We start from the raw sequence: 57,671 nt of genomic DNA, 5'->3' as shown, positions 1-57,671 counted from the left end.
ATCGCCTCCCCCTCTTGTCCACCGTTCGTCCACCGCTCAATGTGGTAACGACGCCAAATCTCAATCAACACAGTAGTCGACTCAATCAACGTCTCCCGAGTCGAATTGGATGCTGCCACCCTATATAATCCTGCACTGAATAGACGCGGATCTAGCTTTTTTGCCGCCAGTTAGACGTCATGCCGCCACTACCGATATAAATATCTGCCGCCGAATAGACCGATGAATCCTCAAATCAATGCCTTGCTGGGCCAGGCCTTTCAATATTTTGAACAAGGCAATCCGGATGCTGCCGAACCGATTCTGCTGAAAATCTTGCAAATGCATGCCAAGAACTTCGATGCCCTGCATATTCTGGGTGTCATCAAGGCCATGCGCAATGATCAGCAAGAGGCCATCAAGCTGTTTCGCAAAGCCATCAGCATTGAAGCCAACAACAACTTCCTCCATTTCAATCTGGCCAAGGCCTTGCTCGAGGTTGGCAAGGACGAGGATGCAATCGCCCATCATAGAAAAGCCGTCCAGCTAGCTCCCGGACATGTTGAAGCCTGGCTCAACTACGGTGTCTCGCTCACGAATCTCGGACGCTACGAAGAGGCCCTGAGCTGCTATGAAAAAGTATTCGCTTTGGAACCACGATTCCCCAAGGCGTGGGTCAATTACGGCACTGTCCTCTACAAAATGGCGCGTTACCAGGATGCCCTCGCCGCTTACGACAAGGCGCTCGCATTGGTACCTGACCATGCTGAATCATGGTCTAACAGCGGCGCAGCACTGGCCAAACTGGAAGGTTACCAGGCAGCCGTCGGCGCCTATGAAAAAGCGCTCTCGCTGAACCCTGCTCTGGCAGAGACCTGGTTCAACTATGGCGTCGCACTGCGCAGACTGGAGCGCTATACCGACGCTTTGGCCGCGTATAACAAAGCCCTGGAAATTGATCCATCGCAGGCGGATGCATGGAAGGAAAGTGGTAACGTATTTTATGCATTGCGATGGTATGAGGCGGCGTTGACCGCCTTGGATAAAGCGTTGGCAATATCCCCCTCGGACGCCGACATCTGGATGTCGAAAGGCGCGGTCCAGATGGCAATGCAGCACTCCCAGGAAGCGTTGACATCGTTTGAGCAAGCGATCACCCTGCAACCACAATCTGCCTCGGGATGGCTACAGAAAGGCTGGAGTCTCTCCCTGCAAAGACGTTATGACGAAGCATTGGTTGCCTATGAACAGGCGCTCACCGTGCAACCAGATCAGGACTGGTTATATGGGAATTGGGTCCATTGCAAATTACTGTTGTGCGACTGGCGCGATTACACCAGTAACGTCGCCAAACTGCATTCATTGATCGCTGAGAACTTCAATACTGCCGAACCCTTCGCTGTATTGGCAACCACGGACGATCCGCTGATCGAAATGCAATGCGCTCAACGGTATACACAAGCCCTCTATCCAGACAAGCGCGATAGCACCGCATGGCCAACGGCGACAAGAGGCAGCAGGATCAAAATCGCTTATTTTTCGGCTGATCTGCATCAACATGCAACTGCACATCTGATCATGGAGCTGTTTGAACTGCATGACCGCACACGCTTTGAGATCATTGCCTTTTCTTTTGGTGCGCCCTCTGAAGACAGCGCACGCCAACGCATTACCACTGCAGTAGATCAATTCATTGATGTCAGAGAAAAAAGCGACCAGGAGATCGTCGCCCTGTCGCGCTCTCTTGGCATTGACATTGCCGTTGATCTAAAGGGGTATACGACCCAAAGCCGAATGGGTATCTTTGCGCATGGCGCGGCACCGCTTCAGGTCAGTTACCTGGGTTATCCTGGAACGGTCGGCGCGCCTTATATGGATTACATCATTGCCGATGCAACAGTGATTCCTCCGGAATTGAGTCGTTTTTATTCAGAAAAAATTGTCCGCCTGCCACATTCATACCAGGTCAATGACCGCACACGCAAGATTGCGGACAACATCTTCAGCCGAGCTGAGCTAGGCCTACCGGAGCAAGGTTTTGTCTTTGCCTGCTTCAATAGCAGTTATAAAATCACTCCGGATTGTTTTGATATCTGGATGCGATTATTGGATCAAGTGCCCGGCAGTGTCCTGTGGCTGTTCGAAGATACGCCAGGTGTCACATCGACATTACGTGTTGCTGCTGGCGATCGCGGGATTAATGCTGAGCGTCTCGTTTTCGCTCCCCGGCTCGATGCCCCCTTGCATCTGGCGCGTCATCGTCAGGCCGATCTGTTCCTGGATACGTTCAACTACAACGCCCATACCACCGCCAGCGATGCTTTATGGGCCGGCTTGCCAGTGCTTACCAAACAGGGAAATACTTTCGCCAGCCGGGTCGCTGCCAGTCTATTGACAGCGATTGGTCTGCCAGAACTAATTACGACCAGCAACGAAGAATATGCAGCACTGGCAATCCAGCTGGCGTCCAATTCTGAACTGCTCGCCAGTTTCAAACTTCGGTTGTCGACAAATCGACTGAGCTATCCATTGTTTGACAGCAGTAAGTTCACCCGGCATATCGAGTCGGCTTATCACGCGATGCATGAACGCCGCCTGAAGGGCCTGGAGCCGGCACATATCGATATCTCCGACTAGAAAAACATACGAGAAGGCCAGCCTTAAATCGGCCGGCCTTTTTACACCCATCATGACTCACGATGGTTTGTCAGTCTTCTTCGGCACCGCCAATACCCAGCTCCTGAATCTTGCGGGTGATCGTATTGCGTCCGATACCAAGGCGCACTGCAGCGTCGTTCTTGCGACCATGGGTATGCTTGAGTGCGATTTTGATTACCGCTGCCTCAAACTGCCGCCCCAGAAGATCCATCACCTCCGGGCGCTCAGAGGACAACATCCGGGCTGCCTCCACTTCCAGCAAACTGACCCAGCTGTGCTCACCACCAGCTTCTTGGTGTACGGTTGCTGCCGAGGCGACATCCCCCACCAACAACGGCGTTGATACCAAGGGTGCCGTCGTCGCCTGCAACGCAGCGTTACGCTGCTCCACCAGTTCTTGCGGCAGATCCTTGACCTCGACTGTCTGCCCTGGTGCCATCACGGTGATCCAGTTGCAAAGGTTTTCCAGCTGGCGGACGTTGCCTGGCAACTCCAGCTGCGACAGGAACTGCATTGCCTGCGGTGACAGACGCTTGGCATCAACACCGAGTTGACGTGCACTTTGGGTCAGGAAATGGCGCGCCAGAATCGGAATGTCTTCGCTACGTTCGCGCAAGCTAGGCAAGCGTAGACGAATCACGTTCAAGCGATGATACAAATCTTCCCGGAACAAGCCTTCACGCACACGTTGCTCAAGATTCTGGTGCGTCGCGGCAATCACGCGCACATTCGCCTTGAGCGACTGATGACCACCGACGCGATAGAAGTGACCATCCGACAGCACCCGCAACAGGCGCGTCTGCAAATCCAGCGGCATGTCCCCAATTTCATCGAGGAATAAGGTACCGCCTTCAGCCTGTTCGAAGCGACCGCGACGCATCGCCTGTGCACCGGTAAAGGCGCCCCGCTCATGCCCAAACAATTCCGACTCAAGCAAATCTTTTGGAATTGCGGCCGTGTTGAGCGCGACGAATGGTTGCGAGGCACGCGGGCTGTGTTTATGCAACGCACGTGCGACCAACTCCTTGCCAGAACCGGACTCCCCCGTAATAAGCACCGTGACATTCGACTGCGACAAGCGGCCAATGGCACGAAACACATCCTGCATGGCTGGCGCCTGACCGAGAATTTCCGGCGTATTGGCGGCGGATTGCTCGACATCGGCTTCGCGCAGGCTTTCTTCGAGGGCACGGCGAATCAGTTCGACTGCCTTGTCCACATCAAACGGCTTGGCCAGATATTCAAAAGCCCCACCCTGAAATGCCGAAACTGCCGAATCCAGATCCGAGAAGGCAGTGATGATAATGACAGGAATGCCCGGGTGACGGGCCTTCACGGTTTGCAGCAATTCGAGGCCGGATGCGCCGGGCATACGAATGTCGGAAACCAATACTTGCGGCGTATCCGTCTGCAGAGCCTGCAGGGCGTCACGTGCGCTGGAAAAACTTTGCGTGGCGAGATTTTCGCGCGCAAGGGCCTTCTCCAATACCCAGCGTATCGATTCGTCGTCGTCAACAATCCAGATCGGTTTCATAGTCTTGTGGTTTCCTGCATGTTGTTACGCATTGCGGCGTTTTGGTTAATCGCTTGAGGCCTACGCCTTGATTGACCCACAAGCTTGATGACAAATAATCAGGGTAGCGGAATCAAAATTCTGAAGTCCGTACACCCAGGCCGACTTTCGCATTCAATCACCCCCATGTGTTGTTGTACGAAAGTCTGTGCCAACGTCAGTCCCAGACCACTTCCTCCTTCTCTGCCTGATACCAGAGGATAGAAGATGCGGTCCTGAATTTCGGGAGCGATGCCGGGCCCGTTGTCGATGATATGCAAGTCTAGTGCCAGGCGATAACGCACCTTGGCCAGCGTCACCTGACGGGTGACACGGGTCTGCAAAGTCAACTCGGCATCACCAGCGCGAATCCTCTCTGCCAATGCCTGTGCGGCGTTATGTACGATGTTGAGCAGGGCTTGTATCAATTGTTCTTTGTCACCACGAAATTCAGGAATCGACAAATCGTAGTCACGCCGAATCGTGAGGCCATTCGGAAACTCTGCCAATACCAGACTGCGTACCCGCTCGCAGACTTCATGGATATTGACGTCACCCACGATATGCGGGCGGCGATGCGGTGCCAGCAAGCGATCTACCAGCGTTTGCAGGCGATCAGCCTCTTTAATGATGACCTGGGTATATTCGCGCAGCTCCTTCAGGTGACGTTCAGGCAACTCCAGTTCCAGCAACTGCGCGGCGCCACGGATACCACCCAGCGGATTCTTGATTTCATGCGCGAGATTACGGATGAGTTCCTTGTTGGCCTGACTCTGATCAAGCAGACGCTCTTCGCGATCGAGTTTGAGTTGCTGCACGTTTTCACGCAGCTCCAGCAATACCGGCGTGTCCGGGCTGTGCAAAGGCGTGACAATGGTATGCACCTGTAACGGCTCACGTCCACTGCGCTCCAGGGCGAGATCAAGACGCTTGTCGGCGAACTGATGCGCGACGGCCTGATAAAACAGCGTAGCAAGCTCCTCACCATTGACGAACAGTTCACTGAGCTTTTGCTGTGACAGTACCTTGAAGGAACTCTCAAGCAGATTTTCTGCCGCGGCATTGGCATAGACGATGCCACCGTCGGCATCCAGAATGATGACCGCCGATGCCAGCAGATCAAGGCCCTCAAGGGAAGGTAGCGTAGTTTTCATGCTTTGTATTCCAACCGGTTCATCGGTACCGTACACACTTGCCGGCATCCTCCTGTACTAGCAAGAACCGGGCAAGCCTGCTGCAAAGACTGGTATAAAAAAAGGGAAGCAAGCTTCCCTTTTTTCTCCAGTCTCGACCGACGATTACAGCGAGTAGTACATGTCGAATTCGATCGGATGTGTGGTCATGCGATAGCGTTGCACTTCCTGGCCCTTCAGGTCCAGATAGGCATCAATCATGCTGTCGGTGAACACACCGCCACGGGTCAGGAATTCGCGATCCTTGTTCAGTGCATCCAGCGCTTCTTCCAGCGATGCACAGACGGTTGGGATCAGCTTGTCTTCTTCTGGTGGCAGATGGTACAGATCCTTGGAAGCAGCTTCGCCCGGATGGATCTTGTTTTGCACGCCGTCCAGACCTGCCATCAGCAGTGCCGAGAAGCACAGGTATGGGTTTGCCAGTGGATCTGGGAAACGGGTTTCGATACGACGGCCCTTAGGATTCGCAACGTGAGGAATACGGATCGATGCCGAACGGTTACGTGCCGAGTAAGCCAGCTTCACTGGTGCTTCAAAACCTGGAACCAGACGCTTGTAGGAGTTGGTACCTGGGTTGGTGATCGCGTTGAGTGCCTTGGCGTGCTTGATGATACCGCCGATGTAGAACAGTGCGAACTCGGACAGACCAGCATAGCCGTCGCCTGCGAACAGGTTCTTGCCGTCTTTCCAGACCGATTGGTGAACGTGCATACCGGAACCGTTATCGCCAACCAGTGGCTTCGGCATGAAGGTTGCAGTCTTGCCATAGGTGTGAGCAACGTTCCAGATGACGTATTTCAGTGTCTGGGTCCAGTCAGCGCGCTCAACCAGTGTCGAGAATTTGGTGCCCAGTTCGTTTTGACCTGCGCCAGCCACTTCGTGGTGGTGCACTTCAACCGGGATACCCAGGGATTCGAGGATCAGCGACATTTCCGAACGCATGTCCTGGAAGCTGTCGACTGGGGGAACCGGGAAATAGCCGCCCTTGACGGTAGGACGATGGCCAGTGTTGCCGCCTTCGAGCTTGGCACCGGTGCTCCAGGAAGCTTCTTCCGAGTCGATCTTGACGAAAGAACCGGACATGTCAGCGCCCCAACGCACGCCATCAAAAATGAAAAATTCTGGTTCTGGACCAAAGTAGGCTGTATCGCCCAGGCCGGAGGACTTCAGGTAGGCTTCAGCGCGCTTGGCGATGGAGCGTGGGTCACGGTCGTAACCCTTGCCATCGGACGGCTCGATCACGTCACATTGCATGAACAATGTGGTTTCTTCCATGAACGGGTCGATGTTGGCGGTATTTGGATCGGGGATGAGCAACATGTCCGACGCTTCGATACCCTTCCAACCAGCGATCGATGAACCGTCAAATGCATGACCGGATTCAAACTTGTCGATGTCAAAGTGGGAAACAGGAACAGTAACGTGTTGCTCCTTGCCCCGGGTGTCAGCAAAACGGAAATCAACGAACTTGACTTCATTGTCTTTTACCAACTTCAAAACCTCTGCGGCCGTCCTTGCCATGCGAATCTCCTAAAACGAGGAAGTAGTATAAATTTGTACAATATTTGGTATTGAGCCGACTACGTGCGACTTAGTGTGTACAACAATGACAACAGATAGTGCGCCAGAACTCAGTCAGCGATGATAGCAGATTCCATGCCACCGACGAGTGCATGCGGTTGACCGTGAGATATTTTAGGGAGTATTTGATCTTGACGGCTTTAGGAAGCCCCCATATTACATCGCAAGTTCATCCATATTGGTGCAAAAGGTATTTTTTGCACTAAATAAATGCTTTTTTTCAGGAATGCATTAAATTGGTGCGTTTCTTTATTTTTACTTTTACGTTTATATTTTGATTCTCTTTGATCAACGATCCGGAACCATCCATGACAAGCTCCAGCGACATTCTCCATCTGGCACAGCAGCGTGCCCAACAAGGACAACTACCCTATGCGGGGGCAGTCACACCGCAGGAAGCTTTTGCCCTGCTGCAAGCCGACAAGGGCGTCAGGCTGGTGGATGTGCGAACCAAAGCGGAACGCGACTGGGTTGGACAAGTCGACATTGCAGCACCACAACATGTGGCTGTTCAGTGGAATCTGTATCCCGAAGGGTCGCCAAACCCGCAATTCCTGGAACAACTGGCTGCGGTGGCTGAGCAGCAGACTACTCTGCTGTTTCTGTGTCGCTCCGGTGTACGCTCGCGCCACGCCGCGAAACTGGCAACCGAAAGCGGTTATGCAGCCTGCTACGATATTCTGGAAGGATTTGAGGGAAACAAGGATGCCCAAGGGCATCGTAAAAATGTAGAAGGATGGTGCAAGGCAGGCCTACCCTGGGTTGGTGCCTGAGTGAGGCGTTTCTAGCGATCACCTCGACAGGAGATGCATCGCAAAGGGCTCTTCGGCCCCACTCGGCCAGACTAGATTGCCGTCAACTGAGTCTGCAAGTGAGACAACAGGACATCAAGCCTGATCTGCGCAAGAATGGCTTGATGCGCGTTATCGGATGTGGCGATGATGGCATCGGCGTCAATCCTGTCCAGTACTGACACAATATCACTGGCACCGACCGCAAGCGCCGCACCTTTCATTCTGTGTGTCAGCCTGGCCAGCCTGATGTAGTTCCTGTCACTCACGCTGGCGGTGAGCCGGGTCAAGTCTTCCAGTGAGGTGGAACGATACAGTTCACGCAGATCAATGTGCGGACGCTCCTGCGTTGCGTTCAGGCTGGTATGATACCAACTGTTGTGCGTATCATCAGGGCTGCCGTCACGGCGCCATACCGTTAGCAGTGATTGCAATACTTGCGGCTGTAATGGCTTGATCAGTACTGCATCCATACCACTGTCGATACATCGCTGACGATGTACCACATCGGTGTCACCGGAAATGGCCACGACAGGAAGATATTGCATCTGACCTGCAGCAGCCTCGGCCTGACGAATCCGGCGCACAACATCATAGCCGCTCATGTCCGGCATCTGACAATCCAGCAAAACCAGATCAATCCCCCCCTGATCTACCGCAGCCAAAGCCGTCACACCGTCACTAGCAGTCAATACCTGACAATCCAGTTTGATCAATTGCCTCTCGAGCACAACGCGACTAGTCGCGGAGTCATCAACCACCAGTACGACAGACCTCTGCAATACTGGCACGGCAGACACTGCCGCAGATGCATCTGAAAACGACATAATTTCCCACTTAAAGAAGACCTCACACCACTGATTCGTCGCGCTGCCAGGTCAGTTTTGGATTTTGAATAACAATTGATGCTGCAGCTTGAAAAAGTCGATGTCATTACGTACGCCAAGCTTGCGAAAGGCTGACTGTTTCTGACCACTAATAGTCTTGATGCTGCGCGAGAATTTTTGGCTGATCTGGGTCACCGTCAGTCCCGCGAGATAACAGCGTATGACTTCACTTTCTCGTGGAGAAAGATTTGAATGGCGCTCTGTCGGTCCCCGCTCATCTCCGGCAGAAGACTCTACGGTGCTCAACCAGCGCGTGGAAATCAACGCTACCATCCTGTCACAAAGGTAGAATTTGCCAGCGAAGACACACCTTATTGCCGCAACCAACTCAGTCAGGTTCTGCTCCTTGCCGACGAAACCATGCGCCCCCGCTCGCATGGCCATCAATACCGTGTCCGTATTGTGTTGAGAGGACGACATCAGAATTTTGCAGCGCGGATAGCGCAAGCGAAGCGCCCGGACAAGATTGATGCCATCAAGCTGATCAGCCCCCAGCACGTAATCGATCAGCAACACATCCGGAGTCGTCGATTGCAGCGCTGACATCAGTGCATCAGTCGTCCCATACACCCCAGTGATCTGCAGATCCGACTCTTCCCGCAGTCGTGCGCTAATCCCATGCCGCACCACCTCGTGATCATCCAGTAGTGCGATACGAATTGTCGGTGTCGCCACCATCAATGCCTCCAGCCCTCCTTCCTTGCCGGAAGAAAGCCCCGTTCCTGATCGATATCTTCGTAACATCAATGCCCCTCCGCGGTGATGCCAGGGAAGATCGGTAAACTGGTGCAGCAATGTCGAACCGACATCTGCAACCATTAATTCACCGACCTTCTCCGAAGCGAAGCCGCACTGTAAAGGCACACTGACGAGGTGACTATAGGAATTGTCCGAATTCAAGAGTCAATCAATGGGGACTAGAGCAAAGATCATCAGCCATCTCTATATTTCATTTTTATTTTGGAAATAAATAGAAAATAATCTAAGTTTTTATCGTATTTATTACACTTTCTTACAGCCTGAAAATCAAAGAATCACCATACTGGAATCTCGCCCTTATCTCATCCTTCATGACTGCAGAGATACACATGTGCGCTGTGACTAAATCAACCATGATGGGGCTTCTGCTGGCAGGCATTTGTCTGCCATGGCAAGCAGCCGACGCACAGGCACTGACGCCTGCGGAACAGGCATTGCATGTACTAAACCGGCTTGCGTACGGCCCGCGTCCTGGTGACATTGAGGCGGTCGAAAAAGAGGGTGTCAAACAATATATCGACGAACAACTCCATCCTGAACGCATCGTCATTCCAGCCGATCTGCAAAGCCGGCTCGATGGACTCAACACGTATCAGTTAAGTATTTCTCAGCTGTATAGCCAATACGGTCCGCCCTCTTTCCCGCCCAATAGCGCCACCCCGGAAGAAAAGAATGCGGCGCGACGCCGTGCGGCAGATGACATCACGCCGCAAACCCATCTTGCCCGTCTGTGGCAGGCAACTGAAAGCCCCCGTCAACTGCAGGAAGTGATGACCGAATTCTGGTTCAATCACTTCAATATATTCGAAGGTAAGGACTGGGATCGTTACTGGATTGGCGACTACGAAAAGAATGTAATCCGCCCCAAGGCACTGGGTAATTTTCGCCAGTTGCTGGGCGCAGTGGCACACCATCCGGCAATGCTGTATTACCTCGACAACTGGCTCAGCAGCGGCTTCAATACTCCGGGCGCCAAAGGTCGTTACAAAGGCCTCAACGAAAATTACGCACGCGAGATCATGGAGCTGCATACGCTCGGCGTGAACGGCGGTTACAACCAGGCTGACGTGATCGCACTGGCACGCATTCTGAGCGGCTGGACCATTGATATCCGCGACATGAAAGAAGGCTCAGACAGTGCCAATTTCGTCTTCAATCCGAAGCGACATGACAATGGTGTCAAACAATTTTTAGGGCAAACCATCCAGCCTGCCGGCCAACAGGAAGGCGAACACGCGCTTGACGTTCTGGCGCGGCACCCGGCCACGGCACATTTCGTCGCCACCAAGCTGGTGGAGTACTTTGTTGCGGATGAACCTGATCCGGCACTAGTGAATCAACTGGCACAACGCTTTATGGCGTCCAATGGTGATATCAAGGCGGTCTTGCAGGTCCTGTTCGACAGCCCACAGTTTTGGTCGCGCAAAAACTACCAGAGCCAGTTCAAGACACCTTATCAATACGTGGTCTCCTCGTTGCGTGCCAGTGCCACGCCGATCGTCAACCCCAAGCCGGTCAGCGGCGTATTGAATCAGTTCGGTATGCCTTTGTATGGCTGGCTCACTCCTGAAGGCTACAAATACTCACAACAAGCGTGGCTCAACCCAGATGCGCTGCTGCGTCGGATCAACTTCGTCAATGGATTAAGCAATGGCAAATCGCCTATTGCGCGCGCGGAAAAAGCCCCGCCACCAGCGACTGCAGAAGCGGTCGATCCACTGCGCCTGATTCAGACACTAGGACCGATGCTAAGCCAGAGCGATGTCAATACCATCACGACTTCACCCGCCAATTTACAGGTCGGTCTGATTCTGGGCAGTCCGGCATTCATGAAACGATAAGGAGCACAAGATGAACCGCCGAGACTTCATACGGTATGCCGGACTGAGCAGTGCCGGTGCCATCGTGATTCCTGTCGGCCTTTCCGGTTGTGCAGTTGCGCCACCAGTGGGAACGATTTCGCGCGCCACCACAAGCGATGCCCCACTAGCCTATGGCACCCCCAAAAAGCGTCCGCACGCTGACGGTGAAGGACCGCCGCGCATGATTGTTGTCTTTTTACGCGGTGCGGTCGATGGTCTCAATGTCGTCGTCCCCTATGGCGATCATGAATATTACCAAGCCCGTCCGGGGATTGCCGTAGCACGTCCGGGTGCTGCCAATGGCGTCATTGATCTGACTGGCTATTTCGGTCTGCATCCGGCATTGCGGCCACTGATGCCCTACTGGGATAGCGGCCAGTTGGCATTTGTCCATGCCAGCGGGTCCCCCTACAGCTCGCGCTCGCACTTCGAGGCACAGGATTACATGGAAACCGGCACACCCGGCCAGCACAACACCCGCGACGGCTGGTTGAATCGCCTGCAGGGATACCTGCCACAAGAAAATTCACCGGTACAGGCACTGGCGCTAGGCGAATCGATTCCGCGTATTCTGACGGGCCCGCAGGTGGTCGCCAACATGTCTACCGGTCGCGATGCGGCTCGTCCAACGCTGATCGATCAACCCAAGGTGAGTCAGGCGTTCGGCACGCTCTATGCCAGTGACGATGCATTAGGCAAGGCCTATCGTGATGGCGTTGCCGCACGCAAGGAACTGATGAGTGAACTCAGCAGTAGCGAACAGCGCATGGCCAACAACGGTGCTCCGCTACCAAATGGATTGGCAATCGATACGGCACGACTGGGGCGTCTGATGCGCAGTGATACGCGGATCCGACTTGGTTTCCTGGCTGTCGGTGGCTGGGATACCCATGCCAATCAGGGCAATGGCACCGGGCAACTGGCTGGCCGCCTCAATCCCCTGGCGGTCGGACTGGCCACACTAGCTCAGGAACTGGGACCTGCTTTCAACGACACGGTGATCGTCGTGGTGTCCGAGTTTGGTCGTACCTTCCGCGAAAACGGTAATGGCGGGACCGATCACGGGCATGGCAATGCTATCTGGCTACTGGGCGGCAATGTGCGCGGCGGTACCATTTACGGCCAATGGCCTGGGCTCAACAAGGCCGCCCTCAATGAAGGCCGCGATCTAGCCATCACCACCGATTTCCGGGCCGTGATGTCGACGCTGGCAGAGAAGCATTTACGTATCCGCGATAGTGCACTGGAGAAGATTTTCCCTCAGTACACGACAGGCTTGCAGCATGTTTCATCGATTCTGGTCTGAGCATAAAAAAGGAGCACAAGGCTCCTTTTTGAATCAGCGACCGCCAATACAGGCAAACAGGCAACGGTACCAGAGAAGTTACAGCACCTCTTCTATCCAGGCGGCCTGAATCGCCTCAAGAATCTTTTCACCTGAACGATTGGCATCATCATCAAACCCGTCAAGCTCCATGACCCAGCGATGCAGATCTGTAAAACGGATGGTCTTGGGGTCAATGTCCGGGAATTTATCAGCGAGTTCTTCCGCAATGCGGTCGATATCGGTCCATTTCATGATTGCCTCACTTATCCATATTGCACATCACCCCACCAGGAAGTATCAATGATGTTCGCTGGCGTGGTTGATGGTGTATTTCGGAATTTCAACGACCATATCGTCGTCACCAAGCACCACCTGGCATGACAGGCGCGAAGTGGCCTCCAGGCCCCAGGCCTTGTCCAGCAAGTCTTCTTCCTTTTCAGTCGGTTCATTGAGGCTCTCGTAGCCTTCACGGATCACGACGTGACAGGTGGTACAGGCACAGGATTTCTCACAGGCGTGTTCGATATCGACATCGCTGTCGAGCAGTGCATCGCACAGGGTCTTGCCAGCAGGCGCATCAATGACGGCACCATCCGGGCACAACGTCGCATGGGGGAGTAAAACGATTTGGGGCACGATCTTGTCCTTTACGAAACTTCATCCAATTTCTTGCCTGCCAACGCAGCATGGACACTGCGGTCCATGCGCCGGGCAGCAAACTCTTCCGTACCACGTGCAAGCGCATCGACCGCGGCCTTGATCGCCAGATGATCCTCCGCCTGCGCCTTCTCACGCACTTGCGCCAACAAGACTGCAATCTCGCTGCGCTCCTGCTCGCTCAACAATGCGCTGTCAACATCCAGTGCTGACTGGGTTGCCAGCACAATGCGCTCGGCTTCGACCTGCTCTTCACGCAAGGCGCGACGCTTCATATCTTCATCGGCCGACTGGAAGGAGTCTTGCAGCATGCGCGCAATCTCCTCATCGGCCAGACCATAGGATGGTTTGACAGTGATGGAAGCTTCCACACCCGACGTCATCTCACGTGCCGATACCGACAACAAACCGTCAGCATCCACCTGATAGGTCACGCGAATACGCGCCGCACCCGCTGCCATCGGTGGAATGCCGCGCAGCTCGAAGCGCGCCAGAGACCGACAATCCGCCACCAGCTCACGCTCACCCTGCACCACCTGCACCGCCATCGCTGTCTGACCATCCTTGAAGGTGGTGAACTCTTGCGCGCGCGCACAGGGAATCGTGGAGTTACGCGGAATCACCTTCTCGGCCAGGCCGCCCATGGTTTCAATACCCAGCGACAGCGGAATCACATCCAGCAGCAGCCAGTCATCACCGGCAGCACGGTTACCCGCCAGCAAATTGGCCTGTACCGCTGCTCCCAGGGCGACGACCTTGTCCGGATCAATGTTGGCCAAAGGCGTGGTCTGAAAAAACTCACCGACCGCTTTACGCACATGTGGCATGCGGGTAGCGCCACCGACGAGAACGACACCATCGACGTCGTCCACCGACAAACCAGCATCACGCAGCGCCTTACGGCATGGTGTAATGGTCTTGACGACCAGATGTTGCGTCAAGGTAGCAAACTGTTCTGCGCTTAATGTGAGGTGCACATCTTCACCGGAGCCCAGTTTGGCATCAATCTGGGTCGTGGCCTTGGAAGACAGCAGCTCCTTGGCTTCACGTGCCTTGACCATCAACACCCGGGTATCTTCATCCGAAAGCGGTGCCAGTTGTGCCTGCTCGCAGATCCAGCAAAACAGGCGATGATCAAAATCGTCGCCACCGAGGGCAGAATCACCACCGGTCGACAAGACTTCAAAGACGCCCTTGGTCAGCTTCAGAATCGAAATATCAAAGGTCCCGCCACCCAGATCGTAGACTGCAAATGTGCCCTCGGAATTGTTATCCAGTCCGTAAGCAATGGCAGCGGCAGTCGGTTCATTGAGTAACCGCAGGACATTGAGTCCTGCCAGTTGTGCCGCATCCTTGGTCGCCTGACGCTGGGCATCATCAAAATACGCTGGTACGGTGATCACAGCACCCACCAGATCATCACCCAGCGCGTCTTCTGCGGTCTGACGCAGGGTAGCCAGAATCTGCGCAGAAATCTCAACCGGACTCTTCACGCCAGCAACCGTTTTCAGCTGCACCATACCCGGTGCATCCTGAAAATCATAAGGCATGTTCTCGACATGAGCGATGTCCTTGAGACCGCGACCCATGAAGCGCTTGACTGAGATGATGGTATTTTTTGGGTCGGTGGTCTGCGCAGCTTGGGCCTTGTAACCGATGTTGGCGTGTCCGTTTGGCAGGTAGCGTACGACGGAAGGCAACAGACTGTGCCCTTCTTCGTCATTGAGCACTTCCGGGATACTGTTGCGCACCGTGGCAACCAGCGAATTAGTGGTACCCAGATCGATTCCTACCGCCAGACGATGCTGATGCGGCGCAGTGGACATGCCCGGTTCTGAAATTTGAAGAAGTGCCATAGTCAATTCATGTCGGCCATGTGCTGCGGATTATTTTTCCCACCCATCCGTCAAGCATCACGCCGGCTAGCCTGTTTAAATAAAAGAACAACATCTGCATGCTGCTCCGGTTTGATTATTCAGCCCTCGATCAAGGCAAATGCATCACCGATTTCGGTACCGAACTTGTCAAGAAACATCAACTGCCGCACCAATTGCGCAGCTGCCGCAAAATCCTCGGCGTCGAGCAACTGTTCAATCTTGCCCAGCAAGGCCTTGCGTGCTGTGCGTAACTCACCATCGAGCGCTTCCAGCGCATCGATTTGCTTGCCGGCCTTGGCGTCATCAAGCGCTTCACGCCACTCCATCTGCCGCATCAGAAAAGCTGTTGACATCGACGTATTGGACTCAGTCTGCAAATCAACGCCATGCAATTCGCACAGATAACTGGCGCGCTTGAGCGGATTTTTCAGGGTTTGATAGGCTTCGTTGGCACGTGTTGCCCATTGCATGGCAACCCGTTTTTCAGCGGCAGTAGCTTGCGCGAACTTATCGGGATGCGCCTGATTCTGCACACCATGATAAGCCTTCTCCAATGCCGTCAGATCGATGGCAAAGCGTGCTGGCAATTGGAACAGTGCAAAGTGATCTTGCATAGTGATCTTGCGGTAGGATCTTGCAGACGTGACACAGACAAACTAGCGCCACGATTGCTGAGCAGGAAAATAAAAAGCCTGTCAGTAAGTCAACAGGCTTGGCAAACCATGCGCTTGACCAGAGTCAAGAGCAACTCAAATACGGAAACTCTCGCCACAACCGCATTCGTCCTTCATGTTCGGATTCTGGAACTTGAATCCTTCATTGAGACCTTCCCGGGCAAAATCGAGCTCGGTGCCGTCAATGTAAGGCAAGCTCTTGGGATCGACATACACACGAATGCCGCGCGATTCAAACACCTGATCTTCTGGTGTTTCCTCATCCACATATTCCAGCTTGTAAGCCAGCCCGGAGCAGCCGGTGGTACGCACGCCGAGACGCAGGCCGATGCCTTTGCCGCGCCGCTCCATATAGCGACTGATATGTTTTGCAGCTTTTTCTGTGAGTGTGATTGCCATGATGCCTGCCTTAGATTGACTTCTATGCGTCTGCCTGCGTCAGCCCGGTGCTGAGACTTCAGGCTGCCTGCTCGACGCCGCCGTGCTTGGCCTTGTAATCCTGCACAGCTGCCTTGATGGCATCTTCTGCCAGAATCGAGCAGTGGATCTTCACTGGCGGCAAGGCCAGTTCTTCTGCGATCTGGGTATTCTTGATGGACAGCGCCTGATCCAGCGTCTTGCCCTTGACCCACTCGGTCACCAGTGACGATGAGGCAATCGCAGAACCACAGCCATAGGTCTTGAACTTGGCATCCTGAATCACGCCATCAGCACCAACCTTGATCTGCAGTTTCATGACGTCACCGCAAGCCGGTGCACCAACCATACCGGTGCCAACGGTATCGTCGCCCTTTTCAAAGGCGCCGACATTACGTGGGTTTTCGTAATGGTCGAGAACTTTTTCTGAATAAGACATTTTGCTGCTCCTTGATAATGGTTCTGGCTCCGCTTAAGCCACACGCATACGCAATGTGTGACGGGCCGTTATTCGCTGGCTTCTGAATGGCAGATTAGTGCGCTGCCCACTGAATCGTGCTCAGATCAATACCATCCTTGTACATATCCCACAGTGGCGACAACTCACGCAGCTTGCCGACCTTGCTCTTGATCAGATCGATCGTGAAATCGATATCTTCTTCCGTTGTGAAGCGGCCAATGGTAAAGCGAATCGAGCTGTGTGCCAGTTCGTCGCTGCGACCCAGTGCACGCAACACATACGAAGGTTCCAGGCTGGCAGAAGTGCAAGCCGAGCCGGACGAAACCGCGATATCCTTGATCGCCATAATCAGCGACTCACCTTCGACGTAGTTGAAGCTGACGTTCAGGTTGTGCGGTACACGGTGCTCCATGTCGCCGTTGATATAGGTTTCTTCGATTTCCTGCAGGCCCTTCGCCAGACGATCGCGCATGGCGCGGATATGGGCCAGTTCGGACTCCATTTCTTCGCGTGCGATACGGAAGGCTTCACCCATGCCAACGATCTGATGAGTCGCCAGCGTACCTGAACGCAAACCACGTTCATGGCCGCCACCGTGAATCTGGGCTTCAATGCGCACGCGCGGCTTGCGGCGTACATACAATGCACCAATACCCTTCGGACCATATGTCTTGTGGGCCGAGAAGCTCATCAGGTCGACTTTCCAGTTTTCCAGATCGATCACGACCTTACCAGTTGCCTGTGCAGCGTCACAATGGAAAATGATGCCCTTTTGACGGCAGAATTCACCGATTTCAGGAATCGGCTGAATCACGCCGATTTCATTGTTGACCAGCATCACCGAAATCAGAATCGTGTCCGGACGCACAGCAGCGGCGATTTGCTCAACCGTCACCAGACCATTGTCCTGCGGTTGCAGATAGGTCGCCTCAAAGCCCTGACGCTCGAGCTCACGCACGGTATCGAGCACAGCCTTGTGTTCGGTCTTGACGGTGATGATGTGCTTGCCCTTGGTCTTGTAGAACTGGGCTGCACCCTTGATCGCCAGATTGTTGCTTTCAGTGGCACCCGAAGTCCAGATGATTTCACGTGCATCGGCATTGACCAGCTTGGCCACTTCTTCACGCGCCTCTTCAACCGCCTTCTCTGCAGTCCAGCCATACATATGGCTGCGCGAGGCTGGATTGCCGAACTGCTCACGCAGGTAAGGAATCATTTTGTCGGCCACACGCGGGTCGACCGGTGTGGTCGCGGAATAATCCAGGTAAATTGGAAAGTGTGGTGCCTTGATGGTGTCCAACAGGCTTTTTTCCAGAGGTGCGTTCATAGTCTTTCTAGCTCCAATCAAGCCGCTGCGTGAGGGCGGTGCATGACAACCACGCTTTGTTCGGTCGTCGACGTTTTGTTTTCAGGGTGCTGCTGTTCCTTCTGATGCTGCTGATCAACCAGATCCTGCAGCGAAACCGAATCGAGATACTCGACCATTTTTTCGTTCAGCGTTGACCACAGATCATGGGTCATGCAACGCGTGCCGCCCGGATGGGTCTGGCTGTGACAGTTTTCCTTGCCGCCACATTGCGTCGCATCAATCGGTTCATCGACGGCAATGATGATATCGGCAATCGACACCTCACCCGCCTTGCGCGCCAGGTTATAGCCACCGCCGGGACCGCGTACGGACTCGACAATCTGATGGCGGCGCAACTTGCCGAACAACTGCTCCAGATATGATAAAGAAATTTCCTGCCGCTCGCTGATCGCGGACAGCGTGACCGGCCCATTGCCCTGACGCAACGCCAGATCAATCATCGCAGTAACGGCAAAACGGCCTTTAGTAGTTAAACGCATGAAATCTCGACTCCAGAATCAGTACATCAGTCCCATTCCCTGAATTCCCGAATATTTAACTCAAGTATAACAAACCTGAGTAATCCTGTCAGGTACTACGCATTTTGTCGAAAATAGACGAACAGGAATTCGTCGACGTTCTATAATTACTGTACATTTATACAGTATTTATATAGAAACAATTCTATGCCGACCCCTCCCCCTCAATCCATCCACAGCGCCCTCTGGCTAGCCTCCCAGCTGGCACGCAGTACGCTGCGCGGGATCAACACCGGCTTTCCTGCGCTCTCAGCGGAGTTACCTGAGCAGGGCTGGCCAACGGGTGTGCTAATCGATTTGCTACTGATGCAGGAAGGCATTGGTGAACTACGTTTGCTGGCACCAGCTCTGCGTCAGCTGGCACCGGGCAAGGTGGCATTGATACAAGCACCGCATCTGCCGCAGATCCTTGGCTGGCATCAACACGGTATTGATGCACAACGACTATTGTCGGTGCGTGCCCGTACCAGCGCCGATGCCAGCTGGGCTGCCGAGCAGATTCTGAAGTCCGACACGTGTGCTGCACTCCTGCTGTGGCAACGCCATCTACGCCGGGACAGCCTGCGCCGCCTGCATCTGGCAGCACAGGGCAGCAACACCCTGTTTATGCTGTTGCGCCCCCTCAGTTGCGCGCAGGATGCCTCACCGGCACCACTGCGACTATCGCTGACACCGCGTGCCGACGGTCTGGAGATTGGTTTTCTCAAACGTCGTGGACCACAACGCGAACAGCCCCTGTTTCTCCCCTTGCCCTCCTTGAGTCTCTTGCATTATGCGCCTGTGGATCGCCCTTTATTTGCCACAACTATCACTGGAAGTGTTTCACCCGAACTGGTGCGCTGACAGCCTTGCGGTGGTGGTGCAACAACGACGTGTCATTGCCGCATCCCACGCAGCAATCACGGTCGGCGTGCGCCGTGGCATGCGGGCTGGTGGCATTCCCGTTTTGTTGCCGCAGGCATTGCTGCATGAACGCGCACCGGCACGTGAGGCACAAGCCTTGCAGGCAGCTGCCATGGCTTTGCTGCAATACACGCCGCAAGTGAGTCTGGAGCAGGAGGACAGCATCCTCCTGGATATTGGCGCTAGCCTCAGTCTGTTCGGTGGCATTCGCGCACTATGCCGACAAATTCGTCACACCTTGCGTCAACTTGGTCTGACAGCCGTACTGGCATGTGCGCCTACGGCTGCTGGTGCAGCGCTGCTGGCGCGGGGATGCAAACCACATCGGGCAGGTCTGCGTTGCCTCAAAAGCAGCAGCCTGCAGTATCGGCTGGATCGTCTGCCCTGCGCCATCATACCGGCGATCCACTCCTGTCTTGACTGGCTTACCGACATCGGCTGCCACTATCTGGCAGCATTACGACAGCTACCGCGTGATGGCTTGCTGCGCCGTGACAGTCAAGCCATGCATGAAGTACTGCAACTGCTGGATTGCGCCTATGGCAGTGCGATCGAATTACGTCATTGGATCACCACCCCACCGCACTTCCGGCAACGACTGGAGCTGAGTGAAAGAATCGAACATGCCGATGCCATCATGGCCAGCGCACAAGCTCTGCTGAGCCAGTTAAGCGGCTGGCTCACAGCACGCCAGCTGGCCGTTACGCACGTACGACTGCAACTGGAACATGAGCGGGGACGACAAGCGATCGCACCAACCAACATGGACCTGCAACTGGCTGCACCCAGCGCAGAAGAAAGTCATTTACTGTGCCTGCTCAAGGAACGTCTGGCACGACTGGAACTGCATGCACCGATCATCGCCCTCAGTCTGGAAGCGCTACAGACGCAAGCCTTACCAGCAATCAGCCAGACGCTATTCCCGCAAGCAGGTGGCACTCCACTGGAGCAAAAGCGTTTACTGGAATTACTGATGGCCCGACTGGGACAGGAAAATATCCTGCAGCCTGCGCCACTGGCCGACTATCGTCCGGAACTGGCAAATCGCTGGCTGCCATTGTCCGGCAGTGACACCACCATACGTACTACAAGCACCCAACTACCCGTTGCAGCAACAAGCGACTTGCCACCACGTCCGGCCTGGCTGCTGCCACAACCAAAGGCGCTGAGCATGCAGGGGCATCGTCCATGTTATGGCTCACCGCTACGTCTGCTGTCGCCGCCAGAACGGATCGAGGCCGGCTGGTGGAATGGCCAGTTGATTACCCGCGATTACTACGTTGCGGTCGCCACGAATCACTGCCATTACTGGATTTATCGCGAACGTATTGGTGATGTCGATGGACGCGCGCCGCAATGGTATCTGCATGGTTTGTTCGGGTGATCCATGCGTACACCGCTCGCTCCTGCCATATCCGCCATGTCTGCTATCCCCGACTATGCCGAATTGTTTTGCCTGTCCAATTTCAGTTTTCTGCATGGTGCATCGCATGCTGAAGAATTAGTGGCCCGCGCCAGTGCACTCGGTTATCAGGCGCTTGCCATTACCGATGAATGTTCACTGGCAGGTATCGTGCGTGCCCATGTCGCCGCAAAACAAAACAAGCTCAAGCTGCTGGTAGGGGCGTATTTCCAACTCGACTGGAGCACGCAGCAAAAGCAGCTAACACAATCAATACATTCAATACAATCAACGCCCATGACATTGATTGCACTGGCGCAGAACCGCAACGGCTATGGCAACTTGTCCGAGTTGATCACGCTGGCGCGCACACGGGCCAGCAAAGGACATTACCAGCTACTGCCAGAGGATCTCGACACGACTGCCGGCAACAACCCGCACGCGCATCTGCAAGGTCTGCCCGACTGCCTGTTGATTCTGGTCGCACACTATCCGGCGCATGCCGATACCTTGTCAGAGCAGGCTGCATGGCTGGCACGCCACTTCCCGCAACGTGGCTGGCTCGGGCTGACGCAACTGTATCGGCCCTTCGACGATCTGCATCGCGGCGTGGTGGAAGACATTGCCATGCGCCATAAGCTACCGATCACGGCAATAGGGCAGGTACACATGCATGTGCGTTCGCGCAAGCCGCTGCAAGATACGCTGAGCGCGATCCGACTCAATCAGGAGATCGGTGCTTGTGGTTATCAGCTGGCACCAAATGCCGAACAGCATCTACGCACACGCTTGCGACTGGCGAATATTTTTTCATCAGACGCATTACAGCAAACCGTCATCATTGCCGGACTTTGCGACTTCAATCTGCGTGAATTGCGCTACGAATATCCGGAAGAACTGGTGCCACAAGGGCAAACTCCGGCTGCCTACCTGCGCCAGGAAACCCTGCTTGGTGCCCATTTGCGCTTTCCGCAAGGTATTCCATCGCAGGTACTGACACAGATTGAGCATGAGCTGAGCCTGATCAACGATCTCGCCTATGAACCCTATTTTCTGACCGTCTATGACATCGTGCGCTTCGCGCGGGATCAGGGCATTCTGTGTCAAGGACGTGGCTCGGCAGCCAATTCTGCAGTCTGCTATTGCCTGGGTGTGACCGAGGTTGATCCGGCACGTTCGACTCTGCTATTTGAACGCTTCATCAGCAAGGAGCGCGATGAGCCACCAGATATCGATGTCGATTTCGAGCATCAGCGCCGCGAAGAAGTCATTCAGTACATCTACCGTAAATACGGCCGTATGCGTGCCGCGCTAGCTGCTGCCGTTCATACCTATCGCCCGCGTGGCGTGCTGCGCGATGTCGGCCGCGCGCTTGGCGTCGATGGCGCCATTATCGACAAGGTCGCCAAGTCGCAACAATGGTTTGATCGAAGTAGCGATTTACTGCACTGTTTCCGCGAATGTGGACTCGATCCGGAAGGACCACTGGCCCGTCAATGGGCCGAACTGGCGCTGCAACTGATCGGCTTTCCACGCCATCTGTCACAACACACCGGTGGCTTCGTGATTGCGCGCGACAAACTGTCGCGACTAGTGCCGATAGAAAACGCCGCCATGCCAGAACGTTCGGTCATTCAGTGGGACAAGGACGACCTCGAAGCACTCGGCCTGCTCAAGGTCGATGTATTGGCACTGGGGATGCTGTCAGCGCTGCGACGCACACTGGAACTGGTAGGCCAACGCCGCGGCCAGAGCTTCCATATGCAGGATATTCCGGCTGAAGATAGCGCCACCTACGACATGATCTGCCGTGCCGATACCATTGGCATATTCCAGATCGAAAGCCGGGCGCAGATGAGTATGCTGCCCCGCATGCGCCCGCGCAGCTTTTACGATCTGGTGATTCAGGTAGCGATTGTGCGGCCTGGACCGATTCAGGGCGGCATGGTGCATCCCTTGCTACGGCGACGTCAGGGACTGGAACCGGAAACCTATCCCAGTGAGGCCATGCGACAGGCCTTGCAACGTACCATGGGCGTACCGATTTTTCAGGAACAGGTGATGCAGATTGCGGTACTGGCCGCTGGCTTTACACCGGGCGAAGCCGATGGTTTGCGCCGTGCCATGGCAGCCTGGAAGCGCAAAGGCAATTTGGGCCCTTACTATGATCGTCTGATTCAAGGCATGCTGGAACGCAATTACCCGCGCGAGTTTGCCGAGGCGATCTTTCGCCAGATTCAGGGTTTTGGCGAATACGGCTTCCCCGAAAGCCATGCCGCCAGCTTCGCCATTCTCGCCTATGCCAGTAGTTGGCTTAAATGTCACGAACCGGAAGCGTTTCTATGCGCCTTGCTCAATAGTCAACCCTTAGGCTTTTATTCACCCTCGCAACTGATCCAGGATGCGCGCCGCCATGGCGTACAGGTATTACCTGCCGATGTCATGTACAGTGACTGGGACAGTCGCCTTGAAACACCGGCCGGAGAACAATCCGCAGCAAATCCGGCCGTCAGACTAGGCTTGTCTCTGCTGCGCTCAATGCGTCGCGAAGCCGCGCAGCGTATCGCGCAAGCGCGTCAGCAGCAGCAATTCAGTGACCTGCAGGATCTGGCACGACGTGCAGCGCTCAACAAGAGCGACCTGCAAGTACTGGCGGCCGGCAATGCCCTGCGCAATCTCAGCGGCCATCGTCGGCAGGCCCTATGGCAAGCATTGGCTGCCAGTCCCAGCAAGGATCTGCTACACGCAGCCGTGACCACGGAAACACCGCTGCATTTAAGTGCACCATCAGAAGCACAGGAGATCGTTGCCGACTACCGCAGCAGCGGCCTGACACTGCAACGCCATCCACTGGCCTTGCTGCGCCCGCTGTTAAGCCAGCGGCGTTTTTTACCGTATGAGGTAATGGCACAATTTCAGGATGGTCAGTTTGCGCGTGGTTGTGGCATTGTCACCGTGCGCCAGCGCCCGGGGACGGCCAAAGGTGTACTGTTTCTGACCATCGAAGATGAAACCGGCTCGACCAATGTCATCGTCTGGCCAGCCTTACTGGAAAAGCAGCGCCAGGAAATCCTGCATGCCCGACTGCTAGGCGTCTATGGCATCTGGCAAAGCCAGCAAGGCGTGCAGCATCTGATCGCCAAGCGGCTGCTCGATCTCACGCATTTACTCGGCACTATTGCGGTCAGCAGTCATGACTTTCATTGAGGCATAAAAAAGGCCGTTCCTTTTTGGGAGCGGCCTGATCATGGGATGGCATTACACGAGTTGCTTAAAACTGCTCCCAGTCATCATCCGCCCCAACCGGTGCCGGCAACTTGGGAGCAGGCCGCGCCGGTGCAACTACCGCGCGGGAAGCTGGCTTGGATGCCGCAATCGCCGATACCGCCTCTTTCTTGGGCGCCGCTGCTGATGCAGCCGGTGTAGCTGGCGCCTTGACCGACACTGATGCTGATGCAGGCGCTGCCGCGCCAGTCAGTGCAGTACTGGCCTGCTTGGCATCAATCCGGAAAATACTGACGGCATCCGATAGCACGGTTGCCTGATTTTGCAGTGATTTGGCTGCAGCAGCGGCTTGTTCGACCAACGCCGCATTCTGCTGAGTAACAGCATCCATCTGCGTGATGGCCTGATTAACCTGAACAATACCGGCACTCTGCTCACGGCTGGCAGAACTGATTTCTCCAACAATATCTGTCACTCGTCGCACGCTATCGACCACTTCTCCCATGGTCATACCCGCATGCTCAACGAGGCGGCTACCGGACTCAACCTTCTCCACCGAGTCGCTGATGAGCTCCTTGATTTCCTTGGCAGCACTAGCCGAGCGCTGTGCCAGACTACGCACCTCGGAGGCCACCACCGCAAAGCCACGTCCCTGCTCACCGGCACGCGCCGCTTCAACCGCTGCATTGAGCGCCAGAATATTGGTCTGGAACGCAATACCGTCGATCACACTGATAATATCCACGATCTTCTTGGAAGAGGTATTGATTGCCTCCATGGTATCGACCACCTGCGCCACCACTTCGCCACCTTTGACCGCAGTTTCAGACGCCGACAGTGCCAGTTGATTGGCTTGCAACGCATTGTCTGCATTTTGCTTCACAGTACCTGTCAGTTGCTCCATCGACGCAGCCGTTTGCTGCAATGAGCTGGCCTGCGTCTCGGTGCGCGCTGACAGATCCATATTGCCCGAAGCAATTTCCTTGGCACCACTATTAATAATATTGGTACTCGAACGTACGCGGGAAACCGTATTGAGAAGACTCTGCTGCATGCTGCGAATGGCCGAGAACAAACGACCGATTTCATTGCTGCTGGTGGCCGCCACGTGCATGCTGAGATCGCCATTAGCGACCTGATCCAGCAAGTCAACCGCCTCATTGAGTGGTTTCAGGACGATGCTACGCAACAGGAAATGTACCGCCAGTACCAGTGCCAGTGCGCCAATCAGACCAATCGCGACCATCCAGACAACCATTGAGTACTCGCGCTCGCGCTCGGTAACAAGATCTTGAGCCAAGGATTTGATCTCGCCATCGAATTTTTCGAGCAATTTCGAGAAATTGGTACCACGACCATCAATATCGCTGCCATTGATCTTGGCATATGCAGCGGTGTCATTGGCACGCAAGGCCGCACTTGCTCTGCTGATAGCTTCTTCCAGTTGCTTGCCTGCATCGACCAGATCCGCCTTCAGCTTGTCATCCTGCCCCTTGTACGGTGGCAATTTATCAAACTCTTCGATCTGCTTCAGGGCGCGTTCGTAGGTCACCTTGCTCTTGTCGAGCATGGTAGTTTTACGCGTCTCATCGTTATCTTCCTTGAGCGCGATATAAGCCATGTTCAGGGCTGAGCGGGTACGCGCAGTATCCTTGTAGGCATCATTGATACCGATCACGCGCGCAGAAATGTCATGCACCATGACTGTTGATTCATCGGCACGGCCCAAGGTGAACACGCCAACTGCTGCGCCGAATACGATCATGGAGGCAAACAACGCCAACGCTCCCATCAGGCTGGAGCGAACTGTTACATTCCGCATTCCCTACTCCCTATTATTGATATATTGCTTGATTAGCAAGAATTACCTTGATAGAAAACCGCAAAAGCAAACAAAATTTGACGATTTTCAAGTAAAAACCTGAGCGCCATATCTTAGAACAAGCGAGATTAGCTGCGCAATTTTTCTGCACTGTCATTGATGGAAATCAAATGCCATGCCATTGACAAAAACACAAGTAGCGTACAAGGCCCGTACAAACTGGCACAAACAAAAACAGCCATCATTGTAGATGGCTGTCGTTGAACGTGATTGTTAAGGAGGTTTGTGCGAAGCCATGGTGAACCTCACCGGTCGCACCGGATTGCATTGCCGGGGGATGCAATCCCTGCTGACCTCCAGGTTACCTCATTACGGCTTCAACTGCCCGCGCAACTCACCACCCGGATGCGCGCTACTGTGAACATTGACGTATAAATTACCAGCAAGATAAGCGGCATATTGATCATCAGTCAGCTTGGCACCATCCGGCACAGTCCATACGTTGTCGCCGGTCTTCTTGAGTGCAACCAGCACAGGTCCGTTGACGCCAGTGGCACCGCTATGAATATGCGCCATGGTGCCCTCAATGCCGGTAGTGGTAATGCTACCGCTCACGGTCTTGTCTGCGGCAACAACAATGCTGGCCTTTGCAGCAGCAGCAGAATCGTTAGCCGGTACCTCGTTACCACTTTTCAGATCAACATTGGCTGTCTGCGCGAACACCGCACCACCTGCCAACAACAAGGCAGACAACAGGATTGCCTTGACGCATGTCACTTTGCTCATGATTTGCTCTCCATTCTGTTTTGGATAGTCGATACGGCTAAAACCGCCAACGCAGTGTAGTGCATATTTAAAAACCGTGTGCGCCAGCGAAATCCTCAAAAATATTCTATTGAGGAATCGAAAATCAATTGTGCACTGTGGCTAGCCATCGACAAAGCGCATTTCCCCTTAGAAAGAAAACAATGAGAAAACTGTTTTTGAAATAGAATCTCAGCATTAACTATTCAGAATAAAAATAATAGAAAAATTTCTAATCATAGATGAAATTAATTTGATCATCTCCGGCAATTCCTCTGACAAAAAAATTCAATATTCAGAGAAAGCCACTCAAGCCAAGTGAGGAAAAAATTGAGTATCCGTGTCGCAATTCTGGACGACCACCCCTTGATTATTGCTGGTGTGACGTTGACGCTGGAAAAGCTCCCCATCTGCAAGATCAGGATTACCGCCTGCACGATCAGTGATCTGTTTGTGCAGCTGGAAGAGACGCCATGTGATGTGGCAGTGCTTGACTACGCCATGCCGATGGAAATTCTTCCTGACGGCGTACAACTCATCAAGACCCTGCGCCTTCAGTATCCAAAGATGCAGATCATCATGCTTACCACCATCGATCACCCCATGGTGATCAACAATCTGGTCACTCAGGACATTGCAGGACTACTAAGCAAGGCAGATCCACTGGAGCATCTCTGCACGGCGTTTTCCTCATTGCGATTACGCGAGCGTTATTATTCACCGACGATCAAACGTATTCTCAGCTTGCAGAACCCGAGGGTCCATATAGGCCTGCATCTGCTTAGCCCCAAAGAACTGGAGGTACTGCGTCTACTGGTTGGCGGGCTCAGCGTCTCGCAGGTCGCAACCAAACTTTCACGTAGCAAGCAAACCATTAGCACGCACAAGATCTCCGCCATGAACAAGCTCAACATCAGCAGTAATGCCGAACTGTTTGAAGCAGCCTATCGCTACAATTTCAACGCACAAAAAAGCTGATCAAAGCCCAGGGGGCTCACTCGGCAATAGCTTGTCGATTTGCGCAATTGTCTCGTCGCACAGCTGATGGAAGTAATCGCACAAACGTTGATGCTCGTCTTCCTGTCGATCTTTCAGATTCTCACCCAATGCCTGCATTGCGCTGAACAAGGTATCAAACTCCATCACTGCGACGGCACCTTTCACGCGATGCAGCCATGCCGGCAGATCAGGATCCTGCAACGCAGGCATACGCTCCAGATCCTCTATTAACGTGTCACGAAAAATACGCAAGACCTTGAGCTTGCCCTCAGTACCCAATTCGCTCTCCAGATGTTTCAGTTGCAACGGGCTAATCGGTTCCGTACCTGGCAGATCAAATTTCCTGAATACAGCCGTTCTCTCCTCCGCCAATGCTGAATCCGAAACATCGGGTACGCCAGGTAAGAATTTCTCCAGACAGTCAGACAGCACAGACAGTCCGGTTGGTTTGACCAGGCACGCATCCATGCCGGCATCTCTCGCAATCTCTTCATCCTGAGCTCTGGTACTGGCGGTAATTCCGACAACTGGCATGCGCATCAATCCTCCTCTTTTTTCAATATCCCGAATAAAGCGGACCAGCGCATAGCCATCCATCTCCGGCATATGGCAGTCTGTCAGGAGCAAGGCATAGTGCTTGCTCTTCATCGCCTCAAATGCCTCACGCCCATTGCCGACGACGTCACAGCTGAAATTGAGCCGTTGCAAAAATCGACGGATCACCTCTTGATTGGTTGGATTATCTTCCGCCACCAGAATATGTTCACTACGGATAAAGGAAACCTCGGTTGCCACTGCAAGCGCAGCTGGAGCTGGTTTGACTTCCGTGCGTAGCGCAATCAGGCAAGCCTGACGGAATGCCCCCCACTGCAAAGGGTTCGCGTTAAGCTGCAAGGACCCAGATGCGCGCCCTTCCTTCCCGCCCCAGACAAGCTCCAGTTTCTCCGGACGCGTGTTGTTGATAATCTTGATATCGACTTGTGCATCATCAACCACCAGCATGCCCAGGGCAGTCAGATAATTCTCCGCTGCCAGGAACAGATTGCGGTCAGACAACAATACCCGTGCCCGTGCCCCGCGCAAGACTGGATGTGAACAGTCGCGTTCGGCCACGACAAGCGCAAGTTTAAGGCTGGCAACAGTGCCGACATTTTCGACACTGTCGAGAGTAATATCGCCATTCATCATCGTGACCAGACGGCGACAGATGCTTAAGCCGAGACCAGTTCCACCAAAACGCCTGCTGATTGAAGAATCTTCCTGCACGAATGGTTCGAACAGACGTGATAACTGTTCCTTGGAAATGCCTTTCCCGGTATCAGCCACCGTAAAACATAGGTATTGCAGATCAGCGTCCTCCTGTTCCACAGAAATGGTCAACACCACGCTGCCATAGGCGGTGAACTTGATGGCATTGCCAAGTAGATTGAACAATATCTGGCGCAAACGGGTGCTGTCCACAAGGTGTCTTGCAGCGACTTCAGCAGCAATCTGCACCCGCAACTGCAGACGCTTCTCCTGCGCCTTGGCTGACAACAATCCCAAGGCCTGATCACATAGCTGGCGTAAATCGACGGCGGTATAACTGAGAGAAAGATGACCTGCTTCAATCTTGGAATAATCGAGAATATCGTCAAGAATTGCCAGCATGATGCCTGCAGAGTCCCGCATCATCTCCACCAGCGCAGCCTGGTCCGTACTCATGGGCGTACCAGCCAATACCTCAGCCAAGCCCATGACACCATTCATCGGAGTGCGGATTTCATGGCTCATCATCGCCAGAAATTCGTCTTTTGCACGCGCCGCAATATTGGCGGCCTCGTGCGCGGCATCCGTGGTTTGTTCACGTTCATTGGTGATATCGCCCCAATAGCCGTTCCATATCGTCGAACCGTCCGCCTCGCGCCGTGGCACCAGTTGTCCTGACAGCCACAGAATTTCAGTACCATTATCGACACGAAACATCAACCTGGCCGGTTCCAGCGCATTGGCGGACAACATCACAGCCGCAAGCAGCTGCTCCCGGTCCTCGGGCACCACACGCGCCATCGCACTGCGCTCATCTTCCATCATTGCGCAGGCGGAAATACCAAAGAGTCCATCTGCATTGCCGCTGACAAAGACAAATTTCAACATACCGGTATTTGTCAGCTGCAGCTGAAATACCACAACACTAAGATTGTCCGTCAAGTCCTGCAACCGCTGCATGGCCGCATTGGCCAAGGCATAGGCACGGCGCGCTTCACTCTTGTCAATCAGCAGTCCCACTACACCGAGTGCAGTCTGTGATGGCGGCACCATGATCGGCTCCATCAGAAACGAAGCAATACTGTCGTTACCATGCTCGTCCCGATAAGACAATTCCTCAGTAAACGTCCGCCCGCTAGCAATAACGTGATTACCCTCACTGGCAAGCTTGTTTGCCAGTGTTGTTGATAGCGCAGCGGTATCAACCTCAATTTTTCCGACAACATCGCCACGCAAAGACTGGAACAGACTCTCATAGCGCCGGTTCACTGCCAGCAAGCGGCCATCTTTTGCCCTCAGCAGCATCGGATAAGGGACCGCATCCATCACCGCCCGCATGAGCAATCGCTGGTGCGCCAGATCCTGCTGCGTTTGCGCCAGCAGAGCCAATTGCCGTCGGCGCCAGAACAGCAGCAAACAAAGCACGCCGATAAGCATCAGCAGCACCAGCAACGATACCCAGAAATGTAGTCGATCCCAGCCGAAGCGCCGCCCCCAATGTTGCTCGTTCGAAGAAAAATGATGATGTGGGACTTGTACTTCAGAGAAAATCTGCACTGTCATCTGTTGGTGATGCACTGAGGCAAGGGCATTTTCCGCAGATAATAGGGCCACTAAAAAACAGAAGGTCGCGAAAAAAACTCCGTGTCGACGCCACCATTGACTGCGTATATCAGACCGCTTTTCCTTGCTCATTTTCATGCCATGCTCCTGGCGCAACGTCTGTCAACTGGTAGCTTGTTGATCACTTGAAAGGGGCCAGGACATCGCTCTCGGTCAACGCTCGCACGTATCATTTCCTGACGTCTCATCAATCATTAATCAACCCACGATTTCTTGACCGTGACATCCACAGCCTGCTCCCGCTCCTCTTGCAATGCCTTGTTTCGACGCGACTCGCCGAGAATATCCTGGATCTCATAATTGGCCTGTCTCTTCGGTTCAGCCTCCGCCAGCTGGAACACGCTAACCAGCTCAGCAAGACCACAGGCCTGCTCTTTAAGTAAGGTTGCGGTAGCAGCAGCCTGCACTACGCGTGCCAAATTCTGCTGCGTCACATCATCAATCTCAGTCACAAACCGCTCCACTCGCTTAATTTTCGCCACCTGCGCATCGCTGGCGACAGAGGCCGCACCCGTGATCGCTGTCACCTGAGCAATGCTGTCAACAATCCGTGTCATCGTCACCCCGGCACGCTCGACCAGCACTGCTCCCTGGCTAACCTGCGAGACTGATTCTCCAATCAACACTCTGATTTCCCTGGCAGCCAGCGCTGCACGCTGCGCCAATTGCCTCACTTCACTGGCAACCACCGCGAAACCATATCCCTGTTTACCGGCATGAGCAGATTCAACGGCGGCATTGAGCGCCAGAATGTCAGTTTGAAATGCGATTCCATCAATCAGCGCGGTAATTTGCGCAATATGCGCAGAGGCCGTCTTGATTGCCTCCATTTTGTCGACCACCTGGGCCACCAAGTCACCGCCCTCAATCGCTATAGCAGATGCCAACAGCGCTAGTTCATTAGCCTGCCGAACATCCTCACAGCTTTGCCTGACAAGCGCACTCAGGTGCCCCATCGCCACCACCGTCTGATGCACCGACGTCGCCTGTTGTGCTGAACGTTGAGAAAGATCCAGATTACCGCTAGCAATATCCTCCGTGGTAACGGCTATGGTATTGGTGCCAACGCGCACTTGACCGACAATATGCGCCAGACTGCTATTCATTTCCTTGAGCGCCTGCAGCAATTGCCCGGTTTCATTGGTAGAGTCGGCCTCGACCTTCAGTGTCAGATTGCCGTCTGAAATCGCATTGGAAAGCTGCACCGCCGTATTGAGCGGCTGCGAAATTGCCCGAATCAACCAGACCAGCATGCTCACAGCCAGCAAGACTCCACCAAGCATCATCAAAATGGCAAAGGCCTTGAATCGCTCATAATCACGCTGCGCCTGATCAAATTCATCGCGACTGATATTCAGCTGCAGCTCTATGAGCTGGTCCATGGTGGATCTGAGTGGCGCAAACAGAGGTAATCCAACGGTATAAAAAAAACTTCGTGCCGCATCGTGCTCGCCTGCTTGCAGCAGATTTAATGCCGGCAACAGTGCTTGCTGGCGAAATGACGCCATTGCTTTCTCGAACTGCATCAGCAAAATGTGTTCGTCTGCTGTGATACCGGTAGCGATATAGGCGGTCCAATCTTTATCCGCCTGCGTCATGTTTTCTTTGATGATCTGCAAATGTTCCCGGAGTCGAGATGGCGCATCGTGACTGGCGACGGTCAATTCGATTTGATTGCGCAAGATACTTCGAACGATATTATCGAGTTGTCCCAAGGCCACCAGACGGTTATCGTAGACCGTCCGAAATGTGTCATTATTTTTCTTCAACCCCAGCAATGCGGCACCGCCAATCGTCGTCAGCAGTAGCGAAAGAAATCCCACGGCAAAGATCAACCGTCCTCTGATCGTCAAGTTTTTCATTCATCTTCCTGGTTGGTAGCGCGCGTTCATGCAAGGCCAGCATGGATACTGACCCGATGAATGTAGATAACGTGTGGATGATTGCGATTAATTTCACATCGCATTGTCGAGAATTAGGCAAAGAAGAATAACCGCTAACGTTGCGCAAAATAATAGGACTAGAACTAAAAAATAAGGAATGAATCCATACACAACATTCTGCTAATCAGCACTACCGATAAGTGCAGATGCTGGCAATACCAGACGCACTGATTAAGCTTGCGTTGAGCTCGTCCGCACAAAAAAGACATCCAACGAGGATTGAAGACAAGTGCTTCGGATTGCCCCGCACAAACGTCGTTCGCAGGCATCATGCTTAAACCAGTTTGTTTGCGTAAAATATCCTGGCTTGCATTGGCGCGCTGGATCACAGTTATTCACTGATCGCCGCGCGCTGACACCAGATGCATGCATGTTTCAATCCAGGCAAGACGGCACTTGCAGTGCTCATGTACTCCCCTGGCACCGCCCCGATGACTCACACATAATCAGGAGACTTATCCAATGACTTACCAGGCAGCCGATCAACGGTACGAGACCATGCTTTATCGCCACTGCGGGCGCAGCGGTCTGCAACTTCCACTCATGTCACTCGGACTGTGGCACAACTTCGGCGATACAACGGCGCTCTCAACACAGCGCGACATGCTCCGCACCGCCTTCGATCTGGGTATCACGCATTTTGATCTGGCCAACAACTACGGTCCACCGTATGGCAGTGCAGAAAGCAATTTTGGGCAGCATTTCAAACGTGATTTTCGTCCCTATCGCGATGAATTGATCATTTCCACCAAGGCCGGTTGGGATATGTGGCCAGGTCCTTACGGGCAAGGTGGAGGCTCTCGTAAGTATGTTCTGGCAAGTCTGGATCAGAGTCTGCAGCGCATGGGATTGGAGTATGTGGACATTTTCTATTCACATCGCTTCGACCCAGATACACCGCTCGAAGAAACCATGAGCGCACTCGCTACCGCAGTCCAACAAGGCAAAGCCCTGTATGTCGGTGTCTCGTCGTATTCGCCACAAAAGACCCAGGAAGCCGCCAGTCTGCTCAAGCAATGGCACATTCCCTGCCTGATTCATCAGCCCTCCTACAACATGTTCAATCGCTGGATTGAAAAGGGTCTGCTCGATACGCTGCAGCAGCAAGGCATGGGCTGCATTACCTTCACCGCATTGGCACAAGGTTTGTTGAGCGACAAATACCTCAACGGTATCCCGTCCGATGCGCGCGTCAATCGCGAAGGGGGAGGTTCACTCAAGAACGACCACCTCAGCCCGGAAAACCTGGCACGTGTAAGAGCCCTCAACACTATTGCTGCAGCACGCGGACAAACGCTGGCACAAATGGCACTGGCCTGGGTCTTACGCGATCCGCGAGTGACGTCAACCCTGATTGGTGCCAGCAGCAGCAAACAAATCCGGGAAAACGTGGCAGCACTCGCACGGCTGGATTTCACAGCACAAGAGTTGGCGGCAATCGACGCCCAGGCTCAGGATGGACATGTCGATTTGTGGAATGTTTCTTCCCGTCATTGATGATCGCGACGGACAATACATAACAAACGGCGCGGACTAATTCAGCAGTCCGCGCCGCTTGCATTCAGGCAGCATTCATTCCTTTGTCACCTTTTCATATTCACACGGGGCTGAGCTATCACCCACCCAATCACTTGCGTCGCCAGTGCATCACTTGCCTGACCAAAAGCGGTAACGACTTCTTCCAGCTGCACACCAACGGCTGCCTGCTGTACCTCAAACGTTTGTATTGCCACAATGCGACGGCTGGCCTGATCGATCAGGCTGGCACTGAATCTGATCACCACTATTGGCTTGCCATCGTGGTACTCGCTCTGGAAGGAAATCAAATCACCAATGAGCTCCTGATCTGCCATCACACTGCTGTCATCGCTGGATAGGTAAGGTATCCGCCCATCTGCGAGAAATGCCTGCAACAAGCGATTACGCAATAAAACAGGTGCCGGGTCGGTCCAACGTGCATTCGCATAAAACTGGACCAGATTATTCTCTGGCAACACCAGGATGCGATCACTATCGAGAATCCGGCTGCCATTGGGCGTCACAATCCGTAATGAATGACCATGAACATCGTCGCTGGCCGCCGTGCTCTGGATCGAAACACCCTGCCCACCGGATACCATCGGCGGTAATCGATAAGCCGCCACTGGCTCACTTTTGGGCAAGATGCTGCATGCTGTCATCAGGAGCAACAAACAGAGCGTCGAAAATGCACGAACCGGGAATGGATTCATGGCGCGAACTCCTGAAGATTGTCTCGTCCCAGCAAGAATCGGCGCGGGTTATTTTCCATACTGCGCGCAATAGATCGCACCGAGGCCAAGGTTCCTCGCAGCTCAACCAGCATCGGCCCAATTTCCGCAATACTTTGCACGCCGTTCTTGAGGGTTCCCTGGTTTTCGGAAATCAATGTTTCAATCTGCTTGCTGCTGACGGCCAGCGATGTTGTCGCCTGCTGCAAATTGTGCATCGCTTCGGTCCCCGGCCCAGACAACAGATGATTGGTCTGTAACATCACCAGATTGGTCTGATACGAGACGTTCTTCATTTGCCGCACCAACTCACCAAAATGATCGCGTTGCTGCGCCAGTGCACCACTGAGCTGTGCCAGATGCTCCAGACTCAGTGCCAGATTTCGCGCATTGTCAGGACTCATGAATTGCTGTGCGTTGCTCAGTATCGTATTGAGATTGTTCATGATGTCTTCGCCATTGGACAACGCAGCAGTCAACGTCGAAGGTACCGCGACGATCACCGGGTCGTCATCGTTCTTGCTGACCAGAAGTGGACTTTCCGGCGCGCCGTTGGTCAACTGAATCACGGAAGTGCCAGTAATACCGGCAGGTATCAGTTTGGCGCCGGTATCCTGTCTGATCGGGATATGCCCCACAACCCGAATCCGTGCCAGCACACGTCGCGTATCATTGGGATCCAGTGTCAGTTGCACGACATCGCCAACCTTGATACCACTGTACTGAACGGTGCTTCCCCGGGAAAGTCCATTCACGGCTTGATTGAAGATGACAGTATAAAAATTCACGCTCCTGTCCCCTCCTAATCCACTGAGCCACAAGCTAAAAAGCAGTGCGGCAACGACTACTGCCACCGTGAACACGCCGATCAGGACGTGATGCGCGCGAGATTCCATGATTACTCCTTCTGTAGCGACAGTGCAGCCTTACTGGCCGCGCGACCGCGAGGCCCTTGAAAATAATCTTGTATCCAGGGATCGTCGGTGGCCGCCACCGTAGCAATGTCGGCAACCACCAGTACCCGTTTCGCAGACAGCACCGCAATCCGATCACATATCGCATACAACGTATCAAGATCGTGAGTCACCAAAAAGACAGTGAGGCCAAGTGCATCACGCAAGGTCATGATCAAACGATCAAATGCGGAGGCACCGATAGGATCAAGTCCGGCCGTAGGCTCGTCGAGAAACAAAATATCAGGATCAAGTGCCAGCGCCCGGGCCAGCGCAGCGCGCTTGACCATCCCGCCCGATAGTTGCGCGGGCGTTTTAGCGCCTGCCTCGGGCGGCAAGCCCGACAATGCCAGTTTGATTGCAGCCAGATGCTGCGCTTCGGCACGTGTCATCCCGCCATATTCGATCAAAGGCAAAGCGACGTTTTCAAGAACAGTCAGCGACGAAAACAAGGCACCGCGCTGAAATAACACGCCAAAGCGTCGCTCGTAACGTGAACGTTGTGATGCCGACAGCAACGACAAATCCTGGCCAAACACCTGTACGCTGCCAGCCGTTGGTGCTTGCAGCCCGACGATGCTGCGTAACAGTACAGATTTCCCGGTTCCCGATCCGCCAACAACGCCGAGTATTTCACCCTGACCGACAGACAGATCGAGCTGATCATGGATGGTATGTTTGCCAAAACGGTTGACCAGTCCGCGCACCTCAATAATCGCCGGTGCCATCTTCTGCGCTTGATGACTGGCAGGATTGTTTGCCGAATCGATGGTCACCATCCCATCTCCATATAAAACAACGCCGCCAGCGCATCGATCAAGATCACCAGAAAAATCGACTGCACCACGCTCGAGGTCGTATGCGCCCCCACTGACTGCGCACTTCCGCTGACCTTGAATCCTTCCAGACAACCAATCAGCGCAACGACACAGGCAAACACAGGCGCCTTTGCCATGCCCAAAAAGAAATGACGGATCCCGACATTCTGGTGCAGCAATGTCAGGAACATGGTCGGATTGATATCCAGCACAAACGCACACACCACAGCGCCGCCAAGCAAACCCGCCATCATGGCAATGAACGTCAGTAACGGCATCGCCACCAGCAAGGCCAGCATCCGCGGCAACACCAGCAGATTGACCGGATCCAGTCCGAGGGCACGAATCGCGTCAATTTCCTCATTGGCTTTCATCGCGCCAATCTGCGCAGTAAATGCACTGGCTGTACGTCCTGCCATCAAAATCGCAGTCAGCAGCACTGCGAATTCACGCAAAAATGAAAAGGCCACCAGATCAACCGTAAAGATAGCGGCACCAAAACTGACCAGCACGGTGGCACCAAGAAAGGCGACCACGGCACCCACCATAAAATTGAGCAGTGCCACAATCGGCACCGCATCAAGGCAGGTTTGTTCCAGCTGCGCCACCGTCGCAGTGACCCGCCATTGCGACGGTTTCAACATATCCCGCAGCAAGGTCTGCAAGGTCAATCCGATAAATCCCAGCAATGCGACAAGCATGTTGCCCGCGTCGCAGACGGCAGCACCGATGCGCACCAGCATGTCACTAAGCCAGCTATAGCGCGGAACAACGCCGTCACCAGCGGTCAGAGTTGACGTCGCCACCATGGCCAGCAAGGATTTCCAGGCGGCCGGCAAATCGCTCTGGGTCTGCGCCAGGCGCTGTGCACGGTCTGTCCCAAGCAGCTTGGTCAACAGGGCGGCTCCCGCAGTATCCAGTGCCGTCAACTGCTGCACACAAATAGAAAGAGCATCATCAGATGGCAGCTGCAACGCAACGATTTGTTGCTGCAGACTACGATAGTTGGCAAGCGTCCATTCACCGCCCACCTTCAACTGCTGCTGGCTGGACGACTGCTCCAGATGCAGCGTAGCGGCTAAGGTAGCAGTGCTGCGGACAACGACTGACATCAATCCCCCTGGCTGTGAGCTGCAGACATCACGATGATGTCCATATGCCGCGATGTTATGCCAGCGGGTTCAGTTTGTCGGCTCTGATATCGAAGTCTGCGGCATCACCCTGTCAAATTGCACCGCGACTTACGGCGCGCTGATTCTTTAGCCAGGCTTCACGTCGCTCAAACAAACCAGGAACCACGGCGTTGGCATCCGCGATGAGGCTCGCGATACTGGCGGTTTTAAGATGGCCATCCTCAACCACAATCTGCCCTGCCACCATCGTCAACTCGACATCTCCACCCTGCACAGCGTGTACCAGGTTGTGATGAAGATTCAGATATTTTCCACACAAGAGCGGTGTCATGCGAGGTGTATTCGTACGAACCGCAATGACATCGGCTGCCTTACCAACTTCCAGACTGCCAATTTGCTGCTCCAGGCCCAATGTGCGCGCACCGCCAATGGTCGCCATACGACAGACTTCCCAAGAGTCCAGTGCGGCGGCATTCATGGATGACACCTTGGTGAGTAGAGACGCAAATTTCATCTCCTCGAACATATCCAGATTATTATTTTCCTTTTCGCCATCCGTACCGAGACCCACCGCGATCCCTGCGGCCAACAGCTTCTCTATCGGAGCGACACCGCTGGCGAGCTTCATATTGCTGGTGGGATTATGGATGACGCCGATATTGCCTCTCTCGGCGAGCAGGGAAATTTCTGCATCATCGAGCCAGCATCCATGCGCCAGCATCACCCGAGGCGCGTCGAGCAAACCAAATTTTTCTAGCGCCTGGACGGGACGAAGGCCATAGCGCTTTTGCGTTTCGACCACGTCAAACTGACTTTCATTGCTATGGGTATGCAGGCCGACACCATAGTCGCGACACATTGCAGTAGCCCGCTTCCAGGCTTGCGGCACAGCGTAAAACATATGCTCCAGACCAACCCAGACCTGAATACGACCATTGGCCTGACCATGCCAGGTCTTGATCACCTCTTCATTACTCTGGAGAGTCTCAAAATAATCATGATCGGGATGCTCCGCCACGTAGGGCACAAGAGTCGCGCGAATCCCCAGCTCCTTGGCGGCAAGCGCGCTCCCGTGCATGAACCGCCACATATCCACGATGGTCGTTGTACCCGACAGCAGCGCCTCTGCGTAACACAGGCGCGACGCAATTTCAGCTTCTTGCGGCGTCAATACCCGGTGCATGGGATCGATAAACTCCTGCAGCCATTGCCAGACCGGAAGTCCCTCTGCCGTCCCTCGCAAAATACCCGAATGACAATGCCCATTGACCAGCCCCGGCATCAATAGCCGATTTGGCAACGAGCGTACGGTCGCCTCCTGATGTCGAGCGCGCACGCTCGCTGCCGCCCCTATATCGAGGATGATTCCCGTGACCGTATCCACGACTACCGCGCCATCCGTGATGACTTCATTGCCAGGGGTCATGGGAATGACATGGTCTGCCTGCAATAACAATTTGCGCATCTTTTACTCCATTCGGTAAGCCAGGAGCCATAGTCGCCGCATTCATAGTTCTGGCAAAATGAACAACCATCGATTTTTTCGATGCCTCATGGAGTTAGTCATGCGTTATTCGCTGGACCAGTTAGAAGTCTTTGTTTTAGTGACACAAACAGGTGGCTTCAGCGCGGCAGCGCGCAAACTGGGCAAGACCCAATCCACCATCAGTAGCGCCATCGCCAATCTCGAAGCAGATTGGGGGGTACAGTTGTTTGATCGCAGCAGCAAACTTGCTGTGCTCACCGCCGCAGGACAAGCGCTACTGATCCAGGCGAAGGAAATTCTGGAACGATGCAAAGTACTCGAAGGACAAGTCAGCAGCCTTAATCTGGGCGTGGAGACAGCGCTCACGCTCAGCATTGAGCTCCCTTACAGCGTCGTCGTGGCACCACTCAATGAATTTGCACAACGGTTCGAGCATGTCAGCGTCCATATCCGACCTCCTCACGAAGGCAATTTCAGCACCTTGGTACACGAGGGATTGGCCACATTGGGTATGGGATTTGCGCAAGCCAATTACCCGGATGATTTAGCCTTCACACAGCTTGGACGCCTGGTACTGACGCATGTCGTCTGCAAGGAGCATCCACTGGCAAGCCTCGGCAAAGTCAGGTTCTCTGATTTACATGTACACCGGAGACTGGCTTTCAGTGCCCATTCGCACGGATTGTCGACCTCCGAATATCTTGATGCAACCTGCTGCTGGCGAGCCGGAAGCTATCTGACTTTGCTTGAAATGACCCGCGCCGGTCTTGGCTGGACAACACTGCCTCGACAATTGATTCTTGCTGAATTAGCGCGTGGCGAGTTAGTGGAACTCGATCTGACGGCCTATCCCCATACCGACTGGCAAGTGGGGATTGATCTGGTCTGGAAAAAGGCGGAACCGCTAGGCATCGCCGCGGCATGGCTTAAACAGAGACTGGAACAACAAGCGATTTTTGAGGACAACAATTATTAATCGCTGCCTCTCCATTAAACATGGCCAATGTCGACAAGGCAAAACCCGTTCTGTTCGGACGTTTTTGCCACCAATGACCATGCGACGACTGTGAGCAGCAAAAAAAAGCCCGCTGCAAGAGCGGGCTTTTTCATTGAAACTGTTGGGGTGGCTGACGGGACTCGAACCCGCGACAACAGGAATCACAATCCTGGACTCTACCAACTGAGCTACAGCCACCATTGCACTGTCGAGACCTAAAACTGTCTTGAATCAGTGAAGCAAAAGATTATACAAAATTCTGACGTATAAGGCAAACATAATTATTAGCCATCATGCAATTCGTTCAAAGCAACTTATGCTGCCGTGGCTTTACTGGTAATTTCCCTGACTTCTGCCTCAATGTTCAGCAATCGGGACAATGCCGTGCTCAGCGACGACTGGCTGGCCGTGGTGTAGCCCAGCAAATAATTGCCATCGCGTCCCTTCACGCGCTGCAACTGGCGGCTCTCCAGCAAACGCTGCAACTGCCGGGCAACCGCCTCACCAGTATCGATGATCATCGGAGCGGCACAACCAGCATGGCGCGCTGACGCCTCAATCAGATCTCGCACAAACGGATAATGGGTACATCCCAGCACAAGCGTATCAGCCCCCTCGGCAATCAACGGCATCACATACCGATCAACCAGAGCGGTAGTAACTGGCGATAGCAGCTCTCCCTTTTCGATCTGATCAACCAATCCGACACAGGGCTGCATGACAAAACGCGCCCCCGTGCTGACAGCCAGCTGTTCGCGCAACACGTCAAAGCGCGCGCTAGCCAGCGTGCTGCGTGTGGCTAGCACACCGATCACACCGCGTCTGCTTTGCAATGCTGCCGGCTTCAGTCCCGGCTCAATGCCAACCACAATCAGCATCGGCCACCGCGCACGGATAGCGTCGATTGCGGCGGCTGTGGCCGTATTACAGGCAACCACCAGCGCCTTGATACCCTGCTGCACCAAAAAGGCAGCAACCGACAGCGAGCGTTCAATGATCTGCGCTTCACTTTTGTCACCATAAGGGGCATAGCCTGAATCTGCAAAATAGAGCAGATCCTCCTGCGGCAAAATTGACCGCACATGGCGCAGTACCGACAAGCCGCCAATGCCAGAATCAAAAATGCCGATGGGCGCATCGGCGTCCATCGGCATCGTCGCTGCAGATAATGCTAGTTTGCTCATCTGATCAGCAAACCCCGCATCAAACCGTCGTCACCGGAATACCGCTCAGCGAAGTGCTGGTCGCAATCCGTTGCTGCCATTCCTGCGGTCCGGTGTTATGCACCGAGATACCGTTGGAATCGACTGCGACCGTGACCGGCATATCCTTGACATCGAATTCATAGATCGCTTCCATGCCCAGATCCGCAAATCCCAGCACCTTGGCCGACTTGATCGCCTTCGACACCAGATAGGCAGCGCCACCAACCGCCATCAGATAAGCCGACTTGTGCTTCTTGATCGACTCAATCGCCACTGGACCACGCTCGGACTTGCCGATCATCGAAATCAAACCGGTTTGCTCCAGCATCATGTCGGTGAACTTGTCCATCCGGGTTGCCGTTGTTGGCCCAGCTGGACCAACGACTTCGTCACGCACAGGATCCACCGGTCCGACGTAATAGATCACGCGGTTGGTGAAATCAACCGGCAACTTCTCGCCCTTGGCCAGCATGTCTTGAATACGCTTGTGCGCAGCGTCACGGCCGGTCAGCATCTTGCCGTTGAGCAGCAATGTCTGTCCGGGCTTCCAGGAAGCCACTTCTTCCTTGGTCAGCGTGTCCAGATTGACGCGCTGGGACTTCTCTGTGTCTGGTACCCAATGTACTTCAGGCCATTCCGACAGCGATGGCGGCTCCATATAGGCCGGGCCCGAACCATCGAGCACAAAGTGGCCGTGGCGCGTCGCCGCACAGTTAGGAATCATTGCCACTGGCTTGGATGCGGCATGGGTCGGATGCATCATGATCTTGACATCCAGCACCGTCGTCAGACCGCCCAGACCTTGCGCACCGATACCGAGCGCGTTGACCTTGTCGCACAATTCAATACGCAGTTCTTCGGTCTTGTTTTGCGGGCCGCGCTTCTTCAGCTCGTACATGTCGATGTCGTCCATCAACACTTCCTTGGCCATCAGCATCGCCTTCTCTGCGGTACCACCAATACCGATACCCAGCATGCCCGGTGGACACCAGCCAGCACCCATGGTCGGCACAGTCTTCAAGACCCAGTCCACCAACGAATCGGAAGGATTCAACATCACGAACTTGGTCTTGTTTTCCGAACCACCGCCCTTGGCAGCGATACGCACATCAACCGTATTGCCCGGCACCAGCTCCATGTGGATCACGGCTGGGGTATTGTCCTTGGTGTTCTTGCGCTCAAATTGTGGGTCTGCCACGATCGAGGCACGCAAAACGTTATCCGGATTGGCATAACCACGACGCACACCTTCGTTGACTGCATCGGTAACGGAACCGCTAAAGCCCTCGAAGCGCACGCCCATACCGATCTTCAGAAACACGTTGACGATACCGGTATCCTGGCAGATCGGACGCTTGCCCTCGGCGCACATGCGCGAGTTGGTCAAAATCTGCGCAATCGCATCCTTGGCCGCCGGATTCTGTTCGTGCTCATAGGCACGTGCCAGATGCTGGATGTAATCCACCGGATGGTAATAGCTGATGTACTGCAGCGCAGCTGCTACGGATTCAATGAGATCGTCTTGCTTGATGATAGTCATGGCTGGTTCTCTCGGGTTAATTGAAAGGATAGGTCAGTGCTCTTGAGGCGCTTCAGCGTCATCATCGCCATGCTGATGGCTCATCAAACGATCGCAATACGCAATCGCCATCGCCGACAACAGGAAGGTAATGTGAATGCCGGTCTGCGCCAGCAAAGTTTTGACATCGTAAAGATTGGCGTTGATGAAGGTCTTCAACAGATGAATCGACGAAATACCGATAATCGCCGTCGCCAGTTTGACCTTCAGCACCGAGGCATTGACATGGGACAACCACTCCGGCTGATCAGGATGACTCTCCAGATTCATGCGCGAAACAAAGGTCTCGTAGCCACCCACAATGACCATGATCAACAGATTCGAGATCATCACCACATCGATCAGCGCCAGCACCACCAGCATGATGGTTTGTTCGTTGAGCTTGTCAGGACGTGGCGCGCCTTCAATGGCAACGGCATCCAGAATATGTGCCAGCGATCCTGCGTTGCCCAGTGCCGCACCGATCAGATCGCTGAGCTCCACCCAGAAATGATAGACGTAGACGCACTGCGCCAGAATCAGCCCCAGATACAAAGGCAGTTGCAACCACCGGCTCATGAAAATCAGATTCGGCAGAATACCGATCTTGCGGCGTGCTGGCTTGTGGCGTGAGTCGTTCATTGGCACAAAAGAGTGTAAAACCGAAGGGGTGAATAAAACGGTGGAGAGCTGAGAGCTGCAGCAATGTTGCCCCGCCTCCTGTCAGGCTTGGATGCAGCGCAACAATCGAAACAATCGCAACAACGCAATCAGCCTGATAATTCAGCGCGCTATTTTACACCTGCCACCCGCCTCTTGCCGAACTCACGAGATAAGTTTCGATTACTGCCATTCGTCACAATTCCTGACAGCCAGTGCGATAATCAAGCTAAATGTGCGGTGCAACGTAGCAAGCGTCAGACGCACACAAGCAATATGTAAGGGCCGAGTAAGAGAAACCGCTTAAGGTCTCTCTAAAGCAAAAAACATTTATCGTAGGAGACTATCGTGTCAGACATCAAAACCCTGAAGCAGGAAAACCGTGTTTTCGCCCCGCCGGCCGATTTTGTACGTGACGCTGCCGTCTCTGGCATGGCTGCCTACAACGCCCTGTGCGCCGAAGCAGAAAGCGATTACCAAGGCTTCTGGGCCCGCCTTGCCAGAAGCAAGCTGCACTGGAAAAAGCCCTTCACCAAGACCCTCAACGAAAGTGAAGCCCCCTTCTACAAATGGTTTGAAGACGGCCAGCTCAACGTTTCCTACAACTGCCTCGACGTTAATCTTGAAAATGGTAATGCGGACAAAACTGCCATCATCTTCGAATCCGATGATGCCCAGGTCACCCGTGTTTCCTACCGCGAACTGCACAAAAAGGTTTGCCATTTCGCCAACGGCCTGAAGTCGCTCGGTGTCAAAAAAGGTGACCGCGTCGTCATCTACATGCCGATGTCCATCGAAGGCGTCGCCGCCATGCAAGCCTGCGCCCGTATCGGCGCTACGCACTCGGTCGTCTTCGGCGGCTTCTCGGCAAAATCGCTGCAAGAGCGTGTCATCGATGCTGGCGCAGTCGCAGTAATTACCGCTGACGTGCAAGTCCGCGGCGGCAAGCAACTGCCACTCAAAGCCATCGTTGACGAAGCACTTGCCATGGGCGGCTGCGACACCATCCGCAACGTCATCGTCTACAAGCGCGCTGGCGCAGACATCAACTGGGTTACCGGTCGTGACCTCTGGCTGCACGATGTCGTCGCCAATCAATCCGACGTCTGCGAACCGGAATGGGTCGATGCTGAACATCCGCTGTTCATCCTCTACACCTCCGGCTCCACCGGCAAGCCCAAGGGCGTACAACATGCCAGCGGCGGCTACCTGCTGTGGGCGATATTGACGATGCAATGGACCTTCGACATCAAGCCCAACGACGTCTACTGGTGTACCGCCGACATCGGCTGGATCACCGGCCACACCTATATTGCCTACGGCCCGCTGGCAGTCGGCACGACCCAGATCGTATTCGAAGGCGTCCCGACCTATCCCAATGCCGGCCGCTTCTGGGAGATGGTACAACGCCACAAGACCACTATTTTTTACACCGCGCCGACAGCAATCCGCTCGCTGATCAAGGCCGCCGACGCCGACGAAAAGATCCATCCAAAGCAATACGATCTGAGCTCGTTGCGCCTGCTGGGATCGGTCGGCGAACCGATCAATCCCGAAGCCTGGATGTGGTACTACAAGAATATCGGCGCAGAAAAATGCCCGATCGTTGACACCTTCTGGCAAACAGAAACCGGCGGCCACATGATTTCGCCGCTGCCGGGCGCAACGCCACAGGTACCAGGCTCCTGCACCCTGCCGCTGCCTGGCATTACCGCTGCGATCGTTGACGAAACCGGCAATGACCTGCCCAACGGCCAGGGCGGCATTCTGGTCGTCAAACGTCCATGGCCATCGATGATCCGCACCATCTGGAATGATCCAGAGCGCTTCAAGAAGAGCTACTTCCCGGAAGAACTGGGCGGCACCATCTACCTCGCAGGTGACGGCGCGATCCGCAATGAAGAAACCGGCTACTTCACCATCACCGGCCGCATTGACGATGTGCTCAACGTCTCCGGACACCGCATGGGCACCATGGAAATCGAGTCGGCACTAGTCGCCAATCCGCTGGTGGCAGAAGCTGCCGTCGTCGGCAAGCCGGACGAAACGACCGGCGAATCGATCTGCGCCTTCGTCGTCCTCAAGCGCCCACGCCCTACTGGCGACGAAGCCAAGCAAATCGCCAAAGAGTTGCGCGACTGGGTTGCCAAGGAAATCGGCCCTATCGCCAAGCCCAAGGAAATCCGCTTTGGCGACAACCTGCCCAAGACGCGCTCAGGCAAAATCATGCGACGCCTGCTGCGGGTATTGGCCAAGGGGGAAAACATCACTCAGGATATTTCCACCCTGGAAAATCCAGCCATTCTGGATCAACTAAAAGAAGCGCAATAACGCATGATGCAACAGCGGCTGGCAGAATCAGCCGCTGCCTGTAGCAGGCGATACATATCGTGCAGGAAAGAACAAAGGCGATGCCACAACGCATCGCCTTTATTTTTATCAACCGGATAAAAAAACTTATCCACTCTCAAAAAATATTGCTATAATCAGCGGCTTCGCTAAATGCGACACCGGAATTCCGGAGAGATGGATGAGTGGTTGAAGTCGCACGCCTGGAAAGCGTGTATAGGTTAATAGCCTATCGGGGGTTCGAATCCCCCTCTCTCCGCCAAGCTGTAGATAAGGCTCCCAGACCGGGAGCCTTTTTCATTTGTGCTATTCAAACGGCACTGTGCTATTAAAACTGCCGTAAACATAGAAATCGCCCCCTATTTCCCCGTCTCCCCAATCAGCCTCGAACGCATGACATGGATGGCTACCAGGCTCCCGCCGACCTCCTCCGTCCAAGCCTGCCGGATCAATTCGATATCTTGCCGGTCTTGGTCAAGCATCCACTGCAAACGCAGAATTTCCCACAAAAGCTCCTGCACCACCGGCTCAGGATTTGACCTGGCGAGTTCCTTGAGGCGATCTTGGCGGATGGGCTGACGTAGCTTTTTCATGGGAAACTATACTGTATATTTAAACAGTATAGCGCATCCCATGATCACGGCTACACTACCCTGCCAGCAATAATTGAGTGACCATTGCCGAGCCCGTCCTCCTCCCACGAGGAACGACCGCCGATCTTAACGCCCAGGTAGATGCCGAGTCGCCGCCACGCCGGGATGCCCTCCGCCCTCGATGCTTCCAACAGCACAAGATTGGCGGTCGGCTCGTCGCAGACCTCGTGATGGTGGAATAGCCAGTCGTGAATGACGGCGGCGATATGGCTGGTGTCACCAAAGAGCAGGTATGCCAGTGGCAGACGCGGCACGCTCGCGTAATCCGTCAGAAAGCCGGGCTCAACTACGATCGTCTTGCCGAGCACGTCCGACTGATACACCAGCGGCTCCACGATGCGCCAGATGCCCCGCCCCGATGCTGCCAGGTCATCGATGCACTCAGTAACCAGCTCTGTCAGGAACTGACTCATGATGCTACTGCGCCAGTGCGGCCGATAGGGCAATCTGCGCGGCAGTCAGTGCCAGCGAAGCTGCAGCCTTATCATCTAGAGGCAACGGCGCCGCATTGACGAGTTTGATCACCACAGGGAAAGCCGTTTGCACTAAATCGACTGTGGTCGTCGGAACGGTCGCGGCACTTGCCGTGCAGACCTTGGTGGCCAAATCGGCGGCCTTGCCCAAATCCGCTACTTCATCAGCGGTCAGGCTGGCCGATTGCGCCTGCAGTGATACGATGGTCGGCTGAACCACGGCGCAGGCCTTCTGTACCTGGGCGGCAAGATCCGCCACGGTCTGAGCTGGTGTTTTTGGAGCAGATGTCGAGGCGCAAGCGGAAAGCAAGCAGGCAGCGGCAATCGCCGCCAGAATGGCGAGACGTTTCATGGTCGTTCCTATTGGAGAAGTTTGGCCGGAATGGCCGGGAGGTGCTGCGGGTATTACTGTTTCGCTGCTGGCGCAACAAGATCTGGAGTAACTGGCGCAGCCGGTGGTGGCGACGGCGGCTTGTCAGCTCCGAACAGATCGCGAATACCGTAGCCAATGAACATGCTCACCATCGACCAAATGGCAACGGCGTTCTGCGGCGGCGGAAAGTAAGACACCAGCAATCCGGCCACAACGGCCACGATGGCCCCCAAGAACAGCAAGGTGTTTCTGGACATATCAACCCTTTCTTTAGATGTAAAAAAACCCGCCGAAGCAGGTTCGTTTGTGTTGTTACAAATGCTAGTTACATATCTTCATTAACCTCTAAGGCCCAAGAAATACAACGCTCAGTTGCAAATATCTCAAATTGAGATAAACTAAATGTATGCGAATAATATCCAACAAAGCATTGACTGACTTTTCTGCCGTCCATCAAGCGGCTGACGCCCCAATGCAAGCTTGGCGTAAAATCATTCAATCCCGCACGTTTGCAAATTATTCGGAACTCAAGGCGGTATTCAATGCCACCGATAAAGTAAATGCGTTTTACGTCTTTGATATTGGCGGCAACAAATACCGAATCGTCGCCGCCATTCACTTCAACGTTCAGAAGCTGTATATCCGGCACGTTTTCACCCACAAGGAGTACGACAAATGGAAGCCCTAATAGAAAAGCGAGTGATTGAAGATGTCACCACTCACTTCGTGGCTTTGTCGTCTGTAATCCCATTGAGCGCCATCCGAAGTGAGGGTGACTACAACAATGCCGTGTCATCGTTAAACCAACTGCTAGATATTGGCGCTGGAGAAGAGAATCATGCTCTCGCTAATCTAGTGGATATCCTCGGAACATTGATCGGAGAATATGAGGATCAAAATTATCCTCCCAAATCAGTAACTCCAGCTGATGCACTTCGATTTCTTATGGATGAACATCGCCTTTCTCAATCAGATCTCCCAGAGATCGGGTCGCAAGGTGTTGTATCGGAAATACTGAACGGAAAACGCGAATTGAATACGCGTCAAATCAGAGAACTCAGCGCACGGTTCTCCGTTGGCACCTCTGTTTTTTTCTGATCTACGCCGGTAAGTCGTACTGCATCAGGTTGCGAGAACGGATTTCAGCAATGATCTTGGTCGCGTACTGAGGATCGGTGGCGTAACCAGCGGCAGCGACGGCCAACGTGAACTGTTCAGCGTTATCCGAGTGCATGAACGCTGGCGCATATCGCTTGTTCGTTGTCAGGAACTTCGCATGGTCCAGCAGGCAGGCGCCCCAATCCGGATATGCCCGGAATTTGTCGACCAACGGCACCGACTTGCCGGCGACCACCTCATGCGTGCTGAAGTCCACTGTCGGGCCATGCCACGAAGGATCAGCCTTGATCCCGAACAGGTTATTGCCAGGCGCCTTGGCACCCCAGCCTGACTCAAGCGCGGCCTGCGCGATCGTGAAGCTGGCCGGGATCTTTGTATCGCGCATGCATGCCTGCGCGCCCGGTGCGATTTTCGCGATGAAGTCCTTTGGATTCATGGCTTGTCCGCCTTCATATCTAGCTTGTCCTCGATGCGCTCCAGCTTCATGAAAACGGCATCAACAGAGCGACTGAACTGTTCAATCGCTTTGGTGAGGTCATTTTTTGTGCTGAAATTCTCGGACACGTGCAGCTTGTAATCAGCCAGCGCGCGCTCCAGATCGCGGACATCAGCGACCAGCTTGCGCAGCATCCACCAAAGAACACAGGCCAACGGGGCCACAAAAATGGCGACTAGCAATTCGACCACCAACTTGATAGTTTCCAGGTCAATCATGCGGTTGCCTCCTCATGCAGAGGCCGGTGCGCGATCTTCTCGGCCCAAGCTGCAGCGTCTGCCACGACGTCGACATTGAAACTGCGGAAATTGCCTAGATGGCCGACAAAGAGATGGCAGTTCACGCCGTCTTTCTTCGCTTCGCAAAGCGTGACTAGATTGGCTGGATCCAATTCAAGATCAGGATGAAGATGAAAAGGCCGGATGTGATGAACCTCCAGCGACTCAGTGCCGCCGCAAACGGCGCAGCATGGGTTGTCCTCAAGGTGCTTCTTGCGTACAGTCGGCCACTTTCCTGACCGCGCTGCCCCAAGTGGATGCTTACCCTGAGACGCGTCGATCAGGTGTTTGATGATTGGCATGTTTGCTCCAGGCGTAAAAAAGCCCGCGCGCAGCGGGCGTAAAAAAACCACCTCGAAGGTGGCCTAGACTTGATATGGTGGAGCGGGTGTTACCAGACGATGGCCTGAACAGCGGCGACAGTCGTTGCGGCTGCGACCTGCGCTTTGAGCGTGGTCAGATGCTGGAAGGCTGTCCAGCCCTGTGCCAACATCGCTGCAGACAGTCCATTGAGATCCGCGAGCGTGAACGGCACCTGCGTATTGTCTGCCGACTTCCAGTAAAAACCTGTTGGGACAGCCTTCTGCGCGTTATACCCTGCTACCGCGGTGACCAGCAGATCTTGACTGTTGCTGTCGGCCTGGAATGTCTTTGTCACGCCGCCAGCGGTTGTGAAGCTGACAGGGGTTGAAATAGCAGACTGGTATGCGGCTACGATAATTCCGATCTGTGAGGATTGAGCTGCGGCCAAAGTGACCGTGGGCGCCGAAAAATTTGTCCCATCATAGATATCGCCTACCTGCACCGTGCTGTCGCACTCCACCCATGTCAAGGCAGGATTGAATGGTGGGAATGGGTCCGCCGTCAACATTTCGACTACTATTCCATTTTGGATGCGTGCCATTGTTGTCATGATTATCCTTATGCGTATTCGTAAACGATGGCCAGACCAGAGCCGCCCGTCGCACCTGTTTCCGCAGTGCCTAATGAGCAAGACCCGCCCGCTCCGGAACCGGAACCCGGCGCTGCAGACGAACCTGCACCTTGTAATTGGGCCACGCCTCCGGTAGTTGACGCTCCGTAACCTAAACCTGCACCACCTAATGAACTTGCCCCGCCGTTACCGGCCGATCCGTAGGTGCCGTTCGCGCCCACGCCGTTTTGACCATAATTGCCAGTCAAATTAAGGTCGCCACCTACACCACTACCAGGAGTGCCGCCTGCACCATTACCAGAGATCGCAGCGGAGCCGCCAGATGATCCGCCGCCACCAGTCGCAGATGAATGCGATCCGAAACTCGACGTGCCACCTGTGCCGCCATTAGTACCGGAAGTGGTACCAGCCGTGCCGCCTGCGCCGACAGTAACCGTCTCAGTTGCAAGCAAGTTTGCAGATAATATTTTCTGTCTCGCGTAACCCGCAGAACCACCCCCGCCACTAGACCAAGCCGAACCAACAATGCCCCCCGAGCCTCCCCCGCCCCCCCACACTTCAGTGATAACAAACGATGGGTTATTTGTTGCCTTGGTATATACCGGGTTGCTCATCGTGTGAGTCCCAGACTGCGACCCGGTGGTGACGATAGGAGTGCCACCAACTGTCGCAGCAACCTGAAACGTCGACGCACCGGCATTCACCACGTAATAAGTCGTTCCCGCTGTAATGCCAGTTGGCAGCGCGCCTGTTGTCGTGAATACGATCGGCGAACCATTGCGCGGCATATTGGACGCGCCAAGCGAGGGAGTGAATACCCCTGGGCTCGCGATCGTAGCCGTGACTGTCTGAGTCACCACCGAGTAATAGATGATGTTCAGCAGACGGCCAGCGGTTGCAGCTGACAATTGAGACAAGGTCACAGCATGTTGGCTAGCTGTAGCATTGGCAACCTGCACTGCGCCGCCAGTGCATACAATCAGGACATACGATGTGATGTCCGGACGCCACACAATCAGGGCACGGCCATTGGCAATGAGTTCCCCGCCCTGCAGCGCAGCATGAGCTGCTCCAACCAACGGAGAGGCAGCGATCACGCCAGCGTTCGGAGTGAATGTAGTCGCTCCGGTGTTGGTATTTTTGATCTTGACCCAGAAAGGCTGGGTATCACCCAGTGCAGCGGGAGGCAGTGGAAACGAGCCCTGCACCACGTTTGCAGTCGTGCCGACATCCTGCCCATATTGCAGGTTGCCAGATTGCAGCGATGCCAGTATCGAAGATGGCAAAATTGGTGCGCCTGGGTAGGCAGCAATGTTCGCTGAGGTAATCGAAGTCTGCCCATAGGCCACGGTAACCACCCATAGCCCAACGTAGCCGCTGTCTGGTGCCGGGGTTGTCTGCGAGCCAGTTGTAGCTGCTGCGCCAGCCTTGACCTGAAGCGAAACAATACCCTTTCTAAAGGTGTTGCTTGTCGCACTGGTTCCGCCTGGTCCCTGCAATGGTGACTGAGGGTTGCTCGAGTTGTAAAACGGCAGTACGACAGGGCTTGTGCCGGTTGTTGGATCAATGCTGACGTCAGAGTCTGCATAGGCAGCTTCGATCAGGTAATTGATCGACTGGCCGGAAGTCGCTGGCGCGGTGAACGCAGTCACGCCGGTCGCGGAGTTCGGCACCACTACTGTGTCCAAGGCGATGCCCTGCTTCATGATCGTGTGCGCAGTATCGGCTGGCAAAGTGCCGCAAGCGGTCGCTTCCAGTTGCGCGGCCTGGTAAATCTCGCCGGCACCGATATTGACGAACATAGTCGCCACGGTTTGCTGTGTGCAAGCCAGCCCGTTTGCCATGGTCGTGCTGCCAAACATCAATGAAATCATCTTCGCCAGGGCGACCATCTTGTTTTGATCCGGCTTGCTGAAATTCCACTCCAAAATCGATTGCCCGACGTAGGTCTCGATGCGATCCATAAAATGATTTCTCCAATAGAAAAAGCCCGCTCAAGGCGGGCTTCAAAGTGGGTTGTATTGCGTTATGAGTGGTTCGTGATTGCGACCCAGGCCGTTATTCCTTCGGCCCGAGTCGCATTGACAGCGGCGTAGATGTCGGCGTCGCTGGCGGCGCTGGTGTAGTTTGAAAGCGATCCGTTATATGAGGTTGATAGTGGCGTATTCATTGCCGTTATCTTCGGCGCGTCTGCGAATCCCATGCCCATCGATGCGCCTTGCAACTTTGGCCGGTATGCAGTGACCAGCACCGTATAAGGCATTGCAATTGAGCCCATACGACCGACACCACAGAATCCAGCTGAAGTGGAAGCATTCATCGCCCCTGTATCGTATGGGTTGGCCGGCTCAAAGATGATTGGCGCATAACCTGTAAGCGTCGTCAGAACAGTTGTGTAGGCCTTTCTCGTTGCGCGCTCCTGAAACAGATTTGCTCGGATGCGCGCCAGGAAAGCCGCGTCTGTCTCACCTGTCTTTCGCGGCAGATTTGATCCAAAAAAGTCATACGAAATCAGATCAAGCCACCCGTCCGTCGCAGTCAGAATCCTTGTCTGCGCTTTGGCATAGATGAACAATCCGTATGAGACCGAGAGTACCGAAGCAATCCCTGACAGCACACCGGCCAGAATCGGCGCAGAATCGGGGAACCATCCAGCCGGCAGATAACTGCGTAGCCTCGCAAAAATATTGCTGCTGTCGCCCGTAGCCATCAATTCACCGTTACAGAGGAAGATTTGATTTCCTGCACGCCGGTCGCAGTCAGGTCAGATGTGCCGCCATTGAGCGTCCAGCTGGTTACGTTGGTCACGTAAGACGATGCGCTGTAGGCAATCGTTGCAAGGTAGCTGTATTGGAGCGATACGCCCATTGCAAGGCTGTTGATGTAGGACAGAATCGCGGCCTGGACAATCGCGGCAACGGCGGAGTGCGAAGGCGCGCCAGTTGCTGTTGATGTCGTAATCGTCATCACTACAGTAGCCGTCAGCAGCGTTGGCCCATAGACCCCGTATGTAACCCCGGCGGCGCGCGTAGACTCGACAGCTGCAGCAACGCTGCTTTTGAGCGTTGAGGAAGGCGCTCCGGTACCGTCATCGACCACTACCGTCAACAGGCCAGCCTGTGTTGTGCCGGTAAATGTCTGGTTCTCAATGATTTTATAGGTTAGCCCCTGCTCCACCGACAGAATTGCTGATCCAATTGCAGCCAGAGTCGCCTTTGACAGGCCTGCCAAGTACAGAATGAAGCGTGATCGCGCTGCCGCATCGGTCTCAGCGTCATAGCCATTCGTGAAGGCGACTGCGTTGGTCACCGTATCCACGCCGGAAATCGCAACCACCAACGAACTGATAGCGCCTGCAGCAACATTGCCGACAGATCCGGCAGTTAAACACTGGACGGTCACGCTGATACTTGCTTGCCCCGCTGGCAGCACATACCCGCCAAGGGTCGCGTTATATGCAGTATTGGTCGTGTCTGCGAGAACGGCAAATTGCACGCTCCCGTCGGCACTTTGGACGGTCGCGGAAGTCCCAGCTGGGATAAATGCCTGGGCGGTCGGCGTGTACCTCGCAAAGATAACCTGGCCCGAGGAGGCATTTGCCGCTAAACGCGTAAATCCAAAGTCGGCTAGCCATGTGTCCAAATCAGTACCGCTTGATGTCGACGCTCTGGTCACTGCAAGCAAGGTGAGTATCATTCCCTGCAGCCAAAGCCCTACCCCAGCCATCGCCTGGGCAATTGCCAGAAGTACCGAGCCGGTACCGAAATTCACTAACTTTGACGTGCTGCCCTGCACCGCCGTCGCGAAGTTTTGGACGATCTGATTAAACGAATAGGTCTGCATTACTGGCTCACGTCAAAATTGAGAATGACCGGTTGCCCGGTATTGGCGTCGGTGTAGCGGATTACAGCCCCCAACACCTCCCCACTGGAAATGAGTTCGACGTCAGGGGCAATCGGAGACTGCGATACACCGGATTCCAGCTGCATTTGCGCCTTGATCAGTGCTGTTATCTCCGGCAGATCGACCGGCGATCCGACGCGCCGCCCAATGCCAGCACCGTAGTCCACAGCGAATGTGTAATCAGGCGAAGCCGTGACGTTCCCTGCGCTGTCCGTCATGGCAGGGTTGGTCAATAACCGTCGATAACAGCGCTGCTCACCGGTGGTCGTGGCATCAGCGACCAGCAAATCCCCAGTCGCCGACACCTCAAGGTCAGATCCGTAGTAATGATGCAAATCGAACATGGGAAGCCTTAATTGGGAGCACTCGTGTTATTTCCTGCTCCGTTTTCATGGTGGGTATGGGTCGACAACGATTTACCTGCTGCAGTCACGTCATTGGTGACAGTAAGCGGCCCGATCAGTGATGCTGCTGTAGAGCCGCCAGCAGTATTGGTTTGCGAAATCGGGCCATTCAGAGCGATCGCGCCGTTAAGCGTGATCGTTGTCCCGGTCAGGCTGATGCTGCCGCTAGCAGACGCCGTTATATTTCCACTTGCGGATGCTGCAATATTTCCACCCGCATTGACGTTCGCATTGCCAGTCGCCGACACGTCGACGTCGCCACTAGCAACCAACTTGGCGAATGAACCCGACTTGTGAGTCAGCCACACCTCGCCGCTTGGCACCGCAATCGCTTGGTTCAACGTCGACCAGAACCGACCAATGATCGCACCCGAGTTGAAATCCCCCTCTGGGAATACTGCCAGCACCATATCACCGATGCCAGGGCCAACTGCCACCCCGAACCCAGATCCGACCCCGACAGCGCCCAGCGCCATCCAGCCGCTTTCCTGATTCTCAGGCTGGATCATCACCTTGACTGCTGGTGTATTCGGGTCATAACTGCTGATCGTCGCCCAACGTGGGAATGACAAATTGTTTTGCCCGAGCGCTGCCTGGGCGCGCACCGCATTACTCAAATTATCGTAGCCGCTCATGTTGCCTGCACCTCTGACTCTGGTGAGTGATTCTTTGCTGTCACATGCATGGTCCAGCCACCATCAAACGACATTGCCCGGGTAATCGAGTCCGGGTAGTACAGCTGGTCATACGCGGTACCGGTGCCCGTAAGCTGAATCACTGAGTTCGTATCCAGCGCATCATCTGGTGGCATCTCGAAGGAAATCTTCATCTCGTGCTGTACCAGCTGCGCATAGAGCTTTTGTGCCATTTGCGTGGCCTGCTCCTGCGTGAGATTTGGCACAATCCGGGAATAGATTTGCACTCCACCAGCGATACCAGACTGCCCCGCTTGAATTGTCTTTGCCTTGGCTGGATACTGAGCAACAAAGCCTTTCTGCTGCTTGGCGTTCCATGACCGAATCACCACCTGGATACCGCGCGATACAGTCAATGTCCGAGTGCACATCAGTTGCTCAAAATTTGCCGATGGAGAACCGCCGTTCGCATCCTCCACCCAGATAAGCTGAAATGGCGTGGTATTTGCATCAGGCGGCGGCCCAAAGTAAAGCGACTGCCCGCGCACATACACGATGAATCCCTCATTGGCAGCAAGGAAGCAAAGAATGTCCCACTCGCTGCGAGAATCAGCCATGCTCGAATGATCAATCTCGTAGAACTTGCCGGCCTTCGTCGTCGTTGCTGTCACAACCGGGGTCAATCCGTGGCTTGTTGCTAGCTGAGCGGCAATCTGCGATGAAGTCAGATTGACCCATTTCTGCGTTGTCTTCGCGTCAATGAACACCCGAGTGAGATCGCGCCCGCTGACTTCGATGGTGCCGGCAACCGGATCAAACGAAATTTCGTCAACCTGCCCATAAATCCAGCTTTTCAACTCCGCTGCGCTATACGACGTCGGATCGGCAGGCTCGCCAGCGAACAGCTCAACATACATGTCGGTTTGCTCTGAAAACCATGCCTTATCCCGATCGGATGGCAGCAGACTGGCAACAAACACCACCCGGAATGTGTCCGCCGAGTAGTAATTATTGTTGTTGACCTCGAAGCTGGTCCAACCTTCAATTGCCGCCCCATTGAGACGAACGATCCCGCGCGGCTGCCGTGACAGCTGCGTTGTTGTGTTTGTCGCCATAGGTTTATGCTTCTAGGATGCCGCCAGTGTCGTTTGTATTTGCCGGGATGCTCAGCGTTGTCACGCCGGATAATTCAGGGTCAGTAATTCCATTTGCGCTGGCAATTGTCGTCCAGCCGGTGGCGGTACCGTAGTTCTTTGCCGCTAGATCAAATAGATTGCCTCCCGCCACCGTTGCCGTCTTCACGCTGGAATTGACTTGGCCAAGATTGGCCCCCATCCGACCGAGAACCGAGTTCAACTGTGCAAGCTGACCGCCAGCGATCGTTGAATTGACCTGATTGGTCAGACTCGCGACGCTCTTAGCCAAAGGATTATTTGGCAGCAGGCCGCCTACCGTCGTCACGTTCTTTAGCACATTCTCAGACGAGGCAATCAAGATCGATACCTGAGACCTGACCGCATTGAGCGGCTGCACCACGCTGTTGATGGTGCTGGTGGTAGCCTTGGCAAAGTCCGAGACCGCGCTAATTGCGCTACTCAGCGTGGTCATCAGACTTGACAGTGTGCTGTCACCGATGCTGTCAGACAGCCCCTGTGCACTGGTCAAGTCGCCGCTCATGACTTCATTGACGTCAAAGGCTGAATTCGTTGGCGGCAGGTCGGTTCTGTCCTCCGCCACCTCACAGACAATCTTGTAAGGGATATTGAATGGCGCCTCGAAGTTGGCAACGAACGTCTTGATTACGACCAAGTAGCTCATTGCCGACCAAGTAAGCGTTAGCGGTCGGCCATCATTCTTCATTCGATGCAACGTGAGCGCCTTTTCTAGCGCCAGGCTGCCAACAAAGATGCCTGACCACTCCGGCGGCAGCGGATCGGGGCCCATGGCATCAATCACCCTCTTGCCGCCTACCAGCCTGTGGATGTTCAGCTTTTGGTCTCCGCCGAACGGAATGGTGCCGACCTCTGTATTGCCGAAGACGACATCACCGAGTTTGAGGATTACGTTTGCCAATTGAATTGCCCAAATAAAAAGCCCTTGGGCTGCTACACCCAAGGGCTTATTGATGCCAGGAAGATTACCCGAGCAAGGAACTGATCACGTGCACTGCAGCCATTTTGATCACATCGAACGACATTGACAGGCCTTTCTCTCTGGCGATGCCTTTTACCTTATTCCAAACGCTATTTGATCGGATCTTGTCAAGGAATTCATGGCCTTCCCATGTCAACCTACTAGCATGGCAAATAACCGGTCCTGAAATCCCCTGAATGCATTTCCCCTCAACCAATCCAGCCTCAATGAGCATCCGTATGTGATACGACACTGTTTCTGAATCGTATCCATCAACAGCACTTGCTTCCAGATGGCTTTGCGTATTACCAAGTCCTTCAATGGCTAGCAGA

54 protein-coding genes and 2 tRNA genes (1 of these 56 only partly in view) are annotated in these 57,671 nt (G+C 54.3%); 14 read left to right on the top strand and 42 right to left on the bottom strand.

The genetic code is table 11. The features are described 5' to 3' along the window. Positions 1-222: 222 nt before the first annotated feature. The gene (locus FHW66_RS13000) at positions 223-2,616 is read left to right on the top strand and encodes a glycosyltransferase family 41 protein (protein ID WP_183380236.1); all 2,394 of its coding nucleotides are present in this window, start codon (positions 223-225) and stop codon (positions 2,614-2,616) included. 70 nt (positions 2,617-2,686) lie between these two features. On the opposite strand, the gene ntrC is transcribed toward FHW66_RS13000, so the two are convergent. The 3 genes from ntrC to glnA form a co-directional block, all read right to left on the bottom strand. Beyond that, the gene (ntrC, locus tag FHW66_RS12995) at positions 2,687-4,171 is read right to left on the bottom strand and encodes a nitrogen regulation protein NR(I) (protein WP_183380235.1); all 1,485 of its coding nucleotides are present in this window, start codon (positions 4,169-4,171) and stop codon (positions 2,687-2,689) included. A gap of 98 nt (positions 4,172-4,269) precedes the next feature. After that, positions 4,270-5,343, bottom strand: coding sequence for a nitrogen regulation protein NR(II) (glnL, locus tag FHW66_RS12990; RefSeq protein ID WP_183380234.1), 1,074 nt, complete (start codon positions 5,341-5,343; stop codon positions 4,270-4,272). Between the two features lie 144 nt (positions 5,344-5,487). Then, positions 5,488-6,903: a type I glutamate--ammonia ligase gene (glnA, locus tag FHW66_RS12985; protein WP_183380233.1), complete on the bottom strand. Its 1,416-nt coding sequence runs from the start codon at positions 6,901-6,903 to the stop codon at positions 5,488-5,490. A gap of 368 nt (positions 6,904-7,271) precedes the next feature. On the opposite strand from glnA, the gene FHW66_RS12980 reads away from it, so the two are divergent. After that, the gene (locus FHW66_RS12980; RefSeq protein WP_183380232.1) at positions 7,272-7,736 is read left to right on the top strand and encodes a rhodanese-like domain-containing protein; all 465 of its coding nucleotides are present in this window, start codon (positions 7,272-7,274) and stop codon (positions 7,734-7,736) included. A gap of 71 nt (positions 7,737-7,807) precedes the next feature. Here the strand turns inward: FHW66_RS12980 and FHW66_RS12975 are convergent, their stop codons facing one another. Next, complete coding sequence (locus tag FHW66_RS12975) at positions 7,808-8,581, bottom strand: response regulator (protein WP_183380231.1); 774 nt, start codon at positions 8,579-8,581, stop codon at positions 7,808-7,810. 51 nt (positions 8,582-8,632) lie between these two features. After that, entirely contained in the window at positions 8,633-9,541 is a 909-nt protein-coding gene (locus FHW66_RS12970) for a response regulator (RefSeq protein ID WP_370543462.1), read from the bottom strand. 212 nt (positions 9,542-9,753) lie between these two features. Here FHW66_RS12970 and FHW66_RS12965 point away from each other — a divergent pair, with 212 nt between their 5' ends. Beyond that, entirely contained in the window at positions 9,754-11,241 is a 1,488-nt protein-coding gene (locus FHW66_RS12965) for a DUF1800 domain-containing protein (RefSeq protein WP_183380230.1), read from the top strand. Between the two features lie 10 nt (positions 11,242-11,251). Further along, entirely contained in the window at positions 11,252-12,568 is a 1,317-nt protein-coding gene (locus tag FHW66_RS12960; protein WP_183380229.1) for a DUF1501 domain-containing protein, read from the top strand. 78 nt (positions 12,569-12,646) lie between these two features. Here the strand turns inward: FHW66_RS12960 and iscX are convergent, their stop codons facing one another. The 8 genes from iscX to iscR form a co-directional block, all read right to left on the bottom strand. Further along, a complete protein-coding gene (gene iscX, locus FHW66_RS12955; RefSeq protein WP_183380228.1) occupies positions 12,647-12,841 on the bottom strand; it encodes a Fe-S cluster assembly protein IscX in 195 nt (64 codons plus the stop codon). A gap of 45 nt (positions 12,842-12,886) precedes the next feature. Continuing rightward, positions 12,887-13,225, bottom strand: a complete 339-nt coding sequence (gene fdx, locus FHW66_RS12950) for an ISC system 2Fe-2S type ferredoxin (protein WP_183380227.1) — start codon at positions 13,223-13,225, stop codon at positions 12,887-12,889. 11 nt (positions 13,226-13,236) lie between these two features. After that, positions 13,237-15,102, bottom strand: coding sequence for a Fe-S protein assembly chaperone HscA (hscA, locus tag FHW66_RS12945; protein ID WP_183380226.1), 1,866 nt, complete (start codon positions 15,100-15,102; stop codon positions 13,237-13,239). A gap of 119 nt (positions 15,103-15,221) precedes the next feature. Further along, positions 15,222-15,737 carry a Fe-S protein assembly co-chaperone HscB gene (gene hscB / locus FHW66_RS12940; protein ID WP_183380225.1) on the bottom strand — a complete coding sequence of 172 codons (516 nt, stop codon included), beginning with the start codon at positions 15,735-15,737 and terminating at the stop codon, positions 15,222-15,224. Between the two features lie 135 nt (positions 15,738-15,872). Beyond that, positions 15,873-16,196, bottom strand: coding sequence for an iron-sulfur cluster assembly protein IscA (iscA, locus tag FHW66_RS12935; protein ID WP_183380224.1), 324 nt, complete (start codon positions 16,194-16,196; stop codon positions 15,873-15,875). Between the two features lie 58 nt (positions 16,197-16,254). Further along, on the bottom strand, positions 16,255-16,653 hold the full coding sequence (gene iscU, locus FHW66_RS12930) for a Fe-S cluster assembly scaffold IscU (RefSeq protein WP_183380223.1): 399 nt from the start codon (positions 16,651-16,653) through the stop codon (positions 16,255-16,257). 94 nt (positions 16,654-16,747) lie between these two features. Beyond that, complete coding sequence (locus FHW66_RS12925; protein ID WP_183380222.1) at positions 16,748-18,001, bottom strand: IscS subfamily cysteine desulfurase; 1,254 nt, start codon at positions 17,999-18,001, stop codon at positions 16,748-16,750. Between the two features lie 17 nt (positions 18,002-18,018). Next, positions 18,019-18,522, bottom strand: coding sequence for a Fe-S cluster assembly transcriptional regulator IscR (gene iscR, locus FHW66_RS12920; protein WP_183380221.1), 504 nt, complete (start codon positions 18,520-18,522; stop codon positions 18,019-18,021). A 186-nt stretch (positions 18,523-18,708) separates the two neighbouring features. On the opposite strand from iscR, the gene imuA reads away from it, so the two are divergent. Genes imuA through FHW66_RS12905 form a run of 3 tightly spaced genes read left to right on the top strand, consistent with a single transcriptional unit; the run spans position 18,709 to position 24,073 of the window. Next, positions 18,709-19,404 (top strand): translesion DNA synthesis-associated protein ImuA, encoded by a 696-nt coding sequence (gene imuA, locus FHW66_RS12915; protein WP_183380220.1) that lies wholly within the window; start codon positions 18,709-18,711, stop codon positions 19,402-19,404. Next, entirely contained in the window at positions 19,334-20,848 is a 1,515-nt protein-coding gene (locus FHW66_RS12910) for a DNA polymerase Y family protein (protein WP_183380219.1), read from the top strand. The genes imuA and FHW66_RS12910 overlap by 71 nt, the downstream gene beginning before the upstream one ends. 36 nt (positions 20,849-20,884) lie before the next feature. Then, positions 20,885-24,073, top strand: coding sequence for an error-prone DNA polymerase (locus FHW66_RS12905; RefSeq protein ID WP_255458954.1), 3,189 nt, complete (start codon positions 20,885-20,887; stop codon positions 24,071-24,073). A 64-nt stretch (positions 24,074-24,137) separates the two neighbouring features. On the opposite strand, the gene FHW66_RS12900 is transcribed toward FHW66_RS12905, so the two are convergent. Together FHW66_RS12900 and FHW66_RS12895 are read right to left on the bottom strand one after the other, a co-directional pair. After that, a complete protein-coding gene (locus tag FHW66_RS12900) occupies positions 24,138-25,913 on the bottom strand; it encodes a methyl-accepting chemotaxis protein (protein WP_183380217.1) in 1,776 nt (591 codons plus the stop codon). 369 nt (positions 25,914-26,282) lie between these two features. Further along, entirely contained in the window at positions 26,283-26,699 is a 417-nt protein-coding gene (locus FHW66_RS12895) for a CHRD domain-containing protein (protein ID WP_183380216.1), read from the bottom strand. 348 nt (positions 26,700-27,047) lie between these two features. Between FHW66_RS12895 and FHW66_RS12890 the strand changes: the two genes are divergently transcribed. Beyond that, entirely contained in the window at positions 27,048-27,695 is a 648-nt protein-coding gene (locus tag FHW66_RS12890; RefSeq protein WP_183380215.1) for a response regulator transcription factor, read from the top strand. Here the strand turns inward: FHW66_RS12890 and FHW66_RS12885 are convergent, their stop codons facing one another. Both FHW66_RS12885 and FHW66_RS12880 read right to left on the bottom strand, forming a co-directional pair. Continuing rightward, positions 27,696-30,527, bottom strand: a complete 2,832-nt coding sequence (locus tag FHW66_RS12885; protein WP_183380214.1) for a PAS domain-containing hybrid sensor histidine kinase/response regulator — start codon at positions 30,525-30,527, stop codon at positions 27,696-27,698. It lies immediately after the preceding gene. Positions 30,528-30,781: 254 nt separating this feature from the next. Further along, on the bottom strand, positions 30,782-32,449 hold the full coding sequence (locus tag FHW66_RS12880) for a methyl-accepting chemotaxis protein (RefSeq protein ID WP_183380213.1): 1,668 nt from the start codon (positions 32,447-32,449) through the stop codon (positions 30,782-30,784). 543 nt (positions 32,450-32,992) lie between these two features. Between FHW66_RS12880 and mgrA the strand changes: the two genes are divergently transcribed. Then, positions 32,993-34,027 (top strand): L-glyceraldehyde 3-phosphate reductase, encoded by a 1,035-nt coding sequence (gene mgrA, locus FHW66_RS12875; protein ID WP_183380212.1) that lies wholly within the window; start codon positions 32,993-32,995, stop codon positions 34,025-34,027. Positions 34,028-34,113: 86 nt separating this feature from the next. On the opposite strand, the gene FHW66_RS12870 is transcribed toward mgrA, so the two are convergent. From FHW66_RS12870 to FHW66_RS12850, 5 genes are all read right to left on the bottom strand, one after another. Then, entirely contained in the window at positions 34,114-34,761 is a 648-nt protein-coding gene (locus FHW66_RS12870; RefSeq protein WP_183380211.1) for an ABC-type transport auxiliary lipoprotein family protein, read from the bottom strand. Beyond that, positions 34,758-35,675 carry an MlaD family protein gene (locus FHW66_RS12865; protein WP_183380210.1) on the bottom strand — a complete coding sequence of 306 codons (918 nt, stop codon included), beginning with the start codon at positions 35,673-35,675 and terminating at the stop codon, positions 34,758-34,760. The genes FHW66_RS12870 and FHW66_RS12865 overlap by 4 nt, the downstream gene beginning before the upstream one ends. Positions 35,676-35,677: 2 nt before the next feature. After that, positions 35,678-36,460, bottom strand: a complete 783-nt coding sequence (locus FHW66_RS12860; protein ID WP_183380317.1) for an ABC transporter ATP-binding protein — start codon at positions 36,458-36,460, stop codon at positions 35,678-35,680. A 44-nt stretch (positions 36,461-36,504) separates the two neighbouring features. Next, positions 36,505-37,662 carry an ABC transporter permease gene (locus tag FHW66_RS12855; protein ID WP_183380209.1) on the bottom strand — a complete coding sequence of 386 codons (1,158 nt, stop codon included), beginning with the start codon at positions 37,660-37,662 and terminating at the stop codon, positions 36,505-36,507. Between the two features lie 112 nt (positions 37,663-37,774). Beyond that, a complete protein-coding gene (locus FHW66_RS12850; RefSeq protein WP_183380208.1) occupies positions 37,775-39,148 on the bottom strand; it encodes an amidohydrolase family protein in 1,374 nt (457 codons plus the stop codon). A 100-nt stretch (positions 39,149-39,248) separates the two neighbouring features. Between FHW66_RS12850 and FHW66_RS12845 the strand changes: the two genes are divergently transcribed. Further along, the gene (locus FHW66_RS12845) at positions 39,249-40,145 is read left to right on the top strand and encodes a LysR family transcriptional regulator (RefSeq protein ID WP_183380207.1); all 897 of its coding nucleotides are present in this window, start codon (positions 39,249-39,251) and stop codon (positions 40,143-40,145) included. A gap of 143 nt (positions 40,146-40,288) precedes the next feature. Here FHW66_RS12845 and FHW66_RS12840 read toward each other — a convergent pair. From FHW66_RS12840 to FHW66_RS12825, 4 genes are all read right to left on the bottom strand, one after another. Next, positions 40,289-40,364 (bottom strand) — tRNA-His (locus FHW66_RS12840). 116 nt (positions 40,365-40,480) lie between these two features. Continuing rightward, entirely contained in the window at positions 40,481-41,350 is an 870-nt protein-coding gene (murI, locus tag FHW66_RS12835) for a glutamate racemase (protein WP_255458953.1), read from the bottom strand. A 19-nt stretch (positions 41,351-41,369) separates the two neighbouring features. Continuing rightward, positions 41,370-42,911: a fumarate hydratase gene (locus FHW66_RS12830; protein ID WP_183380206.1), complete on the bottom strand. Its 1,542-nt coding sequence runs from the start codon at positions 42,909-42,911 to the stop codon at positions 41,370-41,372. A gap of 33 nt (positions 42,912-42,944) precedes the next feature. Further along, positions 42,945-43,571 carry a YqhA family protein gene (locus FHW66_RS12825; protein ID WP_183380205.1) on the bottom strand — a complete coding sequence of 209 codons (627 nt, stop codon included), beginning with the start codon at positions 43,569-43,571 and terminating at the stop codon, positions 42,945-42,947. Between the two features lie 366 nt (positions 43,572-43,937). On the opposite strand from FHW66_RS12825, the gene acs reads away from it, so the two are divergent. Both acs and FHW66_RS12815 read left to right on the top strand, forming a co-directional pair. After that, entirely contained in the window at positions 43,938-45,920 is a 1,983-nt protein-coding gene (gene acs, locus FHW66_RS12820) for an acetate--CoA ligase (RefSeq protein ID WP_183380204.1), read from the top strand. 189 nt (positions 45,921-46,109) lie between these two features. Beyond that, positions 46,110-46,200: transfer RNA gene (locus FHW66_RS12815), tRNA-Ser, on the top strand. A gap of 97 nt (positions 46,201-46,297) precedes the next feature. Here FHW66_RS12815 and FHW66_RS12810 read toward each other — a convergent pair. From FHW66_RS12810 to FHW66_RS12795, 4 genes are read right to left on the bottom strand one after another with little or no spacing between them, the layout of a single operon-like run. Then, positions 46,298-46,531: a hypothetical protein gene (locus FHW66_RS12810; protein WP_183380203.1), complete on the bottom strand. Its 234-nt coding sequence runs from the start codon at positions 46,529-46,531 to the stop codon at positions 46,298-46,300. A 50-nt stretch (positions 46,532-46,581) separates the two neighbouring features. Beyond that, on the bottom strand, positions 46,582-47,004 hold the full coding sequence (locus tag FHW66_RS12805) for a DUF1353 domain-containing protein (RefSeq protein ID WP_183380202.1): 423 nt from the start codon (positions 47,002-47,004) through the stop codon (positions 46,582-46,584). 4 nt (positions 47,005-47,008) lie between these two features. Continuing rightward, complete coding sequence (locus FHW66_RS12800) at positions 47,009-47,416, bottom strand: hypothetical protein (RefSeq protein ID WP_183380201.1); 408 nt, start codon at positions 47,414-47,416, stop codon at positions 47,009-47,011. A gap of 53 nt (positions 47,417-47,469) precedes the next feature. Beyond that, on the bottom strand, positions 47,470-47,694 hold the full coding sequence (locus FHW66_RS12795; RefSeq protein WP_183380200.1) for a hypothetical protein: 225 nt from the start codon (positions 47,692-47,694) through the stop codon (positions 47,470-47,472). Between the two features lie 149 nt (positions 47,695-47,843). Here FHW66_RS12795 and FHW66_RS21235 point away from each other — a divergent pair, with 149 nt between their 5' ends. Both FHW66_RS21235 and FHW66_RS12785 read left to right on the top strand, forming a co-directional pair. After that, the gene (locus FHW66_RS21235) at positions 47,844-48,125 is read left to right on the top strand and encodes a type II toxin-antitoxin system HigB family toxin (RefSeq protein WP_183380199.1); all 282 of its coding nucleotides are present in this window, start codon (positions 47,844-47,846) and stop codon (positions 48,123-48,125) included. Continuing rightward, the gene (locus FHW66_RS12785; RefSeq protein WP_183380198.1) at positions 48,113-48,535 is read left to right on the top strand and encodes a type II toxin-antitoxin system HigA family antitoxin; all 423 of its coding nucleotides are present in this window, start codon (positions 48,113-48,115) and stop codon (positions 48,533-48,535) included. Before FHW66_RS21235 ends, FHW66_RS12785 begins: the two co-directional genes overlap by 13 nt. Position 48,536: 1 nt before the next feature. Here the strand turns inward: FHW66_RS12785 and FHW66_RS12780 are convergent, their stop codons facing one another. The 12 genes from FHW66_RS12780 to FHW66_RS12725 all read right to left on the bottom strand — a co-directional run. Then, the gene (locus FHW66_RS12780) at positions 48,537-48,992 is read right to left on the bottom strand and encodes a glycoside hydrolase family 73 protein (RefSeq protein ID WP_183380197.1); all 456 of its coding nucleotides are present in this window, start codon (positions 48,990-48,992) and stop codon (positions 48,537-48,539) included. After that, positions 48,989-49,270, bottom strand: coding sequence for a hypothetical protein (locus FHW66_RS12775; RefSeq protein ID WP_183380196.1), 282 nt, complete (start codon positions 49,268-49,270; stop codon positions 48,989-48,991). The genes FHW66_RS12780 and FHW66_RS12775 overlap by 4 nt, the downstream gene beginning before the upstream one ends. Next, a complete protein-coding gene (locus FHW66_RS12770; RefSeq protein ID WP_183380195.1) occupies positions 49,267-49,632 on the bottom strand; it encodes an HNH endonuclease in 366 nt (121 codons plus the stop codon). The genes FHW66_RS12775 and FHW66_RS12770 overlap by 4 nt, the downstream gene beginning before the upstream one ends. An 89-nt stretch (positions 49,633-49,721) precedes the next feature. Next, the gene (locus FHW66_RS21230) at positions 49,722-49,988 is read right to left on the bottom strand and encodes a DUF4376 domain-containing protein (protein ID WP_183385582.1); all 267 of its coding nucleotides are present in this window, start codon (positions 49,986-49,988) and stop codon (positions 49,722-49,724) included. 263 nt (positions 49,989-50,251) lie between these two features. Beyond that, positions 50,252-52,228 (bottom strand): hypothetical protein, encoded by a 1,977-nt coding sequence (locus FHW66_RS12760; RefSeq protein ID WP_183380193.1) that lies wholly within the window; start codon positions 52,226-52,228, stop codon positions 50,252-50,254. A 62-nt stretch (positions 52,229-52,290) separates the two neighbouring features. Beyond that, positions 52,291-52,974, bottom strand: coding sequence for a hypothetical protein (locus FHW66_RS12755; RefSeq protein WP_183380192.1), 684 nt, complete (start codon positions 52,972-52,974; stop codon positions 52,291-52,293). Next, on the bottom strand, positions 52,974-54,107 hold the full coding sequence (locus tag FHW66_RS12750) for a baseplate J/gp47 family protein (protein WP_183380191.1): 1,134 nt from the start codon (positions 54,105-54,107) through the stop codon (positions 52,974-52,976). The genes FHW66_RS12755 and FHW66_RS12750 overlap by 1 nt, the downstream gene beginning before the upstream one ends. Next, positions 54,107-54,511, bottom strand: a complete 405-nt coding sequence (locus FHW66_RS12745; RefSeq protein ID WP_183380190.1) for a phage tail protein — start codon at positions 54,509-54,511, stop codon at positions 54,107-54,109. The genes FHW66_RS12750 and FHW66_RS12745 overlap by 1 nt, the downstream gene beginning before the upstream one ends. An 8-nt stretch (positions 54,512-54,519) precedes the next feature. Then, positions 54,520-55,206 carry a phage baseplate assembly protein V gene (locus FHW66_RS12740; RefSeq protein WP_183380189.1) on the bottom strand — a complete coding sequence of 229 codons (687 nt, stop codon included), beginning with the start codon at positions 55,204-55,206 and terminating at the stop codon, positions 54,520-54,522. Then, positions 55,203-56,321 (bottom strand): hypothetical protein, encoded by a 1,119-nt coding sequence (locus FHW66_RS12735; protein ID WP_183380188.1) that lies wholly within the window; start codon positions 56,319-56,321, stop codon positions 55,203-55,205. The genes FHW66_RS12740 and FHW66_RS12735 overlap by 4 nt, the downstream gene beginning before the upstream one ends. 4 nt (positions 56,322-56,325) lie before the next feature. Further along, entirely contained in the window at positions 56,326-57,279 is a 954-nt protein-coding gene (locus FHW66_RS12730) for a hypothetical protein (protein WP_183380187.1), read from the bottom strand. Positions 57,280-57,343: 64 nt separating this feature from the next. Beyond that, positions 57,344-57,671, bottom strand: partial view of a DUF2513 domain-containing protein gene (locus FHW66_RS12725; protein ID WP_183380186.1) — the 3' portion only. The gene runs 32 nt beyond the window's last position; 328 of the gene's 360 nt are visible here — the last part of the coding sequence; its start codon lies beyond the right edge, outside the window — the gene reads right to left on this strand; its stop codon occupies positions 57,344-57,346.

Origin of the sequence: Herbaspirillum sp. Sphag64 (genome assembly GCF_014192645.1) — a bacterium.
Lineage (GTDB): Bacteria > Pseudomonadota > Gammaproteobacteria > Burkholderiales > Burkholderiaceae_D > Herbaspirillum.
Note: the sequence above shows the minus strand (reverse complement) of the source record. Positions and strands in the feature narration are given on the sequence as shown.

What these genes read in the sequence shown, in the direction of transcription:
- glnA (WP_183380233.1), bottom strand. Translation starts at nt 6,903, where the DNA reads ATGGCAAGGACGGCCGCAGAGGTTTTGAAGTTGGTAAAAGACAATGAA.
- iscX (WP_183380228.1), bottom strand. Translation starts at nt 12,841, where the DNA reads ATGAAATGGACCGATATCGACCGCATTGCGGAAGAACTCGCTGATAAA.
- FHW66_RS12865 (WP_183380210.1), bottom strand. Translation starts at nt 35,675, where the DNA reads ATGGAATCTCGCGCGCATCACGTCCTGATCGGCGTGTTCACGGTGGCA.
- FHW66_RS12775 (WP_183380196.1), bottom strand. Translation starts at nt 49,270, where the DNA reads ATGATTGACCTGGAAACTATCAAGTTGGTGGTCGAATTGCTAGTCGCC.
- FHW66_RS12800 (WP_183380201.1), bottom strand. Translation starts at nt 47,416, where the DNA reads ATGAAACGTCTCGCCATTCTGGCGGCGATTGCCGCTGCCTGCTTGCTT.
- FHW66_RS12960 (WP_183380229.1), top strand. Translation starts at nt 11,252, where the DNA reads ATGAACCGCCGAGACTTCATACGGTATGCCGGACTGAGCAGTGCCGGT.
- FHW66_RS12965 (WP_183380230.1), top strand. Translation starts at nt 9,754, where the DNA reads ATGATGGGGCTTCTGCTGGCAGGCATTTGTCTGCCATGGCAAGCAGCC.
- FHW66_RS12895 (WP_183380216.1), bottom strand. Translation starts at nt 26,699, where the DNA reads ATGAGCAAAGTGACATGCGTCAAGGCAATCCTGTTGTCTGCCTTGTTG.
- FHW66_RS12755 (WP_183380192.1), bottom strand. Translation starts at nt 52,974, where the DNA reads ATGGCTACGGGCGACAGCAGCAATATTTTTGCGAGGCTACGCAGTTAT.
- glnL (WP_183380234.1), bottom strand. Translation starts at nt 5,343, where the DNA reads ATGAAAACTACGCTACCTTCCCTTGAGGGCCTTGATCTGCTGGCATCG.
- FHW66_RS12905 (WP_255458954.1), top strand. Translation starts at nt 20,885, where the DNA reads ATGTCTGCTATCCCCGACTATGCCGAATTGTTTTGCCTGTCCAATTTC.
- FHW66_RS12870 (WP_183380211.1), bottom strand. Translation starts at nt 34,761, where the DNA reads ATGAATCCATTCCCGGTTCGTGCATTTTCGACGCTCTGTTTGTTGCTC.
- FHW66_RS12850 (WP_183380208.1), bottom strand. Translation starts at nt 39,148, where the DNA reads ATGCGCAAATTGTTATTGCAGGCAGACCATGTCATTCCCATGACCCCT.
- FHW66_RS12885 (WP_183380214.1), bottom strand. Translation starts at nt 30,527, where the DNA reads ATGACAGTGCAGATTTTCTCTGAAGTACAAGTCCCACATCATCATTTT.
- FHW66_RS12750 (WP_183380191.1), bottom strand. Translation starts at nt 54,107, where the DNA reads ATGCAGACCTATTCGTTTAATCAGATCGTCCAAAACTTCGCGACGGCG.
- FHW66_RS21235 (WP_183380199.1), top strand. Translation starts at nt 47,844, where the DNA reads ATGCGAATAATATCCAACAAAGCATTGACTGACTTTTCTGCCGTCCAT.
- FHW66_RS12735 (WP_183380188.1), bottom strand. Translation starts at nt 56,321, where the DNA reads ATGGCGACAAACACAACAACGCAGCTGTCACGGCAGCCGCGCGGGATC.
- FHW66_RS12980 (WP_183380232.1), top strand. Translation starts at nt 7,272, where the DNA reads ATGACAAGCTCCAGCGACATTCTCCATCTGGCACAGCAGCGTGCCCAA.
- imuA (WP_183380220.1), top strand. Translation starts at nt 18,709, where the DNA reads ATGCCGACCCCTCCCCCTCAATCCATCCACAGCGCCCTCTGGCTAGCC.
- FHW66_RS12780 (WP_183380197.1), bottom strand. Translation starts at nt 48,992, where the DNA reads ATGAATCCAAAGGACTTCATCGCGAAAATCGCACCGGGCGCGCAGGCA.
- FHW66_RS12745 (WP_183380190.1), bottom strand. Translation starts at nt 54,511, where the DNA reads ATGTTCGATTTGCATCATTACTACGGATCTGACCTTGAGGTGTCGGCG.
- mgrA (WP_183380212.1), top strand. Translation starts at nt 32,993, where the DNA reads ATGACTTACCAGGCAGCCGATCAACGGTACGAGACCATGCTTTATCGC.
- FHW66_RS12795 (WP_183380200.1), bottom strand. Translation starts at nt 47,694, where the DNA reads ATGTCCAGAAACACCTTGCTGTTCTTGGGGGCCATCGTGGCCGTTGTG.
- ntrC (WP_183380235.1), bottom strand. Translation starts at nt 4,171, where the DNA reads ATGAAACCGATCTGGATTGTTGACGACGACGAATCGATACGCTGGGTA.
- murI (WP_255458953.1), bottom strand. Translation starts at nt 41,350, where the DNA reads ATGAGCAAACTAGCATTATCTGCAGCGACGATGCCGATGGACGCCGAT.
- FHW66_RS12805 (WP_183380202.1), bottom strand. Translation starts at nt 47,004, where the DNA reads ATGAGTCAGTTCCTGACAGAGCTGGTTACTGAGTGCATCGATGACCTG.
- FHW66_RS12925 (WP_183380222.1), bottom strand. Translation starts at nt 18,001, where the DNA reads ATGAACGCACCTCTGGAAAAAAGCCTGTTGGACACCATCAAGGCACCA.
- FHW66_RS12830 (WP_183380206.1), bottom strand. Translation starts at nt 42,911, where the DNA reads ATGACTATCATCAAGCAAGACGATCTCATTGAATCCGTAGCAGCTGCG.
- FHW66_RS12855 (WP_183380209.1), bottom strand. Translation starts at nt 37,662, where the DNA reads ATGTCAGTCGTTGTCCGCAGCACTGCTACCTTAGCCGCTACGCTGCAT.
- FHW66_RS12810 (WP_183380203.1), bottom strand. Translation starts at nt 46,531, where the DNA reads ATGAAAAAGCTACGTCAGCCCATCCGCCAAGATCGCCTCAAGGAACTC.
- FHW66_RS12900 (WP_183380217.1), bottom strand. Translation starts at nt 25,913, where the DNA reads ATGCGGAATGTAACAGTTCGCTCCAGCCTGATGGGAGCGTTGGCGTTG.
- hscB (WP_183380225.1), bottom strand. Translation starts at nt 15,737, where the DNA reads ATGCAAGATCACTTTGCACTGTTCCAATTGCCAGCACGCTTTGCCATC.
- FHW66_RS12770 (WP_183380195.1), bottom strand. Translation starts at nt 49,632, where the DNA reads ATGCCAATCATCAAACACCTGATCGACGCGTCTCAGGGTAAGCATCCA.
- hscA (WP_183380226.1), bottom strand. Translation starts at nt 15,102, where the DNA reads ATGGCACTTCTTCAAATTTCAGAACCGGGCATGTCCACTGCGCCGCAT.
- FHW66_RS12825 (WP_183380205.1), bottom strand. Translation starts at nt 43,571, where the DNA reads ATGAACGACTCACGCCACAAGCCAGCACGCCGCAAGATCGGTATTCTG.
- FHW66_RS12910 (WP_183380219.1), top strand. Translation starts at nt 19,334, where the DNA reads ATGCGCCTGTGGATCGCCCTTTATTTGCCACAACTATCACTGGAAGTG.
- FHW66_RS12860 (WP_183380317.1), bottom strand. Translation starts at nt 36,460, where the DNA reads ATGGCACCGGCGATTATTGAGGTGCGCGGACTGGTCAACCGTTTTGGC.
- iscA (WP_183380224.1), bottom strand. Translation starts at nt 16,196, where the DNA reads ATGGCAATCACACTCACAGAAAAAGCTGCAAAACATATCAGTCGCTAT.
- FHW66_RS13000 (WP_183380236.1), top strand. Translation starts at nt 223, where the DNA reads ATGAATCCTCAAATCAATGCCTTGCTGGGCCAGGCCTTTCAATATTTT.
- FHW66_RS12740 (WP_183380189.1), bottom strand. Translation starts at nt 55,206, where the DNA reads ATGAGCGGCTACGATAATTTGAGTAATGCGGTGCGCGCCCAGGCAGCG.
- FHW66_RS12760 (WP_183380193.1), bottom strand. Translation starts at nt 52,228, where the DNA reads ATGGATCGCATCGAGACCTACGTCGGGCAATCGATTTTGGAGTGGAAT.
- FHW66_RS12880 (WP_183380213.1), bottom strand. Translation starts at nt 32,449, where the DNA reads ATGAAAAACTTGACGATCAGAGGACGGTTGATCTTTGCCGTGGGATTT.
- FHW66_RS12785 (WP_183380198.1), top strand. Translation starts at nt 48,113, where the DNA reads ATGGAAGCCCTAATAGAAAAGCGAGTGATTGAAGATGTCACCACTCAC.
- FHW66_RS12975 (WP_183380231.1), bottom strand. Translation starts at nt 8,581, where the DNA reads ATGTCGTTTTCAGATGCATCTGCGGCAGTGTCTGCCGTGCCAGTATTG.
- iscR (WP_183380221.1), bottom strand. Translation starts at nt 18,522, where the DNA reads ATGCGTTTAACTACTAAAGGCCGTTTTGCCGTTACTGCGATGATTGAT.
- iscU (WP_183380223.1), bottom strand. Translation starts at nt 16,653, where the DNA reads ATGTCTTATTCAGAAAAAGTTCTCGACCATTACGAAAACCCACGTAAT.
- FHW66_RS12845 (WP_183380207.1), top strand. Translation starts at nt 39,249, where the DNA reads ATGCGTTATTCGCTGGACCAGTTAGAAGTCTTTGTTTTAGTGACACAA.